We start from the raw sequence: 55379 nt of genomic DNA, 5'->3' as shown, positions 1-55379 counted from the left end.
AAGCCGTAGTCGCCGAAGCCCCTGATCTGCTCGAAGACGCGCTCGGCGAAGTCCCGTTCATAGCCACGCGCCGTCATGCCGCCGACCAGCTTCTGCCGGTACTCGTCCATCTTTCCGGACTGCCGGAAGCGGCCCATGTCGCGCCGCAGCCGGTCGGCCTCGGCCTCGCTGAAGCCGGCGGCGACGATGGCCAGCCGCATCGCCTGTTCCTGGAACAGCGGCACGCCGAGGGTGCGGCCCAGCACCGGCACCAGCTCGTCCGGCGGGTGCGGCGGGGCGGGGGAGGGGAAGACGACCGGCTCCGCCCGGGCGCGGCGCTGGAGGTAGGGATGCACCATGCCGCCCTGGATCGGCCCCGGCCGGACGATGGCGACCTGCACGACCAGGTCGTAGAAGCAGCGCGGCCTTAGGCGCGGCAGCATGTTCATCTGCGCCCGGCTCTCCACCTGGAAGACGCCGACGGAATCCGCCCGCTGCAGCATGGCGAAGGTGTCCGGGCACTCGCGCGGCAGGCTGCGCAGCGCGGCGGGAAGCTGCTTGTGCGCGGCGAGCAGGTCGAAGGCGCGGCGCAGGCAGGAGAGCATGCCAAGGCCGAGCACATCGACCTTCAGGATGCCGAGGGCGTCGATATCCTCCTTGTCCCATTCGAGGACGGTGCGGTCCTCCATCGCCGCCCGGGTCACCACGGCCAGCTCGACCAGCGGCCCCTCGGTGATGACGAAACCGCCGACATGGGTGGCGAGATGGCGCGGGAAATCCTGCAGCTCCTCGGCGAGGCGGAGCGCCAGGGCCAGGCGCGGCTCCTCCGGATCGAGCCCCTCGCCGGCGGCGAGCGCCGGCAGCGTCTCTTCCCGCCCCGGCCCCCAGGCGGCGCCGGCCAGGCGCGCGGTGACGTCCTCGCTGAGGCCCATCGCCTTGCCGACCTCGCGGAGGGCGCTGCGGGGGCGGTAGCGGATGACGGTCGCGCAGATGGCGGCGCGGTCACGGCCGTAGCGGCGGTAGATGTGCTGGATGACCTCCTCGCGCCGCTCGTGCTCGAAGTCGACGTCGATGTCGGGCGGCTCGTCGCGCGCGGCGGAGAGGAAGCGCGCGAAGAGCAGGTCGTTCTGCTCGGGATCGATGGCGGTGATGCCGAGCACGTAGCAGACCGCGGAATTGGCCGCGCTGCCGCGGCCCTGGCAGAGGATGCCCTCCGCCTCGGCGAAGCGGACGATCTCGTGCACCGTCAGGAAATAGGGCGCGTAGCCGAAGGCGCCGATCAGCCGCAGCTCCTCCTCGAGCCGGCGCAGCAGGCCGGGTGCCGGGGCGTCCCACCGCGCGGCCACGGCCTGCCGCACGCGTCCCTCCAGCGTCTCCTGCGCGCTGCAGCCGTCCTCCAGGATCTCGTGCGGATATTCGTAGCGCAGCTGGCCGAGCGAGAAGCCCGCGCTGGCGCGCAGTATCCGCAGGCTCCAGTCGAGGGCCGCCGGATGGTCCCGGTAGAGGGCGCGCATCGCCGCCAGCGGCTTGAGCCGCCGCTCGGCATTGGGCTCGGCCTGGAAGCCCAGATCCTCGACCCGGCGGCCCAGGCGGATCGCGGTCATCACATCGGCCAGGCGGCGGCGGCCGGGCGTGTGGAAGCGCGGCTCGGTGCTGGCCAGCAGCCCGCCGCCCGCGGCCTCGGCCATGGCGGCGAGGCGGCGCAGGCGCGTCGCCTCGTCGCCCGCCTGGACGCAGGCCCCGACGCAGAGCAGCGGCAGGGCCAGCCGTCCGCGCAGTCGGTCCGACCAGTGGCGCAACCCCGCCGCGACCGCCGCGCCGGGCAGGCCGGGCGGCGGCAGCACGGCGAGCGCCCAGCCCTCGGCGGCCGCCTCCACCGCGTCCGGCGCGAGGCGACAGGCCTCGCCGCGCGCCGCCATCCGCGCCGCGGAGAGCAGCCGGGTGAGGCGCCCGTAGCCGGCGCGGTCGGTGGGCCAGGCCAGCATCTCCGGCCCATCCTGCAGCACCAGCCGGGCGCCCAGGGCGAAGGGCAGCCCCGCCTCGCGCGCCGCGACATGGGCGCGCACCACGCCGGCCAGGCTCATCCGGTCGCAGAGGCCGAAGCCGGCATGGCCGAGCGCCGCGGCCATGGCCACCAGCTCATCGGGCTGCGAGGCGCCCTCCAGCAGCGAGAAGCAGGAGCGGGCGCAAAGCTCGGCGAAGCCGGGCGGATCCTCAGGCGAAGAGGCCATGCAGGAACCAGCGGGCCTCGCTGCGGCAGAGCCAGAGGCGCAGCCCGTCCTCGCATTCCACGCGCCAGTAGTCGCGGGGCGGCCGCTCCGGCGCCGCACCCCACCATTCCGCCTCCAGCCGCTCCGGCCCCTCGCGATGCCGCAGCGGGCGCGGCCGGCCGCGCCAGACCAGGCCATCGGGGGCCGCCTCGACCGGCTCCGGCCGGGCTAGCAGCCAGACCGGGCGTGGACGGCCGCCCCAGGGGCCATCCCGGTGGTTGTCCCAGTCCGAGGGCGTCCGCACCACGGCGAAAGGCGAGACCGCCCGCACCGCCTGCTCCGGCCAGTGCGAGGCACAGGGCTGCGCCCGCCAGACGGGCAGGCGCTGGCCCAGCCGGTCCAGCAGCCGCTCCAGCGCCTCCCGCGCCGCCGCCTCGCCATCCGCCAGCCCCTCGGACTGGCGGGCCTCGAGCGGCTGGGTCTCGAGGGCGCGCACCTCCAGTCGTTCGATGCCGAAGCCCGGCGCCACCCCTTCCAGCTTCTCCCGCAGCAGGCGGGCAAGGTGCGCCGGGTCGCGCACCGGGCCGCCGGTGCCGAGCCCGATCTCCTGCCGGCTGCCATCCACCCGCCGCAACGCCAGCCGCAGGCGGCGCAGCCCCTGGCCCGCCGCCTCGAGCCGATGGCAGAGCTCGGGCAGCAGGCGCGCCAGGGCCGCATCCAGCCCGGCGCGCGTGATCAGCGGCTCGGGCGGGGCGAGGGTGGCGGCGAAGACCGGCGGCGGCGCGAGGGGGCGCAGCGCGGCACGGGCGGCGCCGGTGGCCAGGTCGAGCCGTGCCAGCAGGCCGGGACCGAAGCGGCGCGTCAGCGGCCCGCGCGGCTGCGCCAGCACCTCCCCGATGCGCCGCAGCCCCAGGCCGCGCAGCCGCCGCAGCATCTCCGCCGGCAGGCGCAGCCGTTCCAGCGGCAAGGGGGAGAGCGCCTCGGCCTCGGTGCCGGGGGGGAGGATGCGAGGCGGCTCGCCCGGCACCGCGTGCCGGGCCAGCGCCGCCGCGGCCGCGGCATTGCCGGCCATGGCCGCCAGGGCGGCATGTCCGCAGGCCTCCAGCGCCGCCAGGGCCTGCCGCGCCAGCGCCGCCTCGCCGCCCGCCAGCGCCTCGCAGCCGGTGGTGTCGAGCAGCAACGTGTCGGGTGCCTCGGTGGCCACCAGGGGCGTGAAGCGCCGCAGATGCAGCGCCAGGGCCGTCAGGCGCGCCGCCGCGCGGTGCGGATCGTGCGGCAGCACCGTCGCCTGGGGCACCATGGCGCGCGCATCGGCCAGGGCCATGCCGGCCCGCAGGCCGAGCCGCGCCGCCGCCGGATCCACCGCCATGACCAGGCGGCGCGGCCCCTCAATGCCCCAAAGCAGCAGAGGGCCGGGGTCCAGCCCCTCGCTCTCCAGCCAGGGCAGGTGCAGCGCCAGGATGCGGCGGGGCGCGGCCTCCATCACGCCGGCTCCGCGCGCAGCGACTCGCCGTCCCAGGACACCCGCCAGCGCCGTGCCGCCTCCAGCCGGGGCGCGCGCAGCAGCGTGATCTCCCAATGCGGCATGGCGGGGGAGCGGGGGTCGGGGGCCGGCAAGGGGCGGATCCGCCAGCGCGTGCGCGCCGTGGTGGGGCCGGCCGGCTCCCCGGCGGGGCGGAGGAGCAGGGCCAGGGCGCCGCGCTCCGCCGCCAGCTGCAGCCGCCGCAGCGCGGTCAGGCCCGGCGGCGGCCCTTCCGCCAGCCGCAGGAGCACTCCCGCCACAGCCGGGCAGCGCAAGCTCTCCTCCATCGCCCAGAGCGCCTCGTCGCGCCGTTCCGCCTGGACCAGCACCAGCCGCTCGGGCGGCAGGCCGAAGCCATGCAGCCCGGCGGCCCAGCCCGTCGGCCCCGGTTCGATCCAGCACACCGTGCCGCCGGCCCGGCCGAGCAGGATGGCGGCGAAGCCCAGCGCGGCCGGCATCTGCTCCTCCCCGGCGGTCAGGATCTCATGCAGCATGGCGCGCGGCAGCCCACCGGGAGGCAAGGCGTCATCCAGGGCGGCGCAGAGCGGGATGCCGGGCCAGGCCTCCAGGCCGGGGCAGAGGGCACCCCGCTCGAGGCGGGCGATGCGTTCCCGCAGGCTGGCCAGGGAGGGTGGGTGGGCGGGGCTGGGCATGTTCTAGTTTTGTTCTTATCTTGCCGCGCTTGCAAGCCTGTCGCGCCCAGGCTTGAGCGGGCGGGGCGGGGCTGCCCCTACGAGATTTCATTGCTGTGAACCTCCCGACCAGTATAGACGGGTCCGCCCCAGCCCCCGGAGCATGGATGTCAAGCAGTCTCGCGCAGTTTCAGGACGGAAATCCGCCGCCGCGGCGCGCCATCCGCCCTGACCGCGCCTGCCCTGCTGCCCTCCCGCGCCGCATGGCGGCTGGCACTTCGCCCCCCCGGCTTTCCGCTTGGCCTCTCCCTGGACACCGGGCCTCGCGATTTTCCTCCTCATGCGGAGGGGTTTTTGCGGTGGGTCCGCCTTCCTAGATAAGCGCGGACCGGTGGGCGGCCGACGCACCGCCCGACCCCCAGAGCGATCCCCCGCCAATGTCCGTGTTCGCCCTCCGGCGTGACGCGGGGCGGGCGGCGGCATGGCACGAGACAGACGGGACCCCCTCGGTCCCCCATAACGAAGCAGGTGAATCAATGGACGGGATGTTTACCTACGGTACGGCGGATCAGAACGATGCCGAGGGTGGCGAGACCCTCAAGGCGCGGCATTCGGCGTTCGGGGACATCCTGGGCCAGGAAGGTCAGGACCTGCCCGAGCGCGACGGCACCCTGACCGAGGAGGCGCGCGGCTGGCGCGCCGGCTATGACGCCGGCGAGGAAGGCCTGGACGCTTCCGCCGGGGAGCAGGACGACGAGGCCGAATCCCCCCGCGAGGAGGCGGAGGCCGAGGAAAGCGCCGACGAGGCGGGCGAGGGCGGCAACGTCAACGAGGCCAGCATGGCCCGTTCCGACGATCCCGTCCGCATGTTCCTGCGCGAGATGAGCGGCACCGACCTGCTGACGCGGGAGCAGGAGATCGCGCTGGCCCAGCGCATCGAGGCCGGGCGGGACGCCATGCTGGCCGGGCTCTGCGAGAGCCCGATGACCTTCGTGCACATCGCCGCCTGGAAGACCGCGCTGGAGCAGGGGCAGATGCCGCTGCGGGACGTGGTCGAGCTCGAGGCCATGGCGGCCGATGCCGCTTCCCCCGCCGTGGCCGTCGAGGTGGAGGAGGGCGAGGAGGCCGAGGCCGCGCCGCACGCCACGCTCGACGAGAAGATGAAGCCGGAGGTGCTGGCCGCCTTCGTGGCGGCGCTGGAGGCGCATGAGCAGCTGCGCGCCATGCCGCCCCGCAGCGAGGCCGCGATGGCCTATCGCCAGGAGATGGTGGGCCTCTTCGCCGCGCTGCGCCTGCGTCCGGCCCGGCTCGACCTGCTGGTCGGCCAGGTGCGCGACACCAACCGCCGCCTGCTGGCGCTGGATGGCAAGGCGATGCGCCTGGCCACCGCCGCGCGCATGGACCGCGACCTGGTGATCAGCCTCTGGGACGGCAGCGAGCAGGGCGCGGCGGCGCTGCTGCAGGCGGTGCAGAAGGCCAAGACCAGCTCTGCCAAGCGCGAGGCCAGCCTGCGGGAGCTGCGCGAGGGCCTGCCGGGAATCCGCGCCGCCGTGGCGGCGCTGGAGGCGGAGAGTGGCCTGCCGGCGGCCGAGCTGCGCCGTGTCTGCGCCGAGGTCGGCCGTGGCGAGCGCGACATGCGCAAGGCGAAGGAGGAGCTGACGCGGGCGAACCTGCGTCTCGTCGTCCACATCGCCAAGCGCTACCGCAACCGCGGCCTGATGTTCGGCGACCTGATCCAGGAGGGCAACATCGGCCTGATGCGCGCGGTCGACAAGTTCGACTGGCGCCGCGGCTTCAAGTTCGCCACCTACGCCACCTGGTGGGTGCGGCAGGCGATCACCCGCTCGCTGGCCGATCAGGCGCGCACCATTCGCGTGCCGGTGCACATGACCGAGACGGTGGGCAAGGTGGCGCGGATGAGCCGCCGCTTCCAGCAGAAGGCCGGCCGCGAGCCGACGCCGGAGGAGCTGGCGGGCGAGCTCGGCATGTCGGTGGACAAGGTGCGCGCCGTGCAGCGCCTGGCGCGCGAGCCGGTCAGCCTTGAGAACCCGATCGGCGAGGATGATGACGGCCGCCTCGGCGACTTCATCGAGGACGAGAACGCGGTGATCCCCTTCGAGGCCGCCGCCCGGTCCTCGATGCGCGACGCCACCATGCGCATCCTCTCCGACCTGACGCCGCGCGAGGAGCGTATCCTGCGCATGCGCTTCGGCATCGGCGGCGAGAACGACCACACGCTGGAGGAGGTCGGCAAGACCTTCAACGTGACCCGCGAGCGCATCCGCCAGATCGAGGCGAAGGCGCTGAAGAAGCTGCAGGTCTCGAAGCGCGGACGGTCGCTGCGCAGCTTCCTGGCCTGAGCCGGGCCAGGGGATCGCCCCTGGGCTCGCCCCCGGCCCCGCGATTGTCGGCGGCGGTTCAGAGGATCGCCGTCTCCACCGCGCCGACGCCCGCGAACTCCGCCCGCACCCGGCTGCCGGCCTCCACGGCGGGCATGCCGGTGCAGCTTCCCGTGGTGATCACCATGCCCGCCTTCAGCCCGCCGTAGCGGTGGGCGCCCTTGTTGGCGAGCCACTGGATCAGCCGGATCGGCTCCCCGGCCGAGTTGCCGCCAACCTGCTCGACCACCACCCTGTCATTGAAGGTGAGCTTCACCGGCAGGGCGGGCGGATCGATGTGGCGCCAGTCCATGACCGCCGGCCCGACCACCAGGGCGCCATGGCTCGCCTGGTCGGCGGTGTGGCTCAGCGGATCGCGCCCCAGGCTGACGAAGCGCGTATCGACGATCTCGATCGTCGGATGCAGGCTCTCGATGGCGTCCAGAACCTCCTCGCGCGAATAGGGCGCCTCGCGCGGCGGCAGGTCGGCGCCGAGGCGGTAGCCGATCTCGGCCTCGATGCGGGTGATATTGAAATCGGCGGCGGCATAGGGCGTGGCGTCGAAGCGCAGGTTGCGCTCGTGCAGCGGCGCGCCGGAGGGATCGGCGGTGGGGGAGGCGGCGCCGACCTTGAAACCGGCGATCGGGCCCAGCGCCTCAGCCACCAGCGCGTGGATGGCGAAGACATCCTCCATGGAGGCCGGCTGCGCGCCTTCCGGCAGCGCCTCCAGCCAGTTGCGGCTGCGCCGGGCTTCCAGCAGGGCGGCGGCGGCGGCGGCGGCGGCGGTATCGGTGGCCATAAGCGGGGTTTCTCCTTGGTGATCTGACGGTGGTCGTGGGGGCTGGGATCGTCGGGGCAGCGGGCCATGACGCGGCCGCGGCATCCTGCCGCAAGCCGGCGGGGCCGGGGAGGGGGGCTTGTGACGGGCGGCACCGATGCTATCGAGGCGGCTGTCAGGAGGCCCGCGAGTCGTGACGATCAATCCCCCCGGCATCTCCTCTGGCATCGCCGCGCCCGGCCGTTACCTGCTGCTGCGGCTGGGCACCCGGCGCTGTGCCCTGCCGGCCGCCGCGGTGCGGGAGCTGCTGCCGCTGCCCCGCCTCTGGCGGCCGCCCGGCCTGCCCCGTCCCCTGGCCGGTTTCCTGAACCTGGGCGGCGCGGCGGTGCCGGTGCTCGACCTGCCCCGCCTCCTCGGCCTGGCCGATCCCGCCGGCGGGGCCGAATCGGCGCTCTACCGCCACCTCGTCCTGACGGCGGGCGTGCTGCCGGGGCAGGATCTCGCCCTGCTGGTGGACCGCGTGCTGGACATGATGCCGGCCCCCGCCTCCGCGCTGCGGCCGCTCGCGCCGGAGCAGAGCCTGAACGGATGCGCCGCGGCGGAGATCGAGACGCCCGAGGGTTTCGTGCATCTCCTGGCGCCGGAGCGGATCCTGCTGGCGCAGGAGCGGTCGCGGCTCGCGGCGCTGCGCGACGCGGAACAGGCGCGCCTGGCGGAATGGGATGGCGCCGTCTGATGCCGCCGTGCTGATGCCGGGGTCGCGCCCGGACTTCATCCCCGATGCGGAGTTCGAGCGGCTGAAGGCGTTGCTCATCGCGCGGACCGGGCACTTCTACTACCAGGACAAGGATACCCTGCTGTGGGAGCGGCTGCGCCGCCGCCTGCAGCGCACCGGCCTGCGCGGCTGCGGCGCCTATCTGGACCGCCTCGCCGATCCTCTGCTGGGCGAGGCGGAATGGATAGCGCTCGAGGCCGAGATCACCATCGGCGAGACGTTCTTCTTCCGCTACGCCGAGCAGTTCGCCGCCCTGCGTGGCACCATCCTGCCGGAGATCCTGGGGCGCCGGGCGCCGTCACGGGGCCTGCGGATCTGGAGCGCCGGTTGCGCCAGCGGGGCGGAGCCCTATTCCCTGGCCATCCTGCTCCGCCGGATCCTGGGGGCGGAACTGGCGGAATGGCGGGCCTATCTCCTGGGCACCGACCTGAACGAGGCGGTGCTGCAGATGGCGCGGGCCGGGCGCTACAGCCGCTGGGCGTTGCGCGGCGTGCCGGCGGAGGAGGTGGAACGGGACTTCCTGCCGCAGCCCGGCGGGCGGGACTGGCTGCTGCGGCCCGAGCACCGCGCCATGGTGCGCTTCGAGCGGCACAACCTGCTCAGCCTGCTCGACGGCACGTCGCCGCTGCAGATCAATGAATTCGACCTGATCCTCTGCCGCAACGTACTGATCTACTTCCACCCCGACACGGTGGTGCGGATCGTGCGCGCCCTGGCGGAGCGGCTTGCCGAGGGCGGCTGGCTGCTGCTGGGCCATGCCGAGCCGAACCCCGCCTTCGCGGAGTTCCTGGAGGTGGTGAACCTGGCGGGCACCGTGGCCTACCGGCGGCCCGCCGCCGCCCTCCGGCCGCCGGAGGCGGCACCGCCGCCTCCGCCTCCGCCTCCGCCCCCGCCCTCCGGCCCCCCTCCCCCCCCGCGTGTCCTTCCGTCGTGGCCACCGCCGGCGCCCCGCCGGGCCGTTCCGCCGCCCCCGCCGGCGCCGCCGGGCGCGGCGGCGCGCGAGGATGCGGAGGTGGCGCTCCGGCGCGTCCGCCAGTTGGCCGATGCGGGAGACCTGCCGGCCGCCCGCGCAGCCTGCGAGACGGTGCTGGCGCAGCAGCCGATCCGGCCAGCGCCGCACTACTACAAGGGGCTGATCGCCCGTGGCCTCGGCCAGCCCGGCGAGGCGGAGCGCGCCTTCCGTGACGCGCTCTACCTCAAGGGCGATTTTCCCATGGCCCATTACCAGCTGGGGCTGTTGTTGCTAGATGAGGGCCGCCAGATGGCCGGCCGGCGCGCCCTGGCCACGGCCGCGCGCCTGGCCTGGGAGTTGCCCGCCGCCACGCCGCTGGAGGAAGGGGACGGCATGACGGCCAGGCAATTGAGGGAGTTGGTGCGGTTGCATCTCGAGGCTCCTCCCGCAGGCCCGGCCCGCTGATGCCCGGCGGGCTCTCGCCGCTGCCGGGACTGCGCCGCCAGGCCGAACGCCTGCTGGAGGAGCGCACCCGGGCCCTGGCCGGCCGCGCCGCCGGCAGCCGCGCGCAGCCGAGCGTCGCCGTGCTGGCCTGTGGCCTGGGCGAGGAGTTCTGCGCCCTGCCGCTGCATGCGGTGCTCCGTATCCTGAGTTTCGTGCCCTGCGCGCCGCTGCCGGGGACGCCGCCGGCCATGCTGGGCGTCTGCGGCCAGGGCGGCATGCTGTTCAATGTCCTCGACCTGGCCGCCGCCCTGAGCCGGGGCGCCGCGGGCGCCGCCCCGGCGGGGGGACATCTGCTGCTGCTGCGCCACACCCCGCGCCGCTTCGCCCTGCGGGTGGACCGCGCGCTCGGCCTCGCCCGGCTGCCGGCGGCGCTGCCCTTCCTGGCGGCGGAGGATGCCGCCACGCCGGTCACCGCCCATGCGCCCCTGCCGGCCGAGCTGGCCGGCGAACTGCCCGCCGGCCGGCGGCCGGTGATGTCGCTGATCGATCCCCACCACCTGCTGCGCCCCTATCTGGCGCAGAGCCATGCCGCCCCGGAGGCCGAGACTTGAGCATCGCCAACCGCATCCTCCTCGGCTTCGCCACCATGACGCTGCTGCTGGTCGGCCTCGGCGCCTACGGCCTGCACCAGATCGGCGTGGTGACGCAGTCCTCCGAGATCGTCGTCACCCGTGACGTCGCCATGCTGCGCCAGTTGCTGCTGTTGCAGGAAACCGAGGCGCGGATGCAGGAGACGCGCAGCCGCACCGTGGCCCGCTTCCTGGTGCGCCGCCTGGAGCAGCCGGTGGAGGGCGAGAACCCGCAGCAGGCCTGGCCGCGCCACGCCAGCCAGGCCGAGCGCGTGCTGGGCGAGATGCAGAGCCTGGCCGCCCAGAACATCGCCACGGCCATCACCCGCGAGCGGCGCGAGGGCTGGCAGCGGATCAGCCAGCAGCTGGCCCAGGCGGGGTCCGTGCTGCGGCAGCTGCGCGAGCTCAGCGGCGAACAGTTCCAGGCGATCCGCGCCGACGACCTGTCCGCCGTGGCGGCGGAGGGCGTCAGCCTGCTCAATGCCCATACCGAGTTCACGGTCCTGCTGCAGCAGATCCAGGAGACGCTCAACGAGATCGTCGTCACCGGCCAGCGCGCCAGCCTCGACATCTACGAGGAGAGCCGTGTCTCGGTCCTGCTGATGCTGCTCGGCGCGCTGCTGCTCGGCATCGCCGTCACGCTGATGATCCGTCGCTCCATCGCCCGCCCGCTGGCCAAGCTCATGACCTTCGTGGAGCAGGTCGGGCGTGGCGACCTCGGCGGGCGCGCGGCGGAGGACGGGCCGGCCGAGCTGCGCCGCCTCGGGGTCGAGCTGAACGGCATGGTGGAGGGGCTGCGGCAGCTCGCGCGGCAGAGCCGGGACGCGACGGAGAACCTGAACGCCGCCGCCGCCGAGATCCGCGCCAGCACCCAGGAGCAGGCGGCGAGCGTCGAGGAGCAGCTGGCCGCCGTGCAGGAAACCGCCGCCACGGTGGACGAGATCACCCATTCCGGCGGCCAGATCGGCAAGCGGGCGCAGGAGGTGATCGCCTCCGCCCAGGCCACGGCGCAGACCTCGACCGCGGGCCTCGTCGCGGTCGACGAGACGGTGCGCGCCATGGACGCGATCCGCGAGCAGGCCGAGGCGGTCGCCGGCCACATCGTCGCGCTGTCGGAGAAGACCCAGGCGGTGGGCGAGATCATCGCCACGGTGAACGACATCTCCGAGCGCTCGCACCTGCTGGCGCTGAACGCCGCCATCGAGGCGGCGGCGGCGGGCGAGCAGGGGCGCAGCTTCGCCGTGGTCGCCGGAGAGATGAAGACCCTGGCCGACCAGGCGAAGGACGCGACCAACCAGGTGCGCTCGATCCTGGGCGACATCCAGCGCGGCATCAACGCCTCCGTCATGTCGACCGAGGAGGCGGTGAAGCGCGTCGCCGCCGGGCGCGAGCGCACCGGCGTCACCCATGCGACGATCACCGAGATCACCGGACGGATCCAGGAAAGCGTGCAGACCTTCCAGCAGATCGTCGCCAGCACCAACCAGCAGCAGCTCGGCATCGAGCAGGTGATGAGCGCGCTGCAGAACATCCGCCAGGCCAGCCAGCAGACGGCCGCCGGCACCCGGCAGCTCGACATGGCGGCGGGCAACCTGTCGCAGCTCTCCCAGCAGCTGGTGACGCTCTCCGACCGGTACCGCCTGTGAGAGCCCGTTCGAGAATGACCGCCGCCTGAGCCCATGAACGATTTCCGCCAGGAGCTTCTTGCCGCCTTCGCCGCCGAGCATCGCGAGCATCTCGATGCGATCCGCGCCGGCCTGATGGCGGCCAGCGCCGGCGAGCCCTATGACCTGCGGGACATGTTCCGCCGGGCGCACAGCCTGAAGGGCGCGGCGCGGGCGGTCGATCTGCCTGCCGTCGAGGAGCTGGCGCACCGCCTGGAGGCGGTTCTCAGCCGCGTCTCGGAAGGCGGCCTGGCGCTGTCGGCGGAGGTGGTCGCGGCGCTGCGGGCCGGGCTGGATGGCGTGGAGAGCCAGGTGGCGTCGCTGGATGCGACGGGCGGCGCGGCGCCCCGGCCCACCGCCGCGCTCGGCGCCCTGGACGGCGTGCTGGGCGCCAAGGCCGGGCCGGGCGAGGCACCGCGGTCCGGGGCGGCACCGGCCCCGCCCTTGCCCCCGACCCCGGCTCTGGCCCCGACTCCGGCTCTGGCCCCGGTGCACCCGGCCGAGGTCGTGACGGGGCCGGACTATCTGCGCCTGCGTGCCAGCCAGCTCGATGCCTTGTCCGGCGCGGTGCATGCGCTGGCCGCCGGCCTGCAGCACCGCGATTCCCTGCAGGCCGGCCTGGCCGCCCTGGAGGCCGAGCTGCGCGGCCTGCGGCGCGGCTGGGAAGCCGCCCGGCGCGGCGCCGGCGGGCCCGGAGCGGGGGGCCAGCAGATGGCGGAGCTGGACCGGGCGCTGGACCGCGCCCTGCGCCAGGCGACGCGGCTCGGGCGGGAGCAGCGCGCGGCGGTAGCGGCGGAGGATGCGTCGCTGGCCGAGCTCCGCCGTCAGGTGGAGCGCATCGCCCTGGTGTCCGCCGAGACGGTGCTGGGCGGCCTCGGCCCGATGGCCCGCGACCTGGCGCGCGAGGCGGGGACGGAGGCGTTGCTGCGCCTGGAAGGGCTGGACCTGCAGGCCGACCGCCGGCTGCTGCAGGCGCTGAAGGACCCCGTCACCCACCTGCTGCGCAACGCCGTGGGCCACGGCCTCGAGAGCGACGCCGATCGTCGCCGCGCCGGCAAGCCCGCAGCCGCCGAGATCGGGCTGCGGCTGCGGATCCGTGGCGGCCTGTTGCTGCTGACCGTCTTCGATGACGGGCGGGGCCCGGATCTGGCGCGGATCGAGGCCGTGGCGGTGCGCCAGGGCCTGCTGCCACCGCGCCCGGCGGATGCGCCGCCGCCGCCGGCCGACCACCTGCTGTCGCTGGTCTTCGAGCCCGGCTTCTCCACCGCCGCCGCGGTCGATCGGCTTTCCGGCCGCGGCATCGGCCTTTCTGTCGTGGCCGAGGCGGCACGGCGCCTGCACGGCACCGCGCGGATGCGGCCCCGCCGCCCCTGGGGAACCGAGGTGGAACTGGCCCTGCCGCTGTCCGCGGCGCGCCAGCCGGTGCTGCTGGTGGAGGTCGCCGGGCGGATCTACGGCCTGCCGGGGCATGGGGTGGAGCGGTTGCTGCGGCTGCGGGCCGATGGGCTGGAAAAGGTCGAGGGCCGCAGCATCGCGCGCATCGGAATCGAGGGTCGGGACGTTATCGCCCCTGTCATGGCCTTGCCCCTTCTTCTGGACCAGCCCGCGCTCCCCATCCCCATCGAGGCCGATCACATCCAGGCCGTGCTGCTGCGCAGTGGCGAGCGGCGCTGCGCCCTGGCGGTGGACCGCCTGTGGGATGTGCGGGAACTGACCGTCGAGGGGCTGGACGCGCCCTTCGACGCCGGCGCCGCCAGCCTCCTCATGGGGGTGGCGTTGCGGGACAATGCGGCGCCCGTGCCGGTGCTGAGCCCCGAGGCGCTGATCGGCCGCTGGCTGCGCGAGGAAGGCCGGCTGGCCGCCGCCGGTCTCAGCCTGGCGCCGCAGGGCCCCGCCCCGGCCGCGGCGGCCACCATCCTGGTGGTGGATGATTCCATCACGACGCGGACGCTGGAGAAGAGCATTCTGGAGGCGCAGGGCTACCGCGTCCTGCTGAGCGTGGACGGGCTCGACGCGCTCAACCTGCTGCGCGGCGACGCGGTGCCCGACCTGGTGGTGGCGGATGTCGAGATGCCGCGCATGGACGGCTTCGCGCTGCTGCAGGCCATGCGCGCCGACCGCCGGCTGGCCGCCATGCCGGTGATCCTGATGACCTCGCGGGCGGATCCCGAGGATGTCCGGCGCGGTCTCGAACTCGGCGCCAATGCCTATCTGACCAAGCAGAAGTTCGACCAGCGCGAACTGCTCTCGACCATCGGACAGTTGCTTTGAGCCTTTCCGCGCCCGCCCGCGTCATGATCGTCGAGGATTCCGCGGTGGTGCGCCGCCTCCTGGCGCATATCGTCTCGCGCGATCCGCGCCTCAGCCTGGTCGCCGCGGTCGGCTCGGCCGAGGAGGCGCTGCGCGAGCTGCCGCGCATCCGCCCCGACGTGATCTCCATGGACATCCGCCTGCCCGGCATGGATGGGCTGGAGGCGACCCGCCGCATCATGGCGGAGCAGCCGACACCCATCGTCGTCATCGCCGACAGCGTCGAGGATGCCTCGCTGCGGATCTCCATGAACGCGCTGCGCGCCGGGGCCCTGGCGGTGGTCGAGAAGCCGGTGGGGATGGAGAGCGGTGGCCACGACCGCATCGCCGAGACCATCTGTACCCAGCTCTCGATCATGAGCCAGGTGCCGGTCATCCGCCGCCGTGGCGTCACGCCGGGCCCCGTTCTCCGGCCGGAGGCGGTTCCGGCGCCGCAGCCGGAGGCGCCGCGCCTGCTGGCCATCGCCGCCTCCACCGGCGGGCCGCCGGCCCTCGCCCAGGTGCTGGGCGCGCTGCCGGCGGATTTCCCGCTGCCGGTGCTGCTGGTGCAGCATATGGGAGGCGCCTTCATGGAGGGCTTCTCGCAATGGCTGGATGGGCTGGTCCCGCTCAAGGTCGGCCTGGCGCGGGATGGCGAGGCGCCGCGCCCCGGCCATGTCCACGTGGCCCCCGGCGACCGGCATCTCCTCCTCGGCCCGGGCGGGTTGATGCAGGTCAGCGCCGGGCGGCCGCTGGCCAGCCAGCGCCCCTCCGCCACCCTGCTGTTCCGCTCGGTCGCGGCGGCGCTGGGGCCGCGCGCCGTCGGCGTGCTGCTCACCGGGATGGGCGAGGATGGCGCGCTGGGTCTGGCGGAGCTGCGCCAGGCGGGCGGCTTCACCCTCACCGAGCATGAGAGCACGGCGGTGGTCTACGGCATGCCGGCGGCGGCGGTGCGGCTGGGCGCCTCCTGTCTCAGCCTGCCGCTGCCGCTGATCGGGCCACGCCTGGCGCAGATGGCGCGGGGGCGGGGGGCATGAGCGAGTCCGCCGGGCCGCTGCTGCTGGTCGAGGATTCCGAGACCCAGGCACTGCAGATGCGCCACATGCTGGAGGGCCACGGCTTCCCGGTGCGCCGCGTGGCCACCGCCGAGCTGGCGCTGGAGGCGCTGAACGGCCCGCTGCCGGCGCTGGTCATCGCCGACTATCATCTGCCGGGGATCAATGGCGATGAGCTGGTGCGGCAGATCCGGCTGAACAGCCGGACCCGCGCCATCCCCGTCCTGATGCTGACCGAGGCGCGCGAGGGCGACCTGGAGCGGCAGGGGCTGGAGAGCGGCGCCGATGCCTATGTGGCGAAGTCGGCGGCGCCGGAGATGCTGCTGCCGCGCATCCGCGCGCTGCTGCGGCAGCGGACCGCATCGGCGGCGCCGGAGACGGCCGCCGCGCCGTTCCGCCGCGCCCGCCTGCTGGTGCTGCATGAAAGCCCGACCTACCGGAGCTATCTCACCGGCCTGCTGGAGCGCAGCGGCCACGAGGTCACGCCCTTCGCCCGGCCGGAGGCGGCCCTGGCGGCCGTGGCGGAGCAGCGCGACCGGTGGGACGGCGTGGTCTTCGGCATGCCGCAGGAGGGCGGGGAGGCCGCGGACCTCTGCCGCCGCCTGGGCACGCTGCGCGACCCCGGCGCCGGCGCCGGCTTCCAGATCATCACCCTGGGCGCCGAGGACCCGGCCGGGCACGAGGCCATGGCCCGCACCTACGAGGCCGGGGCGGACGACATCATCCCCGCCTCCGCCGATGCCAAGGTTCTGGTCCTGCGGATCAACGCCGCCCTGCGCCGCAAGATGCTGCAGGAGGAGGACCGGCGTGCCGCCGAGGAGAGCCGGGCGCGGCTGACGGCCGTGGAGCGGGCCCGCGCCGAGGCTGCCGCCGCCCAGGCCAAGGCCGCGCTGGCCGAGGCCCTGGAGCGCGCCAACCGCGAATTGCGGGACACCCAGACCAAGCTGGTCCAGGCCGCCAAGATGGCCTCGCTCGGCGAGCTGGTGGCCGGCATCGCGCATGAGATCAACAATCCCCTGGCCTTCATCCTGGCGCATCAGGGCACGGTGGAGCGGTTGCTCGGCCAGATCGAGGCGACGATGCCGGAGGCGGCCGAGGGGCGGCCGCAGCTCCTCCGCTGCCGGGAGCGCGTCGGCGCCATGGCGCTGGGGCTGCGCCGCATCCAGGAGGTGGTGGTGAATCTGCGCAAGTTCTCGCGCCAGGAGGACGCCTTCCGGGTTGTGAATGTCCCCGATGCCCTGGACACGGTGCTGGCGCTGCTGGCACACAAGCTGGGCGACCGTGTCATCGTCCAGCGCCACTACACGGCCGTGCCGGAGCTTTGCTGCTCCCCCGCGCTTCTGAACCAGGTGGTCATGAATATCATCAGCAATGCCACCGATGCCATGCCCGAGGGGGGGACCATCGCCATCACCACCCGGAACGACATGCGCGACTACCAGATCGAGATCACCGACACCGGGCCGGGCGTGCCGCAGGCGATGCGCGACCGCATCTTCGAGCCCTTCTTCACCACCAAGGCGGTCGGCCAGGGCACCGGCCTCGGGCTGGCCATCGCCTACAACGTCATTCAGGCGCATGGCGGCACCATCCTTGTCGATGACGGCGAGTCCGGCGGCGCACGCTTCCTGATCAGCGTGCCGCGCGAGCCGGACACGGCGGCCGAGCATGCCTGATCGCAGTCCGGCGACGATCCTGCTGGTCGACGACGAGCAGGAGATCCTCGTCGCCCTTTCGGATCTCCTCGAGGATGAGTTCCGCGTACTGACCGCCGGCTCGGGCGCGCAGGGGCTGGAGATCCTGGCGCGCGAGCCGCGGGTGCATGTCATCATCTCCGATCAGCGCATGCCGGAGATGCCGGGCGACGTGTTCCTGGCGCGCGCGCGCGAGATCACCACCGCGGAAGCCCTGCTGCTGAGCGGCTATGCCGACCTCGAGGCGGTGATCAACGCGGTGAACAACGGCCGCATCGCCGGCTACGCGCCGAAGCCCTGGGAGCCCGCCGGCCTGCTCAGCATGGTGCGCGGCGCCGTGTCGCGCTACCGGCTGGCGCAGGCGCTGGAGACGGAACAGGCCCTGCTGCAGGGGCTGATGGCCAGCTCCGCGGCGGCGGTCAGCTTCAAGGATGAGGCAGGCGAGTTCGTCCGCCTCAACGCGGCCAAGGCCCAGTCCCTCGGACGCAGCGTGGAGGAATGCCTGCATCGCCGGGAGGCGGATATGCTCGACCCGCCGGCCCAGGAGGCCCTGCTCGCCGCCGAGGCGGCGGCGCTGGAGAGCGGCCTGCCGGCGGAGCAGGTGGAGCAGCGGCAGCAGGATGGCATGACGCGCTGGGTGCGCGTGACCCGCACGCCGATCCGCAACCGCGGCGGCCAGATCACGCATCTGGCCGTTCTGGAGCAGGACATCACCGACCAGCGCAACCTGGAGCAGCGCCTGCATCAGTCCGAGAAGATGCAAGCGCTGGGCACCATGGCCGGCGGCGTGGCGCACGACTTCAACAATCTGCTGACCGCCATTCTCGGCACGCTCGAGCTCCTGACCCGCATCGAGGATGGGGACAGCCGGCGCCAGCGGCTGCTGCGGAACGCCATCATGGCGGCGGAGCGCGGCTCCTCCCTGACGCAGCGGCTGCTGAGCTTCAGCCGCAAGCGGGATCTCCAGCTGCAGCCGACCGTGGTGGACAGCCTCCTGCGCGACACCGAGGATCTGATCCAGCGCAGCATCGGCAACGGGATCGGGCTGCGCTGGCACCTGGCGCCAGAGCTCTGGCAGGCCATGGTCGATCCCGAGCAGCTGAGCCTCGCCGTGCTCAACCTCTGCATCAACAGCCGCGACGCCATGGAGCAGGGCGGCACCATCACCATCTCAACGCGCAATGTCAGCCTGGCGGACGGCGAGGCCGCCGACCTGCCCTCCGGTGACTACGTGTCCATCGCGGTCACCGACGACGGGGCGGGCATGGCGCCCGCCGTCCTGCGCCAGGCCTTCGAGCCGTTCTTCACCACCAAGGAGGTCGGGCGGGGCACCGGCCTGGGCCTGTCCATGGTCTATGGGCTGAGCCGCCAGTCGGGGGGCACCACCCTGCTCAGCAGCGAGCCGGGGCGGGGGACCACGGTGGAATTGCTCCTGCCCCGCGCCCGTCGGCCACGGGCCGAGGCGAAGGAAGAGGATGGCCAGCCGGCGGCGGGGGCGGCGCGCGCCAGGATCATGGTGGTGGATGACGATCCCGGGGTCCGCAGCATCACCACGGCTTTCCTAACAGATCTGGGCCATCAGGTGACGGAGGTGCCCAGCGGCGAGGCCGCCCTGGCCACGCTGGAGCAGGGCGCGGGCTGCGACCTGGTGGTGACCGATCTGGTGATGCCCGGCATGAGCGGTGTCGAGTTGGCCCGCCGGCTGCGGGCGACATATCCTTGCCTGCCCTTGCTGGTGCTGACCGGCTATGCCGACCCCGAGCTGCTGCCGGAGGGCCTGCCCCTGCTTCGCAAGCCCTTCCGGCAGAATGAGCTGGCCGGCAGGGTGGCGGCCCTGCTGGACCCCGCGCGCGGCTGACGGCGCCGGGCCGGATCGGAAGCATCAGGGGCGCCGCAGCAGGTCTGCGGCCTTCTCCGCCACCATGATCACCGCCGGCTGGATGTTCGAGGACGGCACCAGCGGCATCACCGAGGCATCGGCGATGCGAAGCCCGGCAATGCCGCGCAGCCTGAGCTCAGGGTCCAGCACGGCGGCGTCATCGGCCCCCATGCGACAGGTGCCGCAGGGGTGATAGACCGTCCCGCCGGTGCGGCGGATGTGGTCGAGCAGCGTCGCGTCATCGTCCTGCCCGGCGGGCGGCGCGATTTCCTCCCGCACCAGCCCGGCGAAGGGCAGGGCGCGGCCGATGCGCCGGCCGAGCCGCGCGCCCTCCAGCATGATGCGCTGGTCCTGCGGCGCGTCGAGGTAGTTGGCATGGATCAACGGAGGCTCCGCCGGGTCGGGGCCGCGCAACCGGATCTCGCCACGGCTCTCGGGCCGGCACTGGCCGAAATTGATCATCACCCCCGGCAGCGGCGGCAGCACGTAGCTGCCGGGGTTCAGGCCGAAGTTGATGAACTGGTACTGCACCTCCGCCTCCTCCGCGCCCGGCGTCACGCGCGCGAAGGCGGTGGCCTCGGTGGCGCCCACCGCCAGCGGGCCGTCGCGCCGCAGCGCGTAGCCGAGCACCGTGCGGGTCAGGCCGAGGCGGCTGGCCATGATCTCGTTCAGCGTGCCGGCGGGGCGGGTGCGGAAGGCGAGGCGGGCGATCAGGTGGTCCTGAAGGTTGCGCCCGACGCCCGGGCTGTGCCGCAGCACGGGAATGCCGAAGGCCGCGAGATCGGCGCCGTCGCCGATGCCCGACAGCATCAGCAGCTTCGGCGTGGCGATGGCGCCGGTGCAGAGCACCACCTCGCGCGCGGCGCGGAAGGTCTCCTCCGTGCCATCGGCGCGGCGCGCCAGCACACCCATGGCGCGGCCCTGCTCGACCAGCAGGCGCCGCGCCTCGATGCCGGTGACGACACGGAGATTGGGCCGCCGCCGCGCCGGGCGCAGATAGGCCCGCGCCGTCGAGACCCGCCGGCCGCCGCGCACATTCATCTGGATCGGCATGACGCCATCCACCGCGCCGTCGTTCATGTCGGCGTTGCGCGGCAGGCCGAGGCTTTCGCAGGCGGCGATGAAGGCGCGCGCGCCCTCCGACAGCCGCGCCACCTGGCTGACCGGCAGGGGCCCACCCTTGCCGCGCGTCTCTCCCGGTGGCCCCGCCCAGTCCTCCATCCGCCGGAAATAGGGCAGCACGTCGTCATAGGCCCAGCCGCGCGCCCCCGCCTGCGCCCAACGGTCGTAATCCCGTGGCGAGCCGCGCAGGAAGACCAGGCCATTGATCGAGCCGGAGCCGCCCAGCACCCGGCCGCGCGGCCAGTTGATGCTGCGGCCCTCGAGCGCGGGTTCCGGCTCGGTCGCGTACTTCCAGTCATAGCGCCCGCTGGCGAACAGCCGCGCATAGCCGGCCGGCACATGGATCCACAGGTCGCGGTCCTCCGGTCCCGCCTCCAGCAGCAGCACCCGCGTGGAGGGGTCCTCCGACAGCCGCGCCGCCACCACGCATCCGGCCGAGCCGCCGCCGACGACGATGTAATCCGCGATCTCTCCCGTCACGTCATCATGATCCCGCCGGCGACATCGACGGTCTGGCCGGTGATGAAGGAACTTTCGTCGGAGGTGAGGTAGAGCGCCAGATCGGCCACCTCGGAGGGCAGGCCGAGGCGGCCGAGCGGCGTCGCCGCCACCTGCGCCGCGTTCATGCTGTCATCGACGGTGCGGATCAGCGGCGTGTCGATGCGGCCCGGCGCGATGGCGTTGACGCGGATGCCCGCCGGCCCGAGCTCGGCGGCCAGATGCTTGGTCAGCCCGATCAGCCCCGCCTTGGTCGCCGCGTAGTGCACGCCGACGACGCTGGAATAGGTCTTTCCGGCGACGGAGGACATGTTGACGATGGTGCCGCGCCCGGCCTCGCGCATCGCCGGCGCCAGCAGCCGGATGGTGTTGAAGCAGCCGCTGAGATTGACGCCCACCACGCGCTGCCACTCCTCCGGCGCCATCTCCCAGACCGGCGCCGCCTTGCCCTGATGCTTGGGCGAGATGCCGGCATTGTTGACCAGCGTGGTGAAGGCGCCGCCGAGCCGCGCCTGCACCGCCGTGACGGCGATGGACAGCGCGTCGAAATCCGCGACATCGGCGGCGACGGCCTCGGCCCGCCCACCCGCCTCGCGGATCGCCGCCGCCACCTCCTCCGCCCGCTCCGCATAGGCATCCAGCACGCCGACCGCGGCGGCCCGCCGGCCGAAGCCCTCCGCGATGGCGGCGCCGATGCCCTGCCCGGCGCCGGTCACCAGCACGATCTGCCCGGCATGGCTCGGGCGTCCGGCGATGGTCCCGCTCATTGTCTTCTCCTGGTGGTCCGGCCCTTGATCGTCCGGCTCTGGGCGAAGTGAGGCACCCCTCAGATCCCGAGATAGGCGCGGCGCACATGATCGTCGCGCAGCAGCGCGGCGCCGGTGTCGCTCATGACGATCGCGCCGTTCTCCAGCACATAGCCCCGGTCGGCGATGCTCAGCGTGCGGAACACGTTCTGCTCGACGATCAGCACGGTGACACCGGTCGAGGCGATGCGCTCGACCACGTCGAAGACCTGGCGGACGATGATCGGCGCCAGCCCGAGCGAGGGCTCGTCGAACATCAGCAGCTTCGGCCGCGCCATCAGCCCGCGGGCGATCGCCACCATCTGCTGTTCGCCGCCCGAGAGCGAGCCCCCGTACTGGTCCAGCCGCTCGCGCAGGCGCGGAAACAGGTCCAGCACCTCCTCCAGCGTCTCCTGCATCCGCGCGCGCGCGGCCGGGGTGTAGGCCCCCATGCGGAGGTTGTCGCGCACGCTCATGAAGGGAAAGAGCTGCCGCCCCTCGGGGATCAGGGTGATGCCGCGCGCCACAACCTCATGCGGCTGCATGCGGCCGATCTCCTCGCCCTCGAAGGTGATGCGCCCGGCGGTCGGCCGCACCAGGCCCGCGATGCTCCGCAGCGTCGTGGTCTTGCCCGCGCCATTGGCGCCGACGATGGTGACCACCTCGCCCGCCCGCACCTCGGCGCTGATGCCGTGCAGGATCGTGGTGCGGCCATAGCCTGCCTGGACCTCATGCAGGGTGAGCATGCGCGAACTCCTCGCCCAGATAGGCCTCGATCACCGTCGGGTCGCGCACCACATGCGCCGGCCTGCCCTCCGCGATCAGCCGCCCGGAATTGAGCACGATGACGCGGTCGGACAGCGCCATGATGGCCTGCATGACGTGCTCGATGGCGATGATGCTGACGCCGCTGTCGCGGATATCCTCGATCAGCCGGATGGCGCGCCGCACATCGGTCTGGTTGAGCCCGGCCATCACCTCGTCCAGCAGCAGGATGCGCGGCTCCATCGCCATGACGCGGGCGATCTCCAGCCGCTTCAGCCCGCCGATGGTGAGCGAGCGCGCCTCGGCGTCGCGCTGCGCCCAGAGCCCCATGCGCTGCGCCACCTCGAGCGCCTTCTCCCGCGCCGCGGCATGGGTGGGATGGTTGTGGAAGGCGCCGATCATGATGTTCTCCAGCACCGTCATGGCGGCGAAGGGCTGGACGATCTGGAAGGTGCGCCCCACGCCCGCCCGCGCGAAGCCGTGCGGCGTGCGGGGGGTGATGTAGCCCCCCTCCTCGGCGCGGATGCGCACGATGCCGCTCTGCGGCGCGAGGAAGCCGGAAAGCTGGTTGAACAGCGTGGTCTTGCCGGCGCCGTTCGGCCCGATGATGCCGAGAACCTCGCCCTGGCGCAGCGTGAGGCTGACATCGTCGGTGACAGTGAGCCCGCCGAAGCGCTTATGGAGATGCTCGGCCATCAGGATCGGCTCACCGATGGCGCGCCGGACGGGCGCAGCCGCCTCTGCCGGGACGGTGGCCGGCGCCGCCACCTCCACTTCGCGCGCCTTCGGCCTGCGGCGGATCAGCCCGGCCAGGCCATCGGGGACGAACAGCACGATCAGCACCAGAACCGTGCCGTAGACGAAGCCGTGCAGGCCGAGCGCCGAGGCGCCGAGCCAGCCGCGCGCCAGCTCGGTCAGCGGGACGACCAGCAGCGTGCCCAGCAGCGGCCCCATCACCGTGCCGATGCCGCCGATCAGAGCGAACATCGCGATCTGCACCGAGAAGGCGAGGGAGAACATCGCCTCCGGCTCGATGAAGGTCAGGTACATGCCATGGAAGGTGCCGACCATCGAGGTCAGCGCGGCGGAGAGCGCGACGGCGTGGAGCCGCACCCGGAGCGTGTCGACACCCGCCGCCGCGGCGGCCGGCTCACGCTCCCGCGTCGCCACCAGGTAGTAGCCGAAGCGGGCATGGCGGACCCAGGCGGCGACGGCCAGGGTCAGCGCCAGCAGGCCGAAGGCGATCAGCATGGAGGGCCAGCGCTCGAAGAAGATCATCCAGGCCCAGCCGGTCTGCAACGGCACCATCAGCCCGACGGCGCCTCCGGTCAGGTCGGTGAAATGCAGCGCCAGCAGCCGGATCACCTGCAGGAAGGCGATGGTGGCCAGCGCGAAGAACGGTCCGCGCAGGCGGAAGCAGGGCAGGCCGATGCCGACGCCCACCAGGGCCGAGAGGGCCGCGCCCGCGAGCATGCCGATCCAGGGCGAGACGCCGAGCGGCACCAGCAGACCCGCCGTATAGGCGCCGATGCCGTAGAAGATGGCGTGTCCCAGGGAAAGCTGTCCGGCGAAGCCGCCGACGATGTTCCACGCCGTCGCCAGCGCGCCATAGAGGCAGATGGTGATGAAGACGTGGAAGACGAAGTCGTCCTGCACCAGAAGCGGCACTGCCAGCAGCAGCAGCAGCAGGAGGAGGAGCGCGGCCGCGGCGGTGCGGGGATCGAGGAGCCTGCCCATGCCGTTCACTCCGAGCCGCGCCCGAGGCCGAAGAGCCCCGTCGGGCGCACCAGCAGGACCAGGAGGAAGAGGCCGAAGATCACCACCTCCTTGAGGTCGGGCGCGATGTAGTAGGCACTGAGGCTGTCCACCAGCCCGATCAGCAGCGCGCCGACGAAGGCGCCGTGCAGGCTGCCCATGCCGCCCAGCACCACGACGACGAAGGCGGTCAGCACGAAATAGGTACCGACCGTGGGCGATGTCGGATAGAGCGGCGCCACCAGCACCGCGGCCAGCCCGACGCAGGCGGCGCCGATGCCGAAGGTGACGATGTAGATGCGGCGCACGTCGACGCCCATGAGCTGCGCCGCCGCGCGATGCTGCGCGGTCGCGCGGATGGCGCGGCCGAGATAGCTGCGCTCCAGAAACAGGTGCAGCGCGACGACGACGGCGATGCCGCAGCCGAACATGACCAGCTGGCCGATCAGCACGCGGAAGGGGCCGAAATGGATCGCCTCCCGCACCCCGGGGGCGGGCGTGGCGTAGAGGTCGGCGCCGAAGACCAGCAGCGCCAGGTTGATCAGGGCCGTGGACAGCCCGACCGTCGCGAAGATCTGCACATGCGCGTCGCGCGCGTCGAGCAGCGGTTGCAGAATGAAACGCTGGATCAGCACGCCGATGACGAACAGCACCAGCACCACCGGCGGCGCCAGCACATAGGGGTGCAGGCCGAGCTGGCTGGTGCCGATCCAGGTCAGGTACATGCCAACCATCAGCAACTCGCCATGGGCGAAGTTCACGAGCCGGATGATGCCGAAGATCAGCGTCAGCCCGATGCTGATGATGGCGAAGAGACCGCCCAGCATGAGGCCATTGATGACGAGCTGCAGGAAGGTTTGCATGACGTCTCCCCCAAGGGACCTGGCCGGGCGTGGCCGGGCGCTGCCAGGCGCGCGGGCTGTCAGCGGCGCAGGCGCAGGTCGGAGACCGCCGCCTCGGACGGGAAGACGGTGACGAGCTTGCCGTCCTGCCATTGCAGGCCCATCATCTTGGACCGCTGGTTCTGGCCGTTCTCGCCGAACCGCACGCCCCACCCCACCGCGGTCTGGCCTTCCGGGATGTCGAGCGCGCGCAGCGCCGCGGCGATGTCGTCGGCCGAGAAGGACTTCGCCTTGTCGATGGCCTCAAGATAGATCTTGGCGCCGGCGTAATTGCCGAGGCTGTGGCCGGAGCGCGGCTCCATGCCGTACTTGGCGCGATAGGCCTCGAGGAAGTGCGGGATGCCCGGCGCCGCCTTGGGGTTGGTGGCGATCTGCGTGAAGTCGATGTTCAGCACGCCGTCCATGACGTCCTGGCCGACCGCCTGCATGGTCTCGCGCAGCGAGTAGCCGCCGCCGCCGCCGATGATGGCGCGCGGCCTGAAGCCGGCCTCGCGCGCCTGGCGGAAGAACAGCACCGTGTCGTTCTGGTAGGAGGTCTGCAGCACCACATCGGCCTTGGCCGATTGCAGCCGCAGGATCAGCGCGGACATGTCCACGACATTGGCCGGATAGGGCAGCGTCTCGACGATGTTGAGGCCCTGCTCCTTGGCGAAGCCCGCCTGGAAGCGCCCGACCGTGGTGCCGTAGAGGCTGTCCTCATGGATGATGGCGACGCGCAGGTCCCTGGGCTGCACCGAATGGGCCGGCGCCACGGCGTTGATCACCATCTCGATCGAGCGCTCGGCCATGTCCCTGGCCGTCGGGTTGGTGCGGAACAGATAGCGGAACTTGCGGTCGGTGATGGAGTCCGAGACCGCGCCCATCTCCAGGTAGGGGATGCGCGCCAGCTCGGCCACCTGGCTCGCCACCTGCGCGCGGGCCGAGGAATAGGTGCCGAAGATCGCCTTGACGCCGGAGACCGAGATCAGCCGCCGCGCCTCGGCCACTGCCTGGTTGTTGTCCACCGCGTCGCCGCGCACCAGGACGATCCTCTCGCCCTGCACGCCGCCCGCGGCGTTGCGCTCCTCGACCGCCAGCTCCAGCCCGCGCCAGCTTTCGTCACCCAGCACGGCCAGCTCGCCGCTGAAGGGATAGAGGGCACCGAAGCGAACCTCGGCTGCGGCCCGGGCGCTGCCCATCGCGATCATCGCGACGCCGGACAGCAGCCCCAGCGCCCACCGGCGTGTCGTCATTCCGTTCATACCCGTGATTCCTCCCCGTTCCGCCGTTCTTCGCGGCTGTTCAATCCTCGTCCGGCCGCAGCAGGATCTTCACCGCATCCTTCCGCCGCGCCATCTCGAAGCCACGCGCCGCCTCACGCAGCGGCAGGCGGTGCGTGACCATCGCCTCCAGCGCCGCGCGGTTGGCGGGATCGGCCAGCAGCGCCAGGACGCGCGGCCAGGCGTCGCGGGTCGTGTCATGCGCCGCGCGGAGCTGGTGCTTGTTGCGCACCAGCGTCGTGACCGGAACTTCCAGCGGCCGCGAATGGATGCCAGCGATCACCAGGATGCCGCTGGAGCGCAGCACCGACAGCCCCTCGGTGATGGAGGTGGTGACGCCGGTCGCCTCGATCACCCGGTCGACCGCCTCGCCGAAGACCTGCCGCACCGCCTCGGCCATCGGCGTGTCGCGCAGATCGACCCGGTGCCGGATGCCCATGCGTTCGGCGCAGGCGAGACGGAGCGCGTCGTCGAAGCCGGCCAGCAGCACGCGCGCGCCGCGAAGCTGCGCCATCCAGGCGATGCCCAGTCCGATCGGCCCCGGCCCCAGCACGAGAACCACGTCGCCAGGCTCGATCTCGGCGACGCGCAGCGCGTTGTCGGCGATCGAGAGCGGCTCGCTCAGCGCGCCCAGCGCGACATCGACACCCGCGGGCAGGCGGAAGCAGTTGAAGGCGGGGGCGACGAGATGGGGCGCGAAGCCGCCATCGCAATGCAGGCCCAGGATGCGCCGCGCCTGGCAATCCTGCATCCGGTCCTCACGGCAGGCGCGGCACTGGCGGCAGCCGATGGTCGGCCAAGCGGTGACGGCATCGCCGATGGTGAGGCCCTGGACGCCCTCGCCCACCGCCGTGACATGGCCGGCGAACTCATGCCCCATGGTCAGCGGCAGGTGCGGCACCATGAATTCGTAGCCCGGCGTCCATTCATAGGCATGGATGTCGCTGCCACAGATTCCGGCGGCGGCGACGCGAATGCCGACCTCGCCCGGTCCCGGCGGCGGGGGCGGCGCCACGTCCCGCAGTTCCAGTCCTGGCCCGGCGGCCAGCTTGCGCAGGGACAGCACGCGCCTATGTCCGCGGAGCCTGCGGATGGCGCGGGCCCGTGCCGGCCCGTCCCGTCCTGGTCATCGGCAACGTCCTTCCCTGGTCATGACACTTGTTATGCGTCATTTGTTATAACAGTGAGGATGTCGCACGGGGCCTGTCAATCATGAACACGCGGTCCGTCCCGTCTGCCGCTCCCCGGCGGGAGGCGGATCCCGGTTTCACCCGGATCTCCCGCGACAGTTTGAGCGGGCAGGCCTATCAGGCCATCCGTTCGGCGCTGATGCTCAGCCGCCTGCGGCCGGGCGAGAGGCTGTTGCTGCGGCCGCTCGCGGAACAACTCGGCATCAGCGCCACCCCGGTGCGGGAAGCCCTGTTGCGCCTGGTTTCCGAGCAGGCCTTGCAACTTGACGAACGCGGCACCGTCTTCGTCCCCGTCATCGACCGCGCGCGATTCCTGGAGATCCGTTCGCTGCGCTGCAACCTGGAAGGCCAGGCCGCCGCGGCCGCGGCCTCACGGGCGGGGGCGGAGCAGATCGACCGTCTGGCCGCCATCCATGAACGGCTTGCCGCCGCCGAGGCGGAGCGGGATTTCGGCACGGCCATCCAGTCCAACGAGGCCTTCCATTCCGGTCTCTGCCGCCTGGGCGGGATGCCGGTGCTCCTCGGGCTGGTCGAGATTCTCTGGATGCAGTGCGGGCCTTTGCTCAGTCACCTGTATGACCGGGGGCCGCTGCTCTGGCCCCGTCACGGCCATCTGTCGGTGCTGGATGCCCTGCGGCGCGGCGATGCGGCCGGCGCGCGGGCCGCCGTGATCCGCGATATCGAGGAGGGCGGCCGGCCGCTGCTCGACATCCTGGCCTGAGGCGGGCCAGGATCCTGTCCCGGCCCGCCTCGGGCGTCGTCCTCAGGCCTTGGCGGCCTTGCGCTTGTTCTTCTTCAGCGCCGTGTGCGCGGCATCCTTCAGCGACGGCGAGGGCTTGAAGCGCACGGTCGCGCCGGCCTTCACGGGAACCTTCTCGCCGGTGCGGGGATTCAGCGCCGTGCGCTTCGGGGTCTCGCGCACGATGAAGGCGCCGAAATCGGGGATGGTGAAGCGCCCGGTCTGGACGATCTCGGACTTGATCGCCTCGATGATGTCGCCGGCCAGGGCATTGGCGCCGATCCCGGTGATCTCGATGGACTTCTGGATGGTATCGGCCAGGAACTTCTTCGACATGCTCTTGCCTTTCAGAGGATGCGGATAGCCAAAGCACAGGCCGCGTCCGCCGTGAAGTCCCAGATTCGCCTTTGCTGCACTGAAACCGGCTTGATGTGGCCCCGGCGCCCGCCCACCCTGACGGTCAGCCGCGACGGGAAGGGAGCCCAGGCCGTGAAGAAGCTGATCAACGATCCGCGCCGTGTGGTACGGCAGATGCTGGAAGGGCAGGTCGCCCTGCATCCCGGTCAGGCCCTGCTGGCCGGGGAGGATGTGGTTCTGCGCGCCGAGATCCCGCCGCCCGCCGCGCGGCGCGTCGCCGTGCTGTCCGGCGGCGGCGCCGGGCACGAGCCGGCCCATGCGGGCTATGTCGGCGAGGGGTTGCTGGATGCCGCCATCGCCGGGGACGTCTTCACCTCCCCCAGCACCGATGCGGTGCTGAGCGGCATCCGTGCCGTCGCCGGCCCGGCGGGCGCCGTGCTGGTCGTCAAGAACTACACCGGGGACCGGTTGAACTTCGGCCTGGCCGCCGAGCTGGCGCGGGCGGAGGGCATTCCCTGCGACATCGTCGTCGTGGCCGACGATGTCGCGCTGCGCGACACCGTGCCGCCGGAGCGGCGGCGCGGCATCGCCGGCACGGTGCTGATCCACAAGATCGCCGGCGCCGCCGCGGCGCGCGGCCTGCCGCTCGGCGAGGTGGCCGGCATGGCGCGGGCGGCGGCGGAGAATCTCGGCAGCATGGGCGTGGCGCTCGGGGCCTGCACCGTTCCCGCGGCCGGCCGGCCGGGCTTCACGCTGGAGGAGGACGCGGTCGAGCTCGGCCTTGGCATCCATGGCGAGCAGGGCGTCCGCCGGGCGCCGTTGCAGCCGGCCGATACCCTGGTCGACACCCTGCTGGACAGCATCCTGACCGATCTCGGGCTGCGCGCCGGCGAGTCCGCGGCGCTGCTGGTCAACGGCCTGGGCGGCACGCCGCCGATGGAACTGGCGATCGTGGCGCGCCATGCCCTGGCCCGGTTGCGGCGGGAGGGGATCGAGGTGCCGCGGGCCTGGTGCGGCAACTATCTCACCGCGATCGAGATGCCGGGCTGCTCGCTGAGCCTGCTGCGGCTGGATGCCGATCGCCTGGCGCTGCTGGATGCGCCGGGGCATGCCCCGGCCTGGCTGGCCGATGGCCGCGTCGCGGAACCGCGTATCCTGCCCGAGACGCCCTCGCCGGCACCGCGCGAGGCCACGGCGCCCGGATCGCTCGCGCCCGCGCTGCGGGGCGGGTTGGAGCGCGTCGCCGCCGCGCTGGAGAAGGCCGAGGCTGAGTTGACCGCGCTCGACAGCGCCGCGGGCGATGGCGATCTCGGCCTCAGCATGGCGCGGGGGGCCGCCGCGCTGCGCGCCCTGCCGGAGACGGCCTTCGCCACCCCGGCCACCGGCCTGGCCCATATGGGGGAGGCGCTGCGCCGGGCCATCGCCGGCAGTTCCGGCCCCTTCTACGCCGTGGCCCTGCTGCGCGCCGCGCGGCGGCTGGAGGGCCGCGAGGCTTCGGATGCCACGGACTGGGCCGCGGCCTTCCGGGAGGCGGTCGAGGCCATCGCCGCGCTGGGAGGCGCCCGGCCGGGGGACCGGACCATGCTGGATGCCCTGCACCCGGCCGCCGAGGCCTTCTCCGACGCGACGGGGCGCGGCTCCGGCCTGCGGGATGCCTGGGGCGAGGCGGTGGCCGCCGCCGAGGCCGGCCTGCAGGCCACCGCCACCATGCAGCCGCGGCTGGGCCGCGCCGCCTATCTGGGCGATCGCGCCCGGGGCCAGCCGGATGCCGGAGCGGCCGGGGTGCTGGTCTGGATGCGGGCCCTGGCGCGATGAGCGGCAGGCCCGGGGCGATTTCCCGCTGGAGCCTGTTCAACCGGGGAGAGGTGCCGCCGTTATCGGTACGGCCCGTGCCGCCGCAGCCCCATCGGGCGGCGGCGGCCGGGCGAAACCGCCTCGCCCCGGGAAGCTCCCTGATGCACGACCTCTCCCCCACCCTGGCCCGGCCTCTCGCGGCGGCCTCGCTGCCCGCCCTGCTGCTGCTGGCGGCCCTGCCGGTACAGGCCCAGGTCGCGGCACCGGCGCAGCCTCAGGGGCAGGAGCAATCCCGGGAGCGGGCCCCGGCAGAGGGACAGGCCCAGCCCACGGCGCCGGAGGAGGCCCCCGCCACGCCGCCCGCCCAGCCGCAGCCGCAGCCGCAGCCGCAGCCGCAGCCGCAGCCGCAGCCGCAGCCGCAATCCAGCCAGCCGGGCGCGCCACCCGCTGAGGGGGAGGCGCTGCCTCTGGCGGGGCGGGAGATGGTGGGGAAGGGGGAGATGCTGCGCATCCTCGGGCAGGATGTGAAGGGCGTCAGCGGCATCGTGGTCGGCCAGCTGGTCAATGTCCTCGTCACGCCGGAGGGGCAGCCCCGCGCCGCCGTGCTGGACTATGGCGGCTTCCTGGGGGTCGGGCGGCGGCGCATCGCCGTCGCCTGGTCGACCCTCCGCTTCACCGAGAAGGGCATCCAGTTCACCCTCAGCCGCGACCAGCTGCGCGGCTTCCCCGATTTCCGCGATGGCGAGGACGTGGCCATCGCGACCGCTCCGCCGCCCCCCGCGCCGGGCGGCGCGGCGCCGCCGGGTGACGCTCGCACTGGCGCCACGCCCTCGCAGGACGCGGCCCCTCCCGCAGCGCCGCCGGCCGCCACGCCGCCACCACAGACCAGTCCAGCGGAGCCCGGTGGCAGGCCGGGCTGACGCGCCATGGCGAGCAAAGCCAGCCTGCGGGGTCTCGACGGTCTGAACTTCTTCATGGCGAATGTTCAGACCGGCTTCGGCCCCTTCGTCGCCGTCTATCTCACCACGCAGGCCTGGACCGAGGTCGAGATCGGCTTCGCGCTCAGCCTCGGCACGCTGACCACCATGCTCAGCCAGGTCCCCGCCGGGGCCCTGGTCGATGCCACCCGGCACAAGCGGCGCGCGGCGGCGCTGGCGCTGCTGGGCATCGCCGCCTCCGCGGTGCTGCTCGCCGCCTGGCCGGCCACGCTGCCGGTGCTGCTGTCCGAGATCCTGCACGGGGTGGCGAGTTGCGTGCTGACGCCGGCGATCGCCGCCATCAGCCTCGCATTGGTCGGCCGTCAGGCGCTGGGCGAGCGGCTCGGGCGCAATGCCCGCTTCGCCTCGCTCGGCGGCGCCGTCGCGGCGGGCGGCATGGGGCTGATCGGCACCTATCTCTCCAGCGCCGCGGTCTTCTGGATGACCGCGGCGCTGACCGTGCCCAGCCTGATCTCCCTCGCCTTCATCCGGGAGCGGGACATGGCGGCCGCCATCGCCGCCGCGCAGTCCAGCAGCGGCGAGCGCTCGCGGATCTGGCCCCTGCTGCAGCAGCGCGGCGTCTTCATCTTCGCCGCCTGCGCCATGCTCTTCACGCTCTCCAACGCCGCCATGCTGCCGCTCGCCGGCAGCATGGCCACCCGGCACGCCGGCGACGAGGCCAACCTGATCATCGCGGCGAGCATCGTGGTGCCGCAGCTCGTGGTGGCCGCGATCTCGCCCTGGGTCGGCCGGGTGGCGGAGCTGCGGGGCCGGCGGATCGTGCTGATCATCGGCTTCGCCATGCTGCCCCTGCGCGGCCTCCTGCTGGCGCTGGTCGATCAGCCGGCCGGGCTGGTCTTCATCCAGGCGCTGGACGGCATCAGCGCCGCCGCGCTCGGCGTCATGCTGCCGCTGATCGCCTCCGACCTGACGCGCGGCACCAACCACTTCAATCTCTGCATGGGCATCTTCGGCCTGGCCGTCGGGGTCGGCGGGACGCTGAGCACGACGATGGCCGGCCTGGTGGCGGTCTGGATCGGGTCGGGCGCGGCTTTCGCTCTGCTGGCGGTGATCGGCCTGCTCTGCACCCTCCTCGCCTGGCTCGCCATGCCCGAGACCCGCGAGGAAATTCCGGCCGGAGCCGTGGCGGCCGGCTGAGGGGGGGGCGGATCGCCCGCCCCCGCCCGCTCACTTCCCCTTCTGGTTCTTCAGTAGGTTGCCCTGCTCCCCCGGACCCGTCGTCTTGTCGCCCGGGCGCGTGGTCTCCGCGTCCTTGGTGCTGTGACCGGTCATCATCCCGGTCAACTTGCCGAGCTTCGGCGCATCCTTGGGCGGTGTCTTCGGATCGTCGGCCATGCCGGTGCTCCTTTCTGCGGTGACCGGGGATCAACCGGCGCGGCACAGGCAGGGTTGCCTCAGCCCTCCCGGCGAGGGTCCAGGATGTCGTCCACCACGTCGCCCAGCAGGTTCAGCCCCAGCACCGCCAGGGCCAGGGCCACGCCCGGCACCGCGGCCATGTACCAGTGGGTGCGGAGCGCCTCGCGCCCAGCGCCGATCATCGAGCCCCAGCTCACCAGGTTGGGATCGGAGAGGCCGAGGAAGGAGAGCCCCGCCTCGGTTAGCATGGCGGTGGCCATCAGCACCGAGGCGGTGACCAGGATCGGCGACAGGGCGTTCGGCAGCACATGGGCCAGCAGCAGGCGGCTGCTGGAGGCGCCGCAGCAGAGCGCGGCATCGACGAAGTCGCGCGCCCGCACCGCCATGACCTCGGCCCGCGCCAGCCGGGCGATGCCCGGCCAGGAGGTGAGGCCGATCGCCAGGATGACATGACCGATGGACGGTCCCAGCACCGCCACCACGGCGATGGCGAAGAGGAAGGGCGGCATGGTCTGGAACACCTCGGTCAGCCGCATCAGCAGCATCTCCGCCCGGCCGCCGAGGAAGCCGGCGAGCGCACCGACCGCCGTGCCGATGGTGAGCGACACCGCCGCCGCCGAGAGCCCCACCAGCAGCGAGACGCGGGCGCCGTGGAAGATGCCGCTCGCCAGGTCGCGCCCCATCAGGTCGGTGCCGAGCCAGTAGTCCGGGTCCTGGCCGGGCCAGAGGCTGGGCGTGGCGACCATGTCCAGCGGGTCGTCGGGGTAGAGCCAGGGCGCGGCCAGCGCCATGGCGCCGAGCCCCAGCACCAGCAGCAGGCCGATCAGCCCGCGCGGGGTGAGCAGCAGCCTCCACCCCCGGCTCATGCCGCGCGCACCCGCGGGTCGGCCAGGCCATAGAGCAGATCGACCAGGAAGTTCACCAGCACCACCGTGACCGAGCTGGCCAGCACGATGCCGAGCAGCAGGTTGAGGTCGCGCCGCAGGATGGCGTCGAAGGCGAGGCGCCCGAGGCCAGGCCAGGAGAAGACCGTCTCCACCAGCACGCCGCCGCCGATCAGCGCGCCGGCCTGCAGTCCCACCATGGTCAGCACCGGCAGCAGGGCGTTGCGGCCGGCATGCACCGCATCGACCTGCCAGGGCGAGAGGCCCTTGGCGCGGGCGGTGCGGACATAGTCCTGCTTCAGCGCCGTGAGCATCGAGGCGCGCATCAGCCGGGCATAGAGCGCGGCGTAGAAGAGCGAGAGGGTGCAGACCGGCAGCACCATGTGCCGCGCCGTGTCCAGCGCCAGGGCGAGGCCCGACAGATCGGCGCCGGGGTCGCGCATGCCGCCCACCGGCAGCCACTGCAGCCGGACGCCGAACAGCACGATGCCCATCAGCCCGACCCAGAAGAGCGGCGTCGCATAGGCCAGCAGCACGCCGGCCGAGATGATCCCGTCGAGCCAGCTTCCCGCGCGCCGCGCGGCGAGGCCGCCGAGCAGCATGCCGCTGCCGGAGGCGAGCAGGATGGCGGGCACCATCAGCAGCAGCGTCGCCGGCAGGCGCTCCAGGATCAGCGTCAGCACCGGCAGGCCGAGGCGGTGGGAATGGCCGAGATCGCCGGTGACGACATTGCCGAGATAGTGCAGGAACTGCATCCAGACGGGCTGGTCGAGGCCGAAGCGGGCGCGCAGCTCCGCCATCATCTCCGGCGTCGCCGCGCCCTGTTCGCCGGCCAGCACATCGGCCAGATCGCCGGGCGCCGCCTGCATCAGCAGGAAGTTCACCAGCACCACCCCGAACAGCACCGGCACCGCCTGCACCAGCCGCCGTGCGGCCAGCCAGGCCACGCCGCCCGCCATGCCGCTCAGCCCTCCAGCCAGGCGTGCTTGAGGGAGGAGTAGGCGGCGTCCGGCCCCGTGGCCACGTCGCGCAGGGTCTTGGCGTGCACGGTGAAGAAGTGCAGCTCGATCAGCGGCAGGTTGGGCAGGTCAGTCGCCGCCAGCGCCTGCATCTCGCGGAACAGGCGGGCGCGCTCGGCCGGGTCCACGGCGCGCTGCGCCGCCTCGATCACCTGGTCCATCTCCGGATTGCTGTAGCCCGAGGCATTGGTCCAGGGCGTACCCTTGTTGATCGCCTTCGACCAGAACAGCCGCTGCACGCCGATCTGAGGATCGGAGAAGGACGAGGCCCAGGAGCTGGAGATGTCGAACTCGTAGTCCGTGAAGACACGGCGCAGGTAGCTCGGCGTGTCCTGGCTGCGCAGCGTCAGGTCGATACCGACGCGGCGCAGCGCCTGCCGCACATACTCGCCCGTGCGGCGGTAGTCATCGCCATAGGGCAGGTAGTCGTGGCTGAGGGCGAAGCGCATGCCGTCCGCGCCACGACGGAAGCCGGCCTCGTCCAGCAGCGCCTCGGCCTTCTTCACGTCGAAGGGATACTTCGGCACGTCCGGATTGTGGAACCGCGTCAGGCTGGACGGCACCGTCGAGACCGCCGGCTTGCCGAAGCCGTGCCAGACGGTCTTGGCGATGATGTCGCGATTGATGGCATGGGCGATCGCCTGCCGCACCCGGCGGTCCTGGAGCTCCGGCTTGCGCAGGTTGAACTCGAGGAACAGCCAGGGCGAGATCCATTCGTAGCCCCGTGTCTCGACGGCGAGGCCGGGCAGGGCGCGCAGCCGCGCCACGTCGCTCAGCGGCACCGGGCTGTAGGGGGCGTACTGCGCCTGCCCGGTCTCCAGCAGGGCCGCGCGCGCCGCCGCGTCGGGGACGATGCGGAAGACGATGCGGTCGAGATAGGGCTTGCCCTCATCCCAGTAGTCCGGGTTGCGCTCCAGGATGATGTGCTCGCCGCGCACCCATTCCCGGAAGCGGAAGGGGCCGGTGCCGACCGGCTTCAGGTTGGCCGGGTTGGCCAGGGCATCGCCACCCGCATAGATGTGCCTGGGCAGGATCTGCGCCTCATAGGCGTTGAGCGCGCTCAGGATCACCGGCGAGGGTTGCCGCAGGCGCAGCGTGACGGTCAGCGGGTCCGGCGTCTCGACGGCCTCGACGGCGGCGAAGGTGGCGCGACCGCGCGGATGGATCTTCCGCCAGATCTCCTCCAGCGAGAACTTGACGTCCTCCGCGGTGAAGTCCTGGCCGTCATGCCACTTCACGCCCGGCCGCAGGCGGAAGGTGAGCGAGAGACCGTCCGCCGCCAGCGTCCAGCTCTGCGCCAGGCAGGGCTTCAGCGACATGTCCCAGTCGTAGGTGAAGAGGCCGTCGAAGATATTGGTCGAGACCACGCCGGTCGGCGCGCCCGCGTTCAGCGCCGAGACCAGGATCGGCGGCTCGGGCTGCACGATGGCGGTCAGCGTGCCACCGCGGCGCGGCGTGGAGGCGGGCTGGGCGAGCGCCATACGGGAGGGAATTCCAAGGGTGGCGGCGCCCAGGCCGGCGAGCAGGAGGCGGCGGGACATGGCGGGAGGGATCATGGCTTCTGCTCCGCGAGCGGCGAGGGGGGCGGACTATATTCAACGGAATCCGGTCGTCAAACCGCGAAACGCGCATGTCTGGACGCCGAAGCGGCACCTACACCGATAATTAGCGAGTGAAAATGGTAATAGGGTTTGCAAACCCTATTCGATTGTGTTGAATATGCCCCGTGTTCACCGGGCGGGTCACGCCGCCCCGCGGGGATTTGACCCATGCAGCTTGCACCGCGTCACCAAACGCTAAAGCGCCTTCCATGCTCCGCCTGCGGCGGGACGGGACGGCAGCAGACCTGCCGAATGCGTTGTCGGCGCTGAGCGCCGCCGCATCCCCCTCCCCATCGCAGGAGCCGCCACGACCGGCGGCCGGAGATATCCCATGATCGCTTCCCGTCCCGTCGATGTCGGCGGCCGCTTCGTCGGTGTCGTCGTCGCGTCCCATGACGCCTGGTTCTTCAAGGCCATCGATCCGATCGTCGACGATCTCGATGGCGGCCGCTTCGCCAGCCCCGCCGAGGCGGGCCGGGTGGCCCGGCTGGTGATCGAGCGCCAGCAGAGGGCCCGTCTGGTCCGGGCCCTGCCGGCTCGCCACGCCGCCTGACGGCCTCGCTTCGACGAAGAACCCTTGGCGAAAGGCTCTTTTCCCGGCGGGGGCGGCGCGTGCAGGATATCGGCACGCCAGTCCTCGCCGCGCTTTCCGCCGAGGAGATGACATGAAACGACGTACTCTGCTGCAGACCGCGGGAGGGGTGGCCCTGGCCGGCCTTTCCGCGCCCGCCCTCCATGCCGAGGGGCGCTGGCCCAACCGGCCGCTCCGCATGATCGTGCCCTACACCCCCGGCGCGGCCACCGACGCCATGGCGCGGCTCGCCGCCCAGAAGCTGCAGGAACGCCTGGGGGTCGGCGTCGTGGTGGAGAACCGCTCGGGCGGCAGCGGCACGCTGGGGGCCGGGCTGGTCCTGCAGGCCCCGGCCGATGGCTATACCATCATGGGATCGGCCTCGATCCATCCCGTGGCGCGGCAGGTGATGAAGGCGGTGCCCTACGATCCGGTCGCCGATTTCCAGCCGATCGCCCGCACGGCGCGCGGACCCTGCGTGCTGGTGCAGGACAGGCGGTTGCCGCAGCAGACCCTGGCCGAGACCATCGCCGCCGCCCGGGCCGAGCCGGCGCGGTGGAGCTTCGCCACCTCCTCGCTCGGCGCCGCCGGGCACCTCGCCTCGATCGAGTTCAACCGCCTCGCGGGCACCAGCATCGAGATCGTGCCCTATCGCGGTTCGGCCCCGGCGCTGACCGATGTCGCCGCCGGCAATGTCCAGCTGATGTTCGATCCGGCCCTGGCCACGCTGCCGCTGATCCGCGACGGGCAGGTGCGCGGCCTTGGCATCGCGACGCCGGCGCGCACCGAGCTGGCGCCCGAATTGCCGACCCTGGCGGAATCGGGGCTGCCCGGCTTCACCTTCTATTCCTGGTACGGGGTCTGGGCGCCGCGTGGCGTCCCGCGCGAGATCGCCCTGCAGCTCAACGCCGCCATCCTCGATGGCATGCATGAGCCGGAGACGGTCCGGCGCCTCGCCGGCCAGGGGTTCGAGCCGGTGCGGGAATCCATCGACGAGGTGGAGCGCTTCATCGCGGCCGATGTGGCGCGCAGCGCCGAGCTGCTGCGGATTGCCAATTTCGAGCCTGTGTAGTCCTCTGCGGACCCTGCTTCCCGGCCCTCCCCTTCAGGAACCTTCGCATGCCCGTTCAGGCCGCCGCCGCCGTCGACCCCGCCGACCATGAGAAGGTCCGCGACTGGTTCCGTGAACTGGCCGAGCATGTGCGCGCGGTGGACTTCGCCGCGGCGCGCCACCTCTTCGCCGAGGACTTCCTCGCCTTCGGCACCTTCACCGATTTCGTCAGCGGCCAGGCGGAAACCGAGGCGAACCAGTGGCGCAGGGTATGGGGCACGATCGACGGCTTCACCTACCGGCTCGACGGGGTGCGGTCGATCGTCTCGCCGGACCGTCTCTTCGCCATCGGCCTGGGCATCTGGGATTCCACCGGATACCACCCCGACGGCACGCCGTTCGACCGGCCGGGCCGCACCACCGTCTCCCTGGCGCGGGAGACGGTGGACGCGCCCTGGGTGGCGACGCATACCCATATGTCGCTCTTCCGCGGCACGCCCGATGTATCGCATGGCGACAGGCCGGCGAAGAGCTGAGGCGCATCCGGCAGGGAGAACCGCATGACGCGACCCGCCACTCTGGCCATCCACGCCGCCGCGCCGCCGCGCGCGGCGGGATCGCCGGTCACGCCGCCGCTGGTCGCCGCCACCAGCTTCCACACCGATCCTGACGCGGTGGGCTTCTCCGCCCAGGATCTCGGTGAATCCGCGCCGCATTTCTACACGCGCTGGGGCAATCCGACCGTGGCGCTGCTGGAACAGCGCCTGGCCGCGCTGGAAGGCGGGGAGGCGGGGCTCGCCTTCGCCAGCGGCATGGCGGCCGCGACCGGCCTGTTCCTGCACCGGCTGCAGCCGGGCGCGCATCTGCTGCTCAGCGATGTCTGCTACGCCGGCGTCGCCGAATTCGCGCTCGATACGCTGGCGCGCTACGGCGTGGCGGTCAGCAGCGTGGACATGTCGGACCTCGACGCCGTGGCGGCGGCGATGCGGCCGCAGACCCGGCTGCTGCATGCCGAGGTGCCGGCCAACCCGATCCTGCGCCTGGCCGACATCGCGGCGCTGGCGGAGATCGCGCATCGCGGCGGCGCCGAGCTGTCGGTCGATTCCACCATGGCGACGCCGATCGCCACGCGGCCCCTCGCCCTCGGCGCCGACTGGGTGATCCATTCCCTGACCAAGTATGCCTGCGGCCATGGCGACGCGCTGGGCGGCGCGGTGATCGGCCGCGCCGCGCCGGTCGATGCGCTCCGCAAGGACGCCCTGATCCATTACGGCGGCGCCATCAGCCCCTTCGCCGCCTGGCTGATCCTGCGCGGGCTGGAGACGCTGCCGGCACGCATGGCGCTGCATGAGAGCAATGCCCGCGCGGTCGCGCAGTTCCTGGAGGGGCATCCCCGCATCGGCAAGGTCTACTGGCCGGGGCTGGAGAGCCATCCGCAGCACGCGCTGGCGCGGCGGCAGATGCGCAATTTCTCAGGCATGGTCAGCTTCACCACGCCGCGGGACAAGGCCCTGGCGCGGCGCTTCGCGGAACGGCTGCGCGTCATCACCTACGCGGTCTCGCTGGGTAAGACGCAGAGCCTGCTCTTCCATATTCCCAGCGAGGACATCCTGCGCTCCTCCTTCCGGCTGGAGGGCGCGCGGGCCGAGGCCTACCGCGCCTGGACGGGAAGCGGCACCTTCCGCCTCTCGGTGGGACTCGAGGATTCCGCGGATCTGATCGAGGACCTGGCGCGGGCGCTGGAAGGCTAAGGAAGCGAGGCCACGGCGCCCGGGCCTCTCACCCGGCCCGCAGCCTCTCCTTCAGCGCCGCCACCACCTCGCGCCGCGCCGCGTTCGCCTGGGTCAGCAGCGCCGTCTGCCCGATGAAGCCGTGCGGCATGCCCTCATAGACGGTGAGCCTGTGCTCGACGCCCGCCTCCTGCAGGCGGTTGGCGAGATTCAGGCTGTCGTCCAGCAGGGGATCGAGCGCGGCGGCCTGCAGCAGCAGCGGCGGCAGTCCGGCGAGCCGCGCGTGCAGCGGCGCGGCGCCGGCATCCCGCCGCATCGCCGGATCGGGGAGGTATCGCGACCAGAACCAGTCCAGCTTGGCGGTGGACAGGCCGAAGCGGCCATCGCCCCGCTCCCGGTGCGAGGGCGTGTCGTGGTCCGCCGAGAGCATGCCGTAGACGAGGACACCGAACTTCGGTCCGGCCTCGCCGGCGTCGCGCAGCCGCAGCAGGGCGTTGAGCGCCAGGTTGCCGCCGGCGGAATCGCCGCCGACGGCGAGCCGGCTGCCGTCGATACCGACATCGCCGGCCTCGTCGCGCAGCCAGCGCAGCGCCGCCAGCACCTGCCCGATGGCGGTGGGATAGGGATGTTCCGGCGCCAGAGCGTATTCGAGACCGACGACGACGACGCCCGCCTCGTCGGCGATCTCGCGCTTCCAGCGGTCGAGGCTGTCGAGATCGCCCACCGCGAAACCGCCGCCATGGATGTGCAGATAGGCGGGCAGCGGCCCATCCTGGCGCGGGCGGTAGAGACGCAGCCGCAAGGGCGGGCTGGCGCCGTCCAGCCGGTGCTCGACGGTCTCCACGGCCGGCCCGCCCTGGTTCAGGAACCGCTGGTAGGCCCGCGTCGCCGCGCGCGCCTCCGCGATCGGCTGGGTCAGCACGTCGCCGTTGCTGACGCCGGCCTCCTTCAGGCGGCCCTGGGCGACGGCCAGCTCCGCATCGGGCTTCAGGACGGGTGCGATCATCGGCATCTCCAGGATCTGCGCCGCGTAAGGGAATCCCGGCTTACACCGCGCCCCCGGCGCTGCCCAGGAGGGGCGGCGCGCGGAAGGGTTCGTCCCAGGCGAAGGGCTCGCGGATGGCCTCGGCGAGATGGTCGATCAGCCGCCGCACCTTGAGGGGCAGGGCGGGGGTGGGTGGCCAGACCAGCTGGATGTCGTCCGACACCGGCGCCCAGCCGGGGATGTGGACCGGGATGAGCCGCCCTTGCCGCACCCGGTCGGCGACCAGGAAGGTGGGCAGGACGATCAGCCCCAGGCCGGCGCAGGCCGCGTCCATCAGCGCCTCGCCCGTATTGGCCGTGAGCCGGCCGCGCAGCACCAGGGAGCGCTCCTCGCCCTCCGGCGCCGCGCTGCGGGCGAAGCGCCAGAGATGGCCGGCGGCGATATTGGCGTAGCCCAGGCAGGAGTGCCGGGCGAGCGCCTCCAGCCGGTCCGGCAGGCCGTGCTGCGCCGCGTAATCGGGGCTGCAGCAGAGCGCCCGGTGGCTGCGGCCGAGGCGGCGGCTGCGCAGGGCGGAATCCACCAGCCGGCCGGTGCGGAGCGCCAGGTCGTGGCCGCCGCCCAGAAGATCGACATGCCGGTCGTCGAGATCGAGGGCGATCTCGACATGCGGCCATTGCCGCATGAAGCCGGCGATCACGGGGCCGAGGCTCAGGGCGCCGCCGCCGCCGAAGCTGAGCGGGGCGGCCAGACGGATCAGCCCGCGCAAGGCGCCCGACTGCGCCATCACGTCATCGGCGACGGTGTCGAGCTGCGCCAGCACCACGCGAGCCCGTTCCGCCAGCAGGGCGCCGGTCTCGGTGGGCGTCATCTGGCGCGGCGCCCGGTTCAGCAACTTGGTCGAGAGCTGCAACTCGAGCTGTGCGATGCGTTTGCTCACCACGGATTTGGCGAGGCCGAGACGGGCGGCGGCGGCGGTGACGGTGCCGCTGTCCACCACCTGTAGGAAGGTCGCCAGGGCTTCGATATCCGGCCGCATCGTTTCCATCTAACGAACGATGGGTTTCCCATCAACCGCTTGAGTGCGACGCCGCGCGAACGCACCTTGGGGCCACAGCGAGAAAGGGTTCTCCCGCATGAGCAAGATCCTGGTCCTTTACTACTCCTCATACGGCCATATCGAGACCATGGCGCAGGCCGTGGCCGAAGGTGCCCGCCAGGTGGCGGGAACCGAGGTGGTGATCAAGCGCGTGCCGGAGACGGCGCCGGAGGAGGTGGCGAAGGCGGCCCACTTCAAGCTCGACCAGTCGGCGCCGATCGCGACCGTGGCCGAGCTGCCGGACTATGACGCCATCATCCTCGGCACGCCCACCCGCTTCGGCCGCATGGCCTCGCAGATGGCGAGCTTCCTCGACCAGACCGGCGGGCTGTGGTTCCAGGACAAGCTGGTGGGCAAGGTCGGCTCGGTCTTCACCTCCACCGCAAGCCAGCATGGCGGGCAGGAGACCACGCTGATCTCCAACATGGTCAACCTGCTGCACTACGGCATGGTCGTGGTCGGGCTGCCCTACAGCGAGAAGCGGCTGACCGACATCACCGCGGTGAACGGCGGCACGCCCTATGGCGCCACCACCATCGCCAATGGCGACGGCTCGCGCCAGCCGAGCGAGGCCGAGCTGGAGATGGCGAAGTTCCAGGGCCGCCATGTCGCCGAGGTGACCAAGGCGCTGGTGAGGGGCCGCGCCGGATAGCCGGCCGGACCGTCGGGGGGCGCAGCCGCGTCCCCGGAACCGCAGGACAGGAGGACGGCCATGCAGCTTCACGGGATCCATCACCTGACCGCCGTCTCGGCCGATGCGCCGGGCAATCATGACTTCTACACCCGCGTGCTGGGCATGCGCCTGGTGAAGAAGACGGTGAACCAGGACGACACCAGCGCCTATCATCTCTTCTACGCCGATGGCATCGCCTCGCCCGGCAGCGACCTCACCTTCTTCGACTGGCCGGCCCCGCCCGAGCGGCGCGGCACCGGCAGCATCGTCCGGACCGCGCTGCGCGTCTCCGGCGAGGCGGCCCTGCGGGCCTGGGCGAAGCGGCTCGAGGCGGCGGGCGTCCGCGCCGGGCCGCTGGGCGAGTTCGACGGCCGGCTGCGGATCGAGTTCGAGGACCCGGAGGGCCAACGGCTCACCCTGCTGGACGATGGCGGCGCCGGGGAGGCCCGCCCCTGGGCGAAGAGCCCGGTGCCGGCGGCGGAGCAGATCCGTGGCCTCGGCCCGATCACCATCAGCGTGCCGGACCTGCGGCGCTCCGAGCCCTTCATGACGGAGGTGCTGCAGATGCGGCGCGGCCGCGCCTACCGGACCGGGGACACCCAGCCGGTGGAGGTGCAGGTCTTCGAGATGGGCGAGGGCGGCCCCGCGGCGGAGCTTCACGTCCGCGTCGAGCCGCACCTGCCGCGCGCGACGCCGGGAGCCGGCGGGGTGCATCACGTCGCCTTCCGGGTGCGTGACGAGGAATATGGCTACTGGGTCGATCGCTACACCAAGCTCGGCCTGCGCTCCTCGGGGCCGGTGGACCGCTTCTGGTTCCGCAGCCTCTACGTGCGGGAGCCCTCGGGCATTCTCTATGAGCTGGCGACGGACGGTCCGGGCTTCGCGACCGACGAGCCGATGGACCGGCTGGGCGAGACCCTCTCCCTGCCGCCCTTCCTGGAGTCGCAGCGCGCCGCCATCGAGCGGGGGCTGAAGCCGCTATGAGCGGCGGGACGGGGCTGCTGGCCGGCGGCACGGGACCGCATGCCAACCGGCCGGTGGCCCTGGCCGGAGCCCCCCTGGCCAGCGCCGCCGCGGCGCTGATCCTGGTGCACGGGCGCGGCGGCGGGCCGGAGGACATGCTGGCATTGGGGCGGGAGCTGGCGCCGCCGGGCATGGCGCTGCTGGCGCCGGAGGCGGCGGGTCACAGCTGGTATCCCCACCGCTTCATCGAGCCCATGGCGCGCAACGAGCCCTGGCTCTCCTCGGCGCTCTCGGTCCTGGCGGACGTGCTGCCGCGGACGGGCCTGCCGCCCGAGAAGGTGGCGGTCCTGGGCTTCTCCCAGGGAGCCTGCCTGGCGCTGGAATTCCTCGCCCGCCGCCGGGCCCCGCTCGGCGCCGCCATCGGCTTCAGCGGCGGGCTGATCGGCGACCGGCTCGGCCCGGTGCCGAGCGAGGAGGCGCTGGCCGGAATGCCGGTCCTGCTCGGCTGCAGCCGGCTCGATCCGCATATCCCGGAGCGCCGGGTGCTGGAGACGGAGGCGCATCTGCGGGGCCTGGGCGCCGCCGTGACCACGCGCCTCTATCCCGGCGGCTTCCACGGGGTGAACCAGGAGGAGGCGGCGCTGGCCCGGACCCTGCTCGCGACGCTCACCGCCGGCTGAGCCGGCCCTCAGCGCCCATGCCCGGCGAACCTGTCCGCCCAGGCCGGCAGGGCGCCGGGATAGGGCAGGGCGGCGGCGGCATGGACGCCGCGGGCGATGGCGCGGGCCATCACCGCCGTCGCCACCTGGCCCAGCACGGTGAGATTGCCCGCCGGGCGCGCCCCCGTGGCGGCCGCGAAGACCGTGTCGCCGTCATTCGGCCCATGGGCCGGCAGCAGGGCGCGCGCCAGCCCGTCATCCGCCATGACGGCCAGCCGGTGCAGCTGCGCCTTGGTGAGCGTGGCATCGGTGACGATGGCGCCGATGGTCGTGGCCGTGCCGGTGCCGCCCTTCAGCCGTGGCGCCAGCTGGCCCGGGGAGAGGCGCGGCGGCAGGCCCAGCCCGCCGAACTCGTCACCCTGCTCGAAGGGCGCGGCCCAGAACCAGGGGCCGTCGCCCACCAGCGGATTGCCCACCGCGTTCACCGCGACGATGGCGCCGACCCGTGTGCCGTCGGGCGCGAGGGCGCTGGCCGAGCCGAGCCCGCCCTTGACGGTGGCCGTGGTCGCGCCGGTGCCGGCTCCCACCGTGCCCAGCGCGAAGGCGCCGGGCCGCGCCGCGCGCGCCGCCTGGTAGCCCATCTCCAGATAGGGGCTGAGCCGGCCCCAGTCCTTGTCGCCGCCATTGACGAGGTCGAAGAGGATGGCCTGCGGCGCCAGCGGGATGAGGGCGCCGGCGAAGCGCTGGCCACGCCCGGCCTCGCGCAGCGCCGCCTGCACGCCGCCCGCCGCGTCCAGCCCGAAGGTCGAGCCGCCGGAGAGGACGAAGCCGTCCACCCGCTCCATCGAGGCCTCCGTGCTCAGCAGCGCCACGTCGCGCGAGCCGGGCGCGCCGCCGGAGACGCGGGCCGCGGCGACCGCCGGCTCGTCGAACAGGATGGCGGTGACGCCGGAGCCGAGGCGCAGGTCGGTGGCATGGCCGACGCTCACGCCCGGGATGTCGGTCAGCAGGTTCAGGGCGCACATGCGGCGAGGATGCCCGAGGCCACCTGCCCCGCCAAGCCGGCGCGCAGGCCTGCCGGAACCCTGGCTTGAGCGGTTTGCGGCGCGCGGCTTCTTCGCTAAAGCAGGGCGAGCATAGGCCGGAGGATTCATCATGCCGCTCGATCACACCGCACGGGGCGTCTATCCCATCGCGCCCACGCCCTTCGATGCCGGGGGCCGCATCGACTACGCCTCCGTGGACCGCATGACCGACTTCTATCGCGAGGTCGGCAGCACCGGCATGACGGTGCTCGGCGTGATGGGCGAGGCGCCGAAGCTGGACGGCGCCGAGGGGCTGGAACTGGCCACCCGCTTCGTGCGGCGCGCCGAGGGCCTGCCGGTGATCGTCGGCGTCTCCGCGCCCGGCTTCGCGGCGATGCGGGGCCTGGCGCGCGGCGCGATGGATGCCGGCGCCGCCGGGGTGATGATCGCGCCTCCCAACACGCTGCGGACCGACGACCAGATCGTCACCTACTACCGCCAGGCGGTGGAGGCGATCGGCGAGGACGTCCCCTTCGTCATCCAGGACTTCCCCCTGACCTTCTCGGTGGTGATGACGCCCGGCGTGATCCGCCGCATCGTGCAGGACAATCCCTCCTGCGTCATGCTGAAGCACGAGGACTGGCCGGGCCTCGAGAAGATCTCGACGCTGCGCGGCTTCCAGGCGGACGGCTCGATGCGTCCGGTCTCGATCCTCTGCGGCAATGGCGGGATGTTCCTCGACTTCGAGGTGGAGCGCGGCGCCGACGGCGCCATGACCGGCTACGCCTTCCCCGACATGCTGGTCGATCTGGTGCGGCTGCAGGCCGAGGGCCAGCGCGACGCGGCGCATGACCTGTTCGACGCCCACCTGCCGCTGCTGCGCTACGAGCAGCAGCCCGGCGTCGGCCTCGGCATCCGCAAGTACCTGATGGCGCGGCGCGGCATCATCGCCTCCGACGCGCAGCGCAAGCCCGGCGCGCCGATCAGCCCGAAGGCGAAGGCCGAGGTCGAGTATCTCCTGGCCCGCCTCGCCCGGACGGATGCGCGCGCCGGCAAGCTGGTCCCGGTCTGAGCCCAAAGGGGGGGCGCGGACACCGTGCCCCCGCGCCTGTCACAGCCAAGCCACAGTCCGGGCACATCTCTGCCGCGAGGCGCTGATCCCTTCTGCACGTCGGTTGATCCTGTGTTACGCCTGTCATCACGAAATCGCGAGTGATGCTGGGCGAGCCAGGGCGCCGCCGGACAGGAAATGGAGCAGGCAATGGTCGCAGGCGCGGACTGGTGGCGTGGCGCGGTTCTCTATCAGGTCTATCCGCGCAGCTTCGCCGACAGCAACGGCGACGGGGTGGGCGACCTGCCGGGCATCACCGCCCGGCTGGACCATATCGCCCGCCTGGGCGTGGACGCGGTCTGGATCTGCCCCTTCTACGCCTCGCCGGGGCGGGATTTCGGCTATGACATCGCCGATCATCTGGCCGTCGATCCGCAGTTCGGCACGCTGGCGGATTTCGACGAGCTGCTGCGCCAGGCCCATGCGCGCGGGCTGAAGGTGCTGCTGGATCTGGTGGGCGGCCATACCTCGGATCAGCATCCCTGGTTCCAGCGCAGCCGCGCGCGCCGCGACGCGCCGGAGGCGGACTGGTATGTCTGGGCCGATCCGAGCCCCGACGGCACCCCGCCCAACAACTGGCTTAGCGTGTTCGGCGGCGCCGCCTGGAGCTGGGAACCGCGACGACGGCAGTACTACCTGCATCACTTCCTCTCCTCCCAGCCCGCCCTCAATCTGGCCAATCCGGCGGCGCTCGAGGCGGTGCTGGCGGTGGGTGAGTTCTGGCTCCGGCGCGGGGTGGACGGCTTCCGTCTCGATGCCATCGACTTCCTGGCGCACGACCCGGCGCTGCGCGGCAACCCCGCCCGGCCCCCCGCCGACGGACAGGTGCCCGCCAAGCTCTTCGGCCTGCAGGAGCACCGGCACGACATGATGGATGCATCCATCATGCCGATCCTGCGCCGCATCCGCGCCCTGACCGACCGCTATCCCGGCACCACGACGCTGGGCGAGGTCTCCAGCCAGGACGGCGCCTTCGCCCGCGTCCGCCGCTACAGCGCGGGCGAGGACCATCTCCACATGGCCTATACGCTGCGCCCGCTGCGCGGCGGCTTCGACCACGCGACGGTGCGCGACCTGCTGCGCGAATCGGCGGGGGAAGGTGAGGAGGGCTGGCCCTGCTGGTCCTTCTCCAACCACGATGTCGAGCGCGCCGTCAGCCGCTGGAATCCCGACCGGCCGGCGGCACCCGATCCGCGCTTCGCCCGGCTGCTCGCCGCGCTGCTGCTGTCCCTGCGCGGCAGTGTCTGCCTCTACCAGGGCGAGGAGCTGGGCCTGACCGAGGCGGAGCTGACCCTGGAGCAGCTCCGCGACCCCTTCGGACTGTCCTACTGGCCGGAATTCCGTGGCCGCGACGGCAGCCGCACGCCCATGCCCTGGCGGGCGGCGGCGCCGCAGGCCGGCTTCACCACCGGCCAGCCCTGGCTGCCGGTGCCGGCCGGGCACCATGCCCTGGCGGTCGACCGGCAGGAGGCCGAGGAGGGCAGCCTTCTGCAGGTCTGGCGGCGCCTGCTGCGCCTGCGCCGCGCGCATCCGGCGCTGGTGCGCGGCAGCCTGCGGCCGCTCGACCTGCCGCGGCCCCTGGCGGGGCTGGTGCGGGACTATGCCGGGCAGCGCATCCTGGCCCTGTTCAACCTCTCCGGCGAAGCCGCCTCGACGGTGCTGCCGATGCCGGGCGGGGCGAGGATGCTGCCGGAGGCGGCGGGCCTCGGTGGCCGCATCCAGGGCGATACCGCCCTGCTGGCGCCCTTCGGCGTGGTGCTGGCGGAGCTGGAGACCAGCGACCGGACCGTGCCGCGGCGGGCGGCGCGCCTGATCCGCGCCTGAAGGTCGGCTCAGCCCGCGTCGGCTCAGGCGGTCGGTCGCAGCATCTCGAAGAGATGCGTGACCTCGGCATAGTCGCCGCGATAGCCGCAACGGGCGACCGGCTGCGCGGCGGCCGTGTCGAACCGGCCGTCCCGGAGGTACTCCCGGCGGATATGCACGCCCACCACCTGACCGATCGCCATGAAGCCGTCGAGCAGGCGGCCCTCGACATCCCGCAGCTGCAGCACCTGCAGCAGCTTGCATTCCAGCGCCGCCGGGGCGAGGGCGACGCGTGGCGGGGCCACCCGGCTCGAGGGCGCGGCCTCCAGCCCGGCGCGGATCATCTCGTTCTCGCCGGGCGGCAGGGGGGCGCAGGTCTCGTTCATCGCCCCGGCCAGGGCACGGCTGGCGAAGTTGCAGACGAACTCGCCGGTGGCCTCGACATTGCGGAGGCTGTCCTTGCGGCCCTCGCTACCGAAGGCCACCACCGGCGGATTGGTGTGGAAGCCGTTGAAGAAGCTGTAGGGGGCGAGATTGACCCGGCCCTCGGCATCGACCGTGCTGATCCAGCCGATCGGCCGCGGCGCCAGGATCGCCTTGAATGGGTCGTGCGGCAGGCCGTGGCCCTGGCGCGGGTCGTAGAAGTAGGTGTCGTCCATGGCATCGGCTCCTTCCGACGGGGTCGTCCGGGCGCAGCAAGCCAGGGGATCGGCGGCCTGTCGAGGACCTCCGCCTTGTCGGGCGGGCCGGCAGGGTGTTTCCTGGCGGCCCCGGCCCCTCGGGCCGACCGCCCCCGGAGACAGGAGCCTTCATGGACCGTCGCAGCCTTCTCGCCGGTGCCGCAGCCACCGCCGTCGCGGCCTCCCTGCCGCGCCCGGCCTTGAGCCAGCCCGCCTCGGCGCGGTTGCTGAGATATGTTCCCCAGGCCGACCTGACGGTCACCGATCCGGTGCTGACCACCGCCTATATCACCCGCACGCACGGGCTGATGATCTACGACCAGCTCTACGGGCTCGACGCGCAGCTGCGCCCGCAGCCGCAGATGGTCGAGGGGCACAGCGTCGAGGAGGACGGGCGCCGCTGGACCTTCCGCCTGCGCGAGGGGCTGCTGTTCCACGATGGCGAGCCGGTGCGCGGCCGCGACTGCATCGCCTCGATCCGGCGCTGGGCGCAGCGGGATTCGCTCGGCCAGGCGCTGATGGCGCGCACCGACGAGATGTCGGCGCCCGACGACCGCAGCTTCGTCATCCGGCTCAAGCGCCCCTATGGCGCCATGCTCGACACCCTGGCCAAGGTCGGCCCGCCGGCCCTGCTGATCATGCCGGAGCGGCTGGCCAGCGCCGATGCCAGCACCGCCGTCACCGAGATCGTCGGCTCCGGGCCCTTCCGATGGAAGGCGGATGAGCGCGTCGTCGGCGCCCGTGTGGTCTATGAGCGGTTCGATCGCTACCGCCCGCGCGAGGCGGGCACCCCGTCCTGGGCGGCGGGGCCGAAGCGGGTGCATTTCGACCGGGTGGAATGGCACGTCATGCCCGATCCCGGCACCGCCACCTCCGCCCTGACGAATGGCGAGGTGGACTGGTGGGAGAACCCGACCAACGACCTGCTGCCGATCCTGGAGCGCAACCGCAACATCCGCACCCAGGTCTCGACACCGCTCGGCACGCTTGGCACCGGCATCTTCAACCATTTGCATCCGCCCTTCGACAAGCCGGCGGTGCGCCGCGCCGTGCTGGGCGCCATCAACCAGCAGGACTTCATGATCGCCGCCGCCGGGACCGACCCGGCGCTGTGGCGCGCGCCGGTCGGTGTCTTCACGCCCGAGACGCCGATGGCGACGCGCGCTTCGCTCGATGTCTTCGGTACGCCGCCGGGGCTGGAGCGCTCCCGCAAGGCCCTGGCCGAGGGAGGCTACAACGGCGAGCGCGTGGTGCTGATGGCGCCGTCGGACCAGCCGGTGCTGGCCGCGCTGGGCGAGGTCTGCAACGACCTGCTGAAGCGCCTCGGCATGAACGTGCAGTTCGAGGTGATGGACTGGGGCACCCTGGTGCAGCGCCGGGCCAGCAAGGCGCCGCCGGGCCAGGGCGGATGGTCGATGTTCAACACCACCTGGTCCGGGCTCGACATGATCAATCCGGTCGTGACGCAAGTGCTGCGCGCCGGGGGCGCGCGCGGCTATTTCGGCTGGCCCGACATCCCGCGCCTGGAGGAGCTGCGCGAAGCGTGGCTGGAGGCGCCCGACCTCGCCGCGCAGCAGGGCATCGCCAGGGAGATCCAGGCCGTGACGATGCGTGAGGTTCCCTTCCTGCCGCTCGGCCAGTACTTCTACAAGACGGCCTATCGCAGTCATCTGACCGACCTGGTCGAAGGCCTTTTCGTCTTCTGGAACATCCGGCGCGCCTGACCTCGCGCCACAGGAATCCCGCCATGCCCGTACTCGACCATATCCGCCGCTATCAGGATGAGTTGACCGCCATCCGCCAGGATCTGCACCGGCATCCGGAGCTGGGCATGGAGGAGCGGCGCACGGCGGAGATCGTGGCGCGCAAGCTGGAGGAGTATGGCGTCGACGAGGTGCATCGCGGTGTCGGCGGCACCGGCGTGGTCGGCGTGCTGCGGGCGGGGCAGGGGAACCGGGCGGTGGGGCTGCGCGCCGACATGGACGCCCTGCCGATGCAGGAACTGACCGGCCTGCCCTATGCCAGCGAGGCGCCGGGCCGCATGCATGCCTGCGGCCATGACGGCCACACCGCCATGCTGCTGGGTGCCGCGAAGTACCTGGCCGAGACGCGCGACTTCCACGGCACGGTCAACCTGATCTTCCAGCCGGGCGAGGAGGGCTGCGGCGGCGCTCTGGCGATGCTGCAGGACGGGCTGCTGGACCGCTTCCCCTGCGACACCCTCTACGGCATGCACAACGCGACCGGCCTGGATGTCGGCCGCTACGCGATCGGTTCCGGCCCCTTCATGGCGGGCGGCGCCTTCTTCGACATCACCGTGCACGGCAAGGGCTCGCACGGCGCGCGTCCCGAAGCCAGCATCGATCCCGTGCTGACCGCCTGCCATATCGCGACGGCGCTGCAATCCATCGTCGCGCGCAACCTCTCCCCGCGCGACACGGCAGTGGTGAGCGTCACCCGGGTGACGGGTGGCGATGCCTACAACGTGATCCCGCAGAGCGCCGTGCTTTCCGGCACCGCCCGCTTCTTCCGGCAGGAGGTGGCCGAGCAGATCCAGGCCGCGATGCGCCGCGTGGCGGAAGGTGTCGCGACCGGCTTCGGCGCCCGGGCGGAGCTCGACTTCCGGCTGATCTTCGCGCCCCTCAACAACGACCCGGAGGCGACGACGGCGCTGGCCGATGCGGCCGCGGAGCTGGTGGGCGAGGAGGCTGTCAAGCGCGACCGCGACCCGGTGATGGGTTCGGAGGATTTCAGCTTCATGCTGGAGAAGGCGCCGGGCGCCTATATTCATGTCGGCAACGGCCCGGGGGCGGCGGCGCACAATCCGCACTACAACTTCAACGACGAGGCGATCCCCTACGGCGCCTCGCTCTATGCGCGGATCGTCGAGCGCAGCCTGCGCGGCTGAGGCGGAGCCCGCGCCGGGCCTTCCATCGGATCGGGTTCCGCCTCAGCGCAGCCCGACGATCCGGAGCGCCTTGTCGAGCAGGCTGGCGGGGCTGAAGCCGTGCACCTCCCACGCCTCGCCGTTGCGATCGACGGCGAAGCGCCGCTGCGGCGGTTCTCCCAGCCCCCAGAAGTCCAGGATGGCGTGGGGCGAGGAGAGCCCGACATCCAGCAGGAAGGGCCCGGCGCTGCCGGCGCGCCTCTCGCCCGTCCCGGCATGCAGCGGCACCCCATGCTCCATGGCGGGGATGCTGTGGATCTCCACCAGCGGGCGGTCCTCCCCCCTGCCCCAGGCGCGGTAGGTCTCGCCCGGTCGCGCCTCCTGGAGGGTGGGGTGCCCGATCTCCAGCCCGTGCAGATCGAGCCACTGCTTCAGCACCTCCTCCGCATTGCCCGGGCGGACCGTGGCATCGGCCTCGCCCTGCCAGACCGAGACACGGGGCCAGGGGCCCTGGTGTCGCGAGGCGGCGCGCACCGCGTCGCCCCGCTCGCCGGCACTGCGCTGCGGTGCCTGGAACATGGCCTCGAAAGCCTGGGGCACCGTGCTGGCCGCACCATAGGGCAGGCCGGCGAGGATCGCCCCGCCCGAGAAGACCTCCGGGTAGGTGGCCAGCATGACCGAGGTCATCGCGCCGCCCGCGGAAAGTCCCGCGATGAAGACCCGCCGCGGATCCAGCCCGTCATGCTCCAGCATCCAGCCGATCATTTGTCGGATGGAGAGGGCCTCCCCCGAATCGCGCCGGGTGTCCTCGGGCTCGAACCAGTTGAAGCAGAGATTGCCGTTGTTCTCCCGCCGCTGCTCCGGCATCAGCAGGCCGAAGCCGATTTGGCCGGCAAGGTCGGACCAGCCGCAGCCGTGGTCGAAGCCGGCCGCGCTCTGGGTGCATCCGTGCAGGGCCACGACCAGGGGCGCGCCGCGGGGCAGGTCCGGCGGCAGGAAGCGCAGCATCCGCAAGGCGCCGGGATTGCCGCCGAAGGCCGTGACCTCGGTGAGACGATCGGCCGTGGCTTCGGTGCCGGCCGGGTCCCGGAGCGGCGCCTCCGAGTTTCCTGTCATCAGCCGGGTCCAGCGTTGCCGCAGCCGTATCATTTCATCCAGGCCATGCAGGACGTCCGGCATCGTCGCTCCCGTGCGGGTGGTGGCGGGTTACATGTGGGGCGCGCGCATCATGTTGCAATGCAGCATACTCCACGCTGAAACCGATGCCTTGGTATTAAACTTCTGCAACAAGGCTCTTTGAGCCGAGGTTGACAGCCGCGGACCAGCGCCGGTTAGCTGCGACGCAGCACAGTCAGGAGGCTTCCATGCCCCAGTCCAGGACCATCCTCACGATCTGCGGCAGCCTGCGGAGCGGGTCCTACAACGCCGCGCTGGCGCGTGCCCTGCCGGCCCTGGCGCCGGAGGGCCTGCGGATCGTCGCCTCGCCCGGCCTGGACGAGATCCCGTCCTACAATGCGGATGTCCAGGGGGCGGGCTTTCCGGCTCCGGTCACCGCTCTGGGCGAGGCGGTGCGCCAGGCCGACGGCGTGATCTTCGTGACGCCGGAATACAACTACTCGGTGCCCGGCGTGCTGAAGAACGCCATAGACTGGCTCTCCCGCCTGCAGCCCGCGCCCTTCGCGGGCAAGCCCGTGGCCATTCAGTCCGCCTCGATGAGCGTGCTCGGCGGGGTGCGGGCGCAGTATCATCTGCGCCAGGTCCTGGTCTTCCTGGACGCGCTGGTGCTCAACAAGCCCGAGATCATGGTGGCCTCGGCCCAGGCGAAGTTCTCCGCCGAGGGAGAGCTGACCGACGCGGCGACGCGGGATTTCGTCAAGGCGCAGCTCGCCGCCTTCGCGGGCTTCGTCGACCGGTTCGGCGGCCGCTGAGCCCCGGGCTGGCTCGGGGCGCGGCAGGGATGGTACAAGGCCGTGGCCGCGCCGGCCCGGCCCGGCCGCCCCGACGCGAGTGAGCCCGATGCGCCCCTTCCGCCCTTTCCGCCCTTCGCGCTCTTGGGCGCTGGCGCTGCTGCTGGCCCTGTCGGCCGCGGCGCATCCCGTCCGCGCCGCCGGGCTGGTCTATGTGCTGAACTCCGGGGACGCCACCATCCAGGTGCTGGATGCCGAGACGCGGGCGGAGCGGCGCCGTATCCCCGTCCTGCGGGAGGTGCACCATCTTTCCCTGACGCCGGACGGCCGGTTGCTGATGGTGGGCGACTCCGGCGCGAACGAGATGCTGTTCATCGATCCGGGCACCGGCGAGGTGCTGCGCCGCGAGGCCCTGTCCAATCCCTATCATCTGGGCTTCAGCCCGGACGGGCAGATCCTGACCATCACCAGCCTGCGCCGCGATCAGGTGGACATCTACCGCTGGACCGGCGAGGCGCTGGAGCTGGTGAAGCGGCTGAACATGCCCGACATGCCGAGCCACCTCGCCTACAGCCCGGACGGCAAGGTGGTCTATGTGACGCTCCAGGGCACCGGCAATATCGCCGCGGTCAGCCTGGAGACGCTGGAGCCGCTCTGGAGCCTGGATGTCGGGCCGGAGCCCGCCGGCATCATCTGGCACAACGGCCGGCTGCTGGTCGGCATCATGGGCAGCGACCACATCGCCGTGATCGATCCCGAGACACGGAGCGTCGAGCGCACCATCACCATCGCGCGGGGTGCCCATGCGCTGTTCCCGGCGCCGAATGGCGGCCCGATCTACGTCACCAGCCGGGTGGACAGCCGCATCACCCTCCTCGATCCGCAGACGCTGGCGGTGACGCGGAGCTGGAAGATCCCGGGTGGGCCGGACTGCATCAGCATCGATCCGCAGGGGCGGCTCTGGGTGACGCTGCGCTGGCAGGGCCGCATCGGCATCGTCGATCCGGAGACCGGCCGGATGGAGACGCAGCGCGTGGGCCGCTCGCCGCATGGCATCCTCTATGCGGGCAGCGGCGGCACGGCGGGCGACAGGCCGGCCGCCCCCACCCCGTGACCCCGCCCGTCATGCCCGGCCGCCGGTCGCTGCTGGCGGCGCTGGGACTGGCCGCCGGCCCCGCCGCCCGCCCCGCCGCCGGACAGTCCCTGGCGCGGCCCGCCCTGCCGCAGTGCCGCGCCGGCACCCTCTACCTGACGATCGACACGGGATGGGGGCGCGAGGCCGAGATGATCGCCGCGGCGATGCGCCGCCACGAGGTCCGTGCCACCCTCTTCCTGGCCCATGAGCCGGATTTTCGCGGCGATCGGACGCTGGGACCGGGCTGGGCCGGATTCTGGCGGGCGCGGGTCGCCGAGGGCCATGCCTTCGCCAGCCATACCTGGCGCCACTGGTATCTCGGCACCGACCCCGGGCCCGGCCTGGTGCGCTACGCGTCGCGCCGGGGCGAGGGCAGCGAGACGCTGGATCAGGCCGGGTTCTGCGCCGAGCTGGCGCGGCCGATGGATGCGCTGCGCGCCATCGCGCCCGAGGCGCGCATCCTGCCGCTCTGGCGCGCCCCCGGCGGCCGCACCTCCCCCAACGCGCTCCGCCTTGCCGCCGCCTGCGGACTGCGGCACCAGGGGTGGACGGCGCGGGGCTTCCTCGGCGACGAGCTGGACAGCGCCCGCAGCCCGAATGCCGCGCTGCTGGCCCAGGCCCTGAGGCAGATCCGCGACGGCGAGGTCCTGCTGATGCATTGGGGGGTCCGCAGCCGGCGGGAGCCCTTCGGCCTGGTCTTCGAGGATCTGCTGACGGGGCTGCTGGCCCGGGGCTTCTGCTTCGCGCCGCTGCCGCCGCAGGGTATATGACAGCGTCACCGGAGCGAGGGGAGGGCGGGGTATGCTGGATGCGCTGCGGGATGCCTGGGATGGCCTGAACGGCTGGATCTTCGAGACCCTCGTGCAGCCCGCGCTCTATGCCGCGGGCCTGATGGAATGGGCCGAGGACGCCTTCGACTGGATCAACTTCGCCCTCTTCGGCCTGCTGCAGGTGGTGATCATCTACGCGGTCTGTCGCCCGCTGGAGGCCTGGCAACCCGTGGAGCCGCGCGCCGACCGCCGCAGCATCCGCACCGATATCCTCTACACCCTGCTGACGCGGCTGGGCCTGCTGCCGCTGATCGCCTTCGTCGCCTTCTCATCGCTCGGCGCCCGGCTGTCCGGCCTGGTGGCCGAGAGCGGCTGGGTGCCGCCGACGCTGGAGACGCTGTTCCCCATCCTGCGCGAATGGCCGCTGCT

At 72.5% G+C, this 55379-nt stretch carries 49 protein-coding genes (2 of these 49 cut by a window edge); 28 read left to right on the top strand and 21 right to left on the bottom strand.

From position 1 onward, the window contains the following. The 3 genes in view from ACF3NH_RS18685 to ACF3NH_RS18675 are tightly spaced (each overlapping or abutting the next) and all read right to left on the bottom strand, a layout consistent with a single transcriptional unit that may run on beyond the window. Positions 1 to 2210: the 5' portion of an error-prone DNA polymerase gene (locus ACF3NH_RS18685; protein WP_422925009.1), read on the bottom strand. It extends 1012 nt beyond the left edge of the window; 2210 of the gene's 3222 nt are visible here — the first part of the coding sequence; it begins with the start codon at positions 2208 to 2210; the stop codon falls past the left edge of the window. Continuing rightward, positions 2194 to 3672: a Y-family DNA polymerase gene (locus tag ACF3NH_RS18680; RefSeq protein WP_422925007.1), complete on the bottom strand. Its 1479-nt coding sequence runs from the start codon at positions 3670 to 3672 to the stop codon at positions 2194 to 2196. Before ACF3NH_RS18680 ends, ACF3NH_RS18685 begins: the two co-directional genes overlap by 17 nt. Beyond that, positions 3672 to 4364, bottom strand: a complete 693-nt coding sequence (locus ACF3NH_RS18675) for an ImuA family protein (RefSeq protein ID WP_422925005.1) — start codon at positions 4362 to 4364, stop codon at positions 3672 to 3674. The genes ACF3NH_RS18680 and ACF3NH_RS18675 overlap by 1 nt, the downstream gene beginning before the upstream one ends. Before the next feature lie 515 nt (positions 4365 to 4879). Between ACF3NH_RS18675 and rpoD the strand changes: the two genes are divergently transcribed. Continuing rightward, entirely contained in the window at positions 4880 to 6703 is a 1824-nt protein-coding gene (gene rpoD / locus ACF3NH_RS18670; protein WP_422925003.1) for an RNA polymerase sigma factor RpoD, read from the top strand. A gap of 58 nt (positions 6704 to 6761) precedes the next feature. On the opposite strand, the gene ACF3NH_RS18665 is transcribed toward rpoD, so the two are convergent. Continuing rightward, positions 6762 to 7520, bottom strand: a complete 759-nt coding sequence (locus ACF3NH_RS18665) for a 2-keto-4-pentenoate hydratase (protein ID WP_422925001.1) — start codon at positions 7518 to 7520, stop codon at positions 6762 to 6764. Between the two features lie 172 nt (positions 7521 to 7692). On the opposite strand from ACF3NH_RS18665, the gene ACF3NH_RS18660 reads away from it, so the two are divergent. From ACF3NH_RS18660 to ACF3NH_RS18625, 8 genes are read left to right on the top strand one after another with little or no spacing between them, the layout of a single operon-like run. Then, complete coding sequence (locus ACF3NH_RS18660; protein ID WP_370592006.1) at positions 7693 to 8235, top strand: chemotaxis protein CheW; 543 nt, start codon at positions 7693 to 7695, stop codon at positions 8233 to 8235. After that, complete coding sequence (locus ACF3NH_RS18655; RefSeq protein ID WP_422924999.1) at positions 8222 to 9691, top strand: CheR family methyltransferase; 1470 nt, start codon at positions 8222 to 8224, stop codon at positions 9689 to 9691. The genes ACF3NH_RS18660 and ACF3NH_RS18655 overlap by 14 nt, the downstream gene beginning before the upstream one ends. Further along, positions 9691 to 10281 carry a chemotaxis protein CheW gene (locus ACF3NH_RS18650; protein WP_422924997.1) on the top strand — a complete coding sequence of 197 codons (591 nt, stop codon included), beginning with the start codon at positions 9691 to 9693 and terminating at the stop codon, positions 10279 to 10281. Before ACF3NH_RS18655 ends, ACF3NH_RS18650 begins: the two co-directional genes overlap by 1 nt. Continuing rightward, positions 10278 to 11945: a methyl-accepting chemotaxis protein gene (locus ACF3NH_RS18645; protein WP_422924995.1), complete on the top strand. Its 1668-nt coding sequence runs from the start codon at positions 10278 to 10280 to the stop codon at positions 11943 to 11945. Before ACF3NH_RS18650 ends, ACF3NH_RS18645 begins: the two co-directional genes overlap by 4 nt. A gap of 33 nt (positions 11946 to 11978) precedes the next feature. Then, positions 11979 to 14234: a hybrid sensor histidine kinase/response regulator gene (locus ACF3NH_RS18640; RefSeq protein WP_422924993.1), complete on the top strand. Its 2256-nt coding sequence runs from the start codon at positions 11979 to 11981 to the stop codon at positions 14232 to 14234. Positions 14235 to 14257: 23 nt separating this feature from the next. Further along, positions 14258 to 15289, top strand: coding sequence for a chemotaxis-specific protein-glutamate methyltransferase CheB (gene cheB, locus ACF3NH_RS18635; protein WP_422925354.1), 1032 nt, complete (start codon positions 14258 to 14260; stop codon positions 15287 to 15289). Then, entirely contained in the window at positions 15286 to 16983 is a 1698-nt protein-coding gene (locus ACF3NH_RS18630) for an ATP-binding protein (protein WP_422924991.1), read from the top strand. The genes cheB and ACF3NH_RS18630 overlap by 4 nt, the downstream gene beginning before the upstream one ends. Then, entirely contained in the window at positions 16976 to 18859 is a 1884-nt protein-coding gene (locus ACF3NH_RS18625) for a response regulator (RefSeq protein WP_422924989.1), read from the top strand. Before ACF3NH_RS18630 ends, ACF3NH_RS18625 begins: the two co-directional genes overlap by 8 nt. A gap of 24 nt (positions 18860 to 18883) precedes the next feature. Here ACF3NH_RS18625 and ACF3NH_RS18620 read toward each other — a convergent pair whose 3' ends face one another. The 7 genes from ACF3NH_RS18620 to ACF3NH_RS18590 are packed head-to-tail and all read right to left on the bottom strand — an operon-like array spanning position 18884 to position 27032. Further along, on the bottom strand, positions 18884 to 20482 hold the full coding sequence (locus tag ACF3NH_RS18620; RefSeq protein WP_422924987.1) for a GMC family oxidoreductase: 1599 nt from the start codon (positions 20480 to 20482) through the stop codon (positions 18884 to 18886). Then, positions 20479 to 21267, bottom strand: coding sequence for a 3-oxoacyl-ACP reductase FabG (fabG, locus tag ACF3NH_RS18615; protein WP_198366796.1), 789 nt, complete (start codon positions 21265 to 21267; stop codon positions 20479 to 20481). The genes ACF3NH_RS18620 and fabG overlap by 4 nt, the downstream gene beginning before the upstream one ends. Positions 21268 to 21326: 59 nt before the next feature. Continuing rightward, positions 21327 to 22031, bottom strand: coding sequence for an ABC transporter ATP-binding protein (locus ACF3NH_RS18610; RefSeq protein WP_198366795.1), 705 nt, complete (start codon positions 22029 to 22031; stop codon positions 21327 to 21329). Continuing rightward, positions 22015 to 23787, bottom strand: a complete 1773-nt coding sequence (locus ACF3NH_RS18605; protein ID WP_422924984.1) for a branched-chain amino acid ABC transporter ATP-binding protein/permease — start codon at positions 23785 to 23787, stop codon at positions 22015 to 22017. The genes ACF3NH_RS18610 and ACF3NH_RS18605 overlap by 17 nt, the downstream gene beginning before the upstream one ends. 5 nt (positions 23788 to 23792) lie before the next feature. Then, positions 23793 to 24668 (bottom strand): branched-chain amino acid ABC transporter permease, encoded by an 876-nt coding sequence (locus ACF3NH_RS18600; protein WP_198366793.1) that lies wholly within the window; start codon positions 24666 to 24668, stop codon positions 23793 to 23795. A 59-nt stretch (positions 24669 to 24727) separates the two neighbouring features. Next, positions 24728 to 25939, bottom strand: a complete 1212-nt coding sequence (locus ACF3NH_RS18595; protein ID WP_422924982.1) for an ABC transporter substrate-binding protein — start codon at positions 25937 to 25939, stop codon at positions 24728 to 24730. A gap of 49 nt (positions 25940 to 25988) precedes the next feature. Then, the gene (locus tag ACF3NH_RS18590) at positions 25989 to 27032 is read right to left on the bottom strand and encodes a zinc-dependent alcohol dehydrogenase (protein ID WP_422924980.1); all 1044 of its coding nucleotides are present in this window, start codon (positions 27030 to 27032) and stop codon (positions 25989 to 25991) included. 146 nt (positions 27033 to 27178) lie between these two features. Here ACF3NH_RS18590 and ACF3NH_RS18585 point away from each other — a divergent pair, with 146 nt between their 5' ends. Then, positions 27179 to 27877: a GntR family transcriptional regulator gene (locus ACF3NH_RS18585; protein ID WP_422924978.1), complete on the top strand. Its 699-nt coding sequence runs from the start codon at positions 27179 to 27181 to the stop codon at positions 27875 to 27877. Positions 27878 to 27919: 42 nt separating this feature from the next. On the opposite strand, the gene ACF3NH_RS18580 is transcribed toward ACF3NH_RS18585, so the two are convergent. Next, positions 27920 to 28453 (bottom strand): HU family DNA-binding protein, encoded by a 534-nt coding sequence (locus ACF3NH_RS18580; RefSeq protein WP_232477156.1) that lies wholly within the window; start codon positions 28451 to 28453, stop codon positions 27920 to 27922. On the opposite strand from ACF3NH_RS18580, the gene ACF3NH_RS18575 reads away from it, so the two are divergent. From ACF3NH_RS18575 to ACF3NH_RS18565, 3 genes are all read left to right on the top strand, one after another. Further along, positions 28385 to 30067, top strand: coding sequence for a dihydroxyacetone kinase family protein (locus tag ACF3NH_RS18575; protein WP_422924976.1), 1683 nt, complete (start codon positions 28385 to 28387; stop codon positions 30065 to 30067). The genes ACF3NH_RS18580 and ACF3NH_RS18575 overlap by 69 nt on opposite strands. A 140-nt stretch (positions 30068 to 30207) precedes the next feature. Beyond that, positions 30208 to 30966, top strand: coding sequence for a hypothetical protein (locus ACF3NH_RS18570; RefSeq protein ID WP_422924974.1), 759 nt, complete (start codon positions 30208 to 30210; stop codon positions 30964 to 30966). 6 nt (positions 30967 to 30972) lie between these two features. Further along, positions 30973 to 32181 (top strand): MFS transporter, encoded by a 1209-nt coding sequence (locus tag ACF3NH_RS18565; protein ID WP_198366787.1) that lies wholly within the window; start codon positions 30973 to 30975, stop codon positions 32179 to 32181. Positions 32182 to 32211: 30 nt separating this feature from the next. On the opposite strand, the gene ACF3NH_RS18560 is transcribed toward ACF3NH_RS18565, so the two are convergent. Genes ACF3NH_RS18560 through ACF3NH_RS18545 form a run of 4 tightly spaced genes read right to left on the bottom strand, consistent with a single transcriptional unit; the run spans position 32212 to position 35844 of the window. Further along, entirely contained in the window at positions 32212 to 32379 is a 168-nt protein-coding gene (locus tag ACF3NH_RS18560) for a hypothetical protein (protein ID WP_198366786.1), read from the bottom strand. Positions 32380 to 32438: 59 nt separating this feature from the next. After that, positions 32439 to 33266, bottom strand: coding sequence for an ABC transporter permease (locus tag ACF3NH_RS18555; protein ID WP_198366785.1), 828 nt, complete (start codon positions 33264 to 33266; stop codon positions 32439 to 32441). Continuing rightward, positions 33263 to 34243 carry an ABC transporter permease gene (locus ACF3NH_RS18550; protein WP_198366784.1) on the bottom strand — a complete coding sequence of 327 codons (981 nt, stop codon included), beginning with the start codon at positions 34241 to 34243 and terminating at the stop codon, positions 33263 to 33265. Before ACF3NH_RS18550 ends, ACF3NH_RS18555 begins: the two co-directional genes overlap by 4 nt. Positions 34244 to 34248: 5 nt before the next feature. Further along, a complete protein-coding gene (locus ACF3NH_RS18545; RefSeq protein WP_422924971.1) occupies positions 34249 to 35844 on the bottom strand; it encodes an ABC transporter substrate-binding protein in 1596 nt (531 codons plus the stop codon). Positions 35845 to 36235: 391 nt separating this feature from the next. Here ACF3NH_RS18545 and ACF3NH_RS18540 point away from each other — a divergent pair, with 391 nt between their 5' ends. The 4 genes from ACF3NH_RS18540 (at position 36236) to ACF3NH_RS18525 (ending at position 39277) form a co-directional block, all read left to right on the top strand. Continuing rightward, positions 36236 to 36457 carry a hypothetical protein gene (locus ACF3NH_RS18540; RefSeq protein WP_198366782.1) on the top strand — a complete coding sequence of 74 codons (222 nt, stop codon included), beginning with the start codon at positions 36236 to 36238 and terminating at the stop codon, positions 36455 to 36457. A gap of 112 nt (positions 36458 to 36569) precedes the next feature. Beyond that, positions 36570 to 37547 carry a Bug family tripartite tricarboxylate transporter substrate binding protein gene (locus tag ACF3NH_RS18535; RefSeq protein WP_198366781.1) on the top strand — a complete coding sequence of 326 codons (978 nt, stop codon included), beginning with the start codon at positions 36570 to 36572 and terminating at the stop codon, positions 37545 to 37547. Positions 37548 to 37594: 47 nt separating this feature from the next. Continuing rightward, the gene (locus ACF3NH_RS18530; RefSeq protein WP_422924968.1) at positions 37595 to 38062 is read left to right on the top strand and encodes a YybH family protein; all 468 of its coding nucleotides are present in this window, start codon (positions 37595 to 37597) and stop codon (positions 38060 to 38062) included. Positions 38063 to 38086: 24 nt separating this feature from the next. After that, positions 38087 to 39277, top strand: coding sequence for a trans-sulfuration enzyme family protein (locus tag ACF3NH_RS18525; protein WP_422924966.1), 1191 nt, complete (start codon positions 38087 to 38089; stop codon positions 39275 to 39277). 28 nt (positions 39278 to 39305) lie between these two features. Here the strand turns inward: ACF3NH_RS18525 and ACF3NH_RS18520 are convergent, their stop codons facing one another. Then, the gene (locus ACF3NH_RS18520; RefSeq protein WP_422924964.1) at positions 39306 to 40262 is read right to left on the bottom strand and encodes an alpha/beta hydrolase; all 957 of its coding nucleotides are present in this window, start codon (positions 40260 to 40262) and stop codon (positions 39306 to 39308) included. Positions 40263 to 40302: 40 nt separating this feature from the next. Then, on the bottom strand, positions 40303 to 41277 hold the full coding sequence (locus ACF3NH_RS18515) for a LysR family transcriptional regulator (protein WP_422924962.1): 975 nt from the start codon (positions 41275 to 41277) through the stop codon (positions 40303 to 40305). A gap of 97 nt (positions 41278 to 41374) precedes the next feature. Between ACF3NH_RS18515 and wrbA the strand changes: the two genes are divergently transcribed. Genes wrbA through ACF3NH_RS18500 form a run of 3 tightly spaced genes read left to right on the top strand, consistent with a single transcriptional unit; the run spans position 41375 to position 43653 of the window. Continuing rightward, a complete protein-coding gene (gene wrbA / locus ACF3NH_RS18510; RefSeq protein WP_422924960.1) occupies positions 41375 to 41989 on the top strand; it encodes an NAD(P)H:quinone oxidoreductase in 615 nt (204 codons plus the stop codon). A 60-nt stretch (positions 41990 to 42049) separates the two neighbouring features. After that, entirely contained in the window at positions 42050 to 42994 is a 945-nt protein-coding gene (locus ACF3NH_RS18505) for a ring-cleaving dioxygenase (RefSeq protein WP_422924958.1), read from the top strand. After that, positions 42991 to 43653, top strand: a complete 663-nt coding sequence (locus ACF3NH_RS18500; RefSeq protein ID WP_422924956.1) for an alpha/beta hydrolase — start codon at positions 42991 to 42993, stop codon at positions 43651 to 43653. The genes ACF3NH_RS18505 and ACF3NH_RS18500 overlap by 4 nt, the downstream gene beginning before the upstream one ends. A gap of 8 nt (positions 43654 to 43661) precedes the next feature. Here the strand turns inward: ACF3NH_RS18500 and ACF3NH_RS18495 are convergent, their stop codons facing one another. Further along, positions 43662 to 44657, bottom strand: a complete 996-nt coding sequence (locus ACF3NH_RS18495) for a P1 family peptidase (RefSeq protein WP_198366773.1) — start codon at positions 44655 to 44657, stop codon at positions 43662 to 43664. Positions 44658 to 44787: 130 nt separating this feature from the next. Between ACF3NH_RS18495 and ACF3NH_RS18490 the strand changes: the two genes are divergently transcribed. Continuing rightward, positions 44788 to 45729 carry a dihydrodipicolinate synthase family protein gene (locus ACF3NH_RS18490; protein WP_198366772.1) on the top strand — a complete coding sequence of 314 codons (942 nt, stop codon included), beginning with the start codon at positions 44788 to 44790 and terminating at the stop codon, positions 45727 to 45729. A 189-nt stretch (positions 45730 to 45918) separates the two neighbouring features. Further along, the gene (locus ACF3NH_RS18485) at positions 45919 to 47592 is read left to right on the top strand and encodes an alpha-amylase family glycosyl hydrolase (RefSeq protein ID WP_422924954.1); all 1674 of its coding nucleotides are present in this window, start codon (positions 45919 to 45921) and stop codon (positions 47590 to 47592) included. A gap of 23 nt (positions 47593 to 47615) precedes the next feature. On the opposite strand, the gene ACF3NH_RS18480 is transcribed toward ACF3NH_RS18485, so the two are convergent. Next, a complete protein-coding gene (locus ACF3NH_RS18480) occupies positions 47616 to 48230 on the bottom strand; it encodes a flavin reductase family protein (protein WP_422924952.1) in 615 nt (204 codons plus the stop codon). Between the two features lie 152 nt (positions 48231 to 48382). On the opposite strand from ACF3NH_RS18480, the gene ACF3NH_RS18475 reads away from it, so the two are divergent. Beyond that, a complete protein-coding gene (locus ACF3NH_RS18475) occupies positions 48383 to 49975 on the top strand; it encodes an ABC transporter substrate-binding protein (RefSeq protein ID WP_422924950.1) in 1593 nt (530 codons plus the stop codon). 23 nt (positions 49976 to 49998) lie between these two features. Next, positions 49999 to 51159: a M20 aminoacylase family protein gene (locus tag ACF3NH_RS18470; protein ID WP_198366768.1), complete on the top strand. Its 1161-nt coding sequence runs from the start codon at positions 49999 to 50001 to the stop codon at positions 51157 to 51159. A gap of 42 nt (positions 51160 to 51201) precedes the next feature. Here the strand turns inward: ACF3NH_RS18470 and ACF3NH_RS18465 are convergent, their stop codons facing one another. After that, positions 51202 to 52317 carry an extracellular catalytic domain type 1 short-chain-length polyhydroxyalkanoate depolymerase gene (locus ACF3NH_RS18465; RefSeq protein WP_422924947.1) on the bottom strand — a complete coding sequence of 372 codons (1116 nt, stop codon included), beginning with the start codon at positions 52315 to 52317 and terminating at the stop codon, positions 51202 to 51204. 185 nt (positions 52318 to 52502) lie between these two features. Here ACF3NH_RS18465 and ACF3NH_RS18460 point away from each other — a divergent pair, with 185 nt between their 5' ends. From ACF3NH_RS18460 to ACF3NH_RS18445, 4 genes are all read left to right on the top strand, one after another. Beyond that, on the top strand, positions 52503 to 53066 hold the full coding sequence (locus ACF3NH_RS18460) for an NADPH-dependent FMN reductase (protein WP_198366766.1): 564 nt from the start codon (positions 52503 to 52505) through the stop codon (positions 53064 to 53066). 88 nt (positions 53067 to 53154) lie between these two features. After that, the gene (locus tag ACF3NH_RS18455; protein ID WP_422924945.1) at positions 53155 to 54159 is read left to right on the top strand and encodes a YncE family protein; all 1005 of its coding nucleotides are present in this window, start codon (positions 53155 to 53157) and stop codon (positions 54157 to 54159) included. Between the two features lie 11 nt (positions 54160 to 54170). After that, positions 54171 to 54950, top strand: a complete 780-nt coding sequence (locus ACF3NH_RS18450) for a polysaccharide deacetylase family protein (protein ID WP_422924943.1) — start codon at positions 54171 to 54173, stop codon at positions 54948 to 54950. A gap of 31 nt (positions 54951 to 54981) precedes the next feature. Beyond that, on the top strand, positions 54982 to 55379 hold the start of the coding sequence (locus ACF3NH_RS18445) for a sterol desaturase family protein (protein WP_422924941.1). It continues 550 nt past the right edge of the window; the window shows 398 of its 948 coding nt (coding positions 1-398); the start codon lies at positions 54982 to 54984; its stop codon lies beyond the right edge, outside the window.

Source organism: Pseudoroseomonas sp. WGS1072 (assembly GCF_049340465.1).
Lineage (GTDB): Bacteria > Pseudomonadota > Alphaproteobacteria > Acetobacterales > Acetobacteraceae > Pseudoroseomonas.
This window is presented reverse-complemented; position numbering and strand designations above follow the sequence as displayed.

Excerpts from the sequence above, each read along its gene's own strand:
- ACF3NH_RS18680 (WP_422925007.1), bottom strand. The coding sequence starts at position 3,672 with ATGGAGGCCGCGCCCCGCCGCATCCTGGCGCTGCACCTGCCCTGGCTG.
- ACF3NH_RS18675 (WP_422925005.1), bottom strand. The coding sequence starts at position 4,364 with ATGCCCAGCCCCGCCCACCCACCCTCCCTGGCCAGCCTGCGGGAACGC.
- rpoD (WP_422925003.1), top strand. The coding sequence starts at position 4,880 with ATGGACGGGATGTTTACCTACGGTACGGCGGATCAGAACGATGCCGAG.
- ACF3NH_RS18665 (WP_422925001.1), bottom strand. The coding sequence starts at position 7,520 with ATGGCCACCGATACCGCCGCCGCCGCCGCCGCCGCCGCCCTGCTGGAA.
- ACF3NH_RS18655 (WP_422924999.1), top strand. The coding sequence starts at position 8,222 with ATGGCGCCGTCTGATGCCGCCGTGCTGATGCCGGGGTCGCGCCCGGAC.
- ACF3NH_RS18650 (WP_422924997.1), top strand. The coding sequence starts at position 9,691 with ATGCCCGGCGGGCTCTCGCCGCTGCCGGGACTGCGCCGCCAGGCCGAA.
- ACF3NH_RS18640 (WP_422924993.1), top strand. The coding sequence starts at position 11,979 with ATGAACGATTTCCGCCAGGAGCTTCTTGCCGCCTTCGCCGCCGAGCAT.
- cheB (WP_422925354.1), top strand. The coding sequence starts at position 14,258 with ATGATCGTCGAGGATTCCGCGGTGGTGCGCCGCCTCCTGGCGCATATC.
- ACF3NH_RS18630 (WP_422924991.1), top strand. The coding sequence starts at position 15,286 with ATGAGCGAGTCCGCCGGGCCGCTGCTGCTGGTCGAGGATTCCGAGACC.
- ACF3NH_RS18625 (WP_422924989.1), top strand. The coding sequence starts at position 16,976 with ATGCCTGATCGCAGTCCGGCGACGATCCTGCTGGTCGACGACGAGCAG.
- fabG (WP_198366796.1), bottom strand. The coding sequence starts at position 21,267 with ATGAGCGGGACCATCGCCGGACGCCCGAGCCATGCCGGGCAGATCGTG.
- ACF3NH_RS18610 (WP_198366795.1), bottom strand. The coding sequence starts at position 22,031 with ATGCTCACCCTGCATGAGGTCCAGGCAGGCTATGGCCGCACCACGATC.
- ACF3NH_RS18605 (WP_422924984.1), bottom strand. The coding sequence starts at position 23,787 with ATGGGCAGGCTCCTCGATCCCCGCACCGCCGCGGCCGCGCTCCTCCTC.
- ACF3NH_RS18600 (WP_198366793.1), bottom strand. The coding sequence starts at position 24,668 with ATGCAAACCTTCCTGCAGCTCGTCATCAATGGCCTCATGCTGGGCGGT.
- ACF3NH_RS18595 (WP_422924982.1), bottom strand. The coding sequence starts at position 25,939 with ATGACGACACGCCGGTGGGCGCTGGGGCTGCTGTCCGGCGTCGCGATG.
- ACF3NH_RS18585 (WP_422924978.1), top strand. The coding sequence starts at position 27,179 with ATGAACACGCGGTCCGTCCCGTCTGCCGCTCCCCGGCGGGAGGCGGAT.
- ACF3NH_RS18580 (WP_232477156.1), bottom strand. The coding sequence starts at position 28,453 with ATGCAGGGCGACCTGCCCTTCCAGCATCTGCCGTACCACACGGCGCGG.
- ACF3NH_RS18570 (WP_422924974.1), top strand. The coding sequence starts at position 30,208 with ATGCACGACCTCTCCCCCACCCTGGCCCGGCCTCTCGCGGCGGCCTCG.
- ACF3NH_RS18565 (WP_198366787.1), top strand. The coding sequence starts at position 30,973 with ATGGCGAGCAAAGCCAGCCTGCGGGGTCTCGACGGTCTGAACTTCTTC.
- ACF3NH_RS18560 (WP_198366786.1), bottom strand. The coding sequence starts at position 32,379 with ATGGCCGACGATCCGAAGACACCGCCCAAGGATGCGCCGAAGCTCGGC.
- ACF3NH_RS18555 (WP_198366785.1), bottom strand. The coding sequence starts at position 33,266 with ATGAGCCGGGGGTGGAGGCTGCTGCTCACCCCGCGCGGGCTGATCGGC.
- ACF3NH_RS18550 (WP_198366784.1), bottom strand. The coding sequence starts at position 34,243 with ATGGCGGGCGGCGTGGCCTGGCTGGCCGCACGGCGGCTGGTGCAGGCG.
- ACF3NH_RS18545 (WP_422924971.1), bottom strand. The coding sequence starts at position 35,844 with ATGTCCCGCCGCCTCCTGCTCGCCGGCCTGGGCGCCGCCACCCTTGGA.
- ACF3NH_RS18540 (WP_198366782.1), top strand. The coding sequence starts at position 36,236 with ATGATCGCTTCCCGTCCCGTCGATGTCGGCGGCCGCTTCGTCGGTGTC.
- ACF3NH_RS18535 (WP_198366781.1), top strand. The coding sequence starts at position 36,570 with ATGAAACGACGTACTCTGCTGCAGACCGCGGGAGGGGTGGCCCTGGCC.
- ACF3NH_RS18530 (WP_422924968.1), top strand. The coding sequence starts at position 37,595 with ATGCCCGTTCAGGCCGCCGCCGCCGTCGACCCCGCCGACCATGAGAAG.
- ACF3NH_RS18525 (WP_422924966.1), top strand. The coding sequence starts at position 38,087 with ATGACGCGACCCGCCACTCTGGCCATCCACGCCGCCGCGCCGCCGCGC.
- ACF3NH_RS18520 (WP_422924964.1), bottom strand. The coding sequence starts at position 40,262 with ATGATCGCACCCGTCCTGAAGCCCGATGCGGAGCTGGCCGTCGCCCAG.
- ACF3NH_RS18515 (WP_422924962.1), bottom strand. The coding sequence starts at position 41,277 with ATGCGGCCGGATATCGAAGCCCTGGCGACCTTCCTACAGGTGGTGGAC.
- wrbA (WP_422924960.1), top strand. The coding sequence starts at position 41,375 with ATGAGCAAGATCCTGGTCCTTTACTACTCCTCATACGGCCATATCGAG.
- ACF3NH_RS18505 (WP_422924958.1), top strand. The coding sequence starts at position 42,050 with ATGCAGCTTCACGGGATCCATCACCTGACCGCCGTCTCGGCCGATGCG.
- ACF3NH_RS18500 (WP_422924956.1), top strand. The coding sequence starts at position 42,991 with ATGAGCGGCGGGACGGGGCTGCTGGCCGGCGGCACGGGACCGCATGCC.
- ACF3NH_RS18495 (WP_198366773.1), bottom strand. The coding sequence starts at position 44,657 with ATGTGCGCCCTGAACCTGCTGACCGACATCCCGGGCGTGAGCGTCGGC.
- ACF3NH_RS18490 (WP_198366772.1), top strand. The coding sequence starts at position 44,788 with ATGCCGCTCGATCACACCGCACGGGGCGTCTATCCCATCGCGCCCACG.
- ACF3NH_RS18485 (WP_422924954.1), top strand. The coding sequence starts at position 45,919 with ATGGTCGCAGGCGCGGACTGGTGGCGTGGCGCGGTTCTCTATCAGGTC.
- ACF3NH_RS18480 (WP_422924952.1), bottom strand. The coding sequence starts at position 48,230 with ATGGACGACACCTACTTCTACGACCCGCGCCAGGGCCACGGCCTGCCG.
- ACF3NH_RS18475 (WP_422924950.1), top strand. The coding sequence starts at position 48,383 with ATGGACCGTCGCAGCCTTCTCGCCGGTGCCGCAGCCACCGCCGTCGCG.
- ACF3NH_RS18470 (WP_198366768.1), top strand. The coding sequence starts at position 49,999 with ATGCCCGTACTCGACCATATCCGCCGCTATCAGGATGAGTTGACCGCC.
- ACF3NH_RS18465 (WP_422924947.1), bottom strand. The coding sequence starts at position 52,317 with ATGCCGGACGTCCTGCATGGCCTGGATGAAATGATACGGCTGCGGCAA.
- ACF3NH_RS18460 (WP_198366766.1), top strand. The coding sequence starts at position 52,503 with ATGCCCCAGTCCAGGACCATCCTCACGATCTGCGGCAGCCTGCGGAGC.
- ACF3NH_RS18455 (WP_422924945.1), top strand. The coding sequence starts at position 53,155 with ATGCGCCCCTTCCGCCCTTTCCGCCCTTCGCGCTCTTGGGCGCTGGCG.
- ACF3NH_RS18450 (WP_422924943.1), top strand. The coding sequence starts at position 54,171 with ATGCCCGGCCGCCGGTCGCTGCTGGCGGCGCTGGGACTGGCCGCCGGC.